The following is a 56,729-nucleotide window of genomic DNA, read 5'->3' as shown; positions in this document are numbered from 1 at the left end:
CGACGACGGCGACGTCGCGGGGCACCTGCACGCCCGCCTGCCGCAGCGCGGACAGGGCACCCGTCGCGAACCTGTCGTCGCGGCAGATGAGGCCGTCGAAGGCGATGCCGGAGGCGAGGGCGTCGCCCACCGCCCGGGCACTCTCCTCCGGCGTGAAGTCGGACACCGACAGCACCAGGCCGGGGTCCAGGGGCATCTTCGCGTCGACGAGGCCCTGCTGATAGCCGAGGAGCCGCTGGTCCGTGGACCCCGTCGTGTCCCCCGAGACGACGCCGAGGAACGCGATGCGGCGCCGCCCCTCGCCCACGAGGTGCCGCACGCCTTCCTGCGCCGCCACCACGTTGTCGATCATGACGTGGTCGGCCGTGAGGGGCATGGTGGATTCCCCGAGGAGCACCACGGGGACATCGCGCTGCAGCCGGGCGACCTCCATGGACTGCATCCGCACGGGATGGAAGATGACGCCGTCCACGAGCCCCGTCTCGCGGTCATTGAGCACCGCACGCTCCGCCGCCGGATTGCTCAGCGTCTGCTCCACGATGACCCGGTAACCCAGGCGACTCGCCTCCTCCGCGATGTACCGGGAGAGCTCGGAGAAGTAGGGATGGTCGATCTCCGGGATCGCGAGGGCGATCATGCCGGTCTTGCCGGTCGCCAGGCGCCGGGCCGTCAGGTTGGGCTTGTAGCCCAGCTCGTCGATCGCCTGCTGGACCTTCCGGCGCATCTCCGGCGTGACGTGCGGATAGTCGTGGACGACGTTCGACACCGTCTTCATCGACACGCCGGCCACCTCGGCCACATCGGCAAGTCGGACTTTCTTCATCTGCGTCTCCTCGGGTCGATCCCAGTCTAAATCGGCGCCCCAAGGGCCCCTGCCGGGCCGGGATTCCCTGTAACAAATCGCTGGACACTAATTTTACAGCGCTGTAAGCTCGGTCACACGCTGAGCCACTCACCTGGAAGTGCGCAACGTTTTCAACGAGGAGGACACACCATGACCCATCCGAAGCGATCCCTGCGCGGGCGCCTGCAGGCTGCGACAGCCCTTGGCGCCGTCGCACTGCTCGGCCTGACCGCATGCGGCGGCTCAGGCAGCGAGCAAGCCGCCAGTGAATTCACGGGCGAGTACGACGGCCCCGCCGTCGAGCTCTCCTACTGGAACGGCTTCACCGGCGGTGACGGCCCGTTCATGGAGAAGATGGTCGAGGAGTTCAACGCCGAGCACGAGAACATCAAGGTCACCTCGAACACCATGCAGTGGGCGGACTTCTACCAGCGCCTCCCGGCGGCCGTCACGGCCGGTGAGGGCCCCGACGTCGGCGTCATGCACCTGGACCAGCTGTCCTCGATGGCCGCACGCAACGTGATCGTGCCGGTCGACGACCTCACGGACACGCTGGAACTGACGGGCGACGACTTCACCCAGGAGGTCTGGGACGCCGGCGTCTACCAGGACGAGCGCTTCGGCATCCCCCTGGATGTCCACTCCCTGGCCATGTACTACAACACGGAGCACTTCGAGAAGGCCGGCATCACCGAGGCCCCCACCGATGCTGCGTCCTTCGAGGACGCACTCAAGAAGCTCCAGGCCGCCGGCTACGACCAGCCATTCTGGATGCCGTCCCTCTGGCCCAGCCACCTCATGAACCTCTCCCTCCAGTGGCAGAACGGCAACGAGCCGTACGACGCCGAGGCCTCCAAGGCCAACTTCGCGACACCCGAGGGCGTCGAGGCCATCACTTGGCAGCGTGACATCGTCGAGGACGGGTACAGCCCCTCCAACGTCGCGATCGACTCCCAGTACGTCGCGTTCAAGAACGGCGAGACGTCGATCACCTGGGACGGCATCTGGCAGTTCAACGACCTCGAGTCGTCGGGCATGCCCTACGCCTCGGCTCCCATCCCGACGATCTTCGAGGAGAAGGCCGTGTGGGCGAGCTCGCACAACTTCTTCCTGCCCCGCCAGGCACAGCCCGATCCTGACAAGCAGAACGCCGCCAAGGTGTTCATCGCCTGGATGAGCGAGAACTCGGCCGAGTGGGCCGGCTCCGGCATGATCCCCGCCCGTGAATCGGTCCGCGCCGCGGGCGCCCTCGACGGCATGCCGCAGGAGGTCATCGCCGAGGACATCGACTCCATGCGCTTCCTCCCCCCGGTCCCCGGTATCGGTGCCGTCCAGACGGAGACCCTCGAGGTCGGCGTCAACAAGGCGGTCCTCGGTGAGGAATCCCCTGAGGACGCCATGACCGAGGCAGCGGAGAATGCCTCGAAGCTCATGGAAGAGAACAAAGCGTCGTTCGGAGAGTAAGAACCATGACCACGCTGAAGGAGAAAGAAGGGGGTGCCCCCTCACGGAAGGGGGCACCCCGCCCGTCGGGGACGTCGTCGCCCCGCGAGATCCGCAAGCAGGCAGCAGCCACCCCGTGGCTCTTCCTGGCCCCGTATCTCGTCCTGTTCATCGCGTTCGTCCTGGTGCCCATCGTCTTCGGCGCCTGGATCAGCCTGCACACCTGGGACTACACGAGGCCGCTCAAGCCCTTCGTGGGCTTCGAGAACTACGCCGAGTTGTTCACCCCCGACTCCAGGCAGTTCAGCAACTTCTGGGGGGCGATGCAGGCCACCGGCATCTTCACCCTGTTCAGCGTGCCGCTCCTGCTCACCATCCCGCTCGCCGTGGCACTGCTCATGTCGAAGAAGTTCCCGGGCCGCAACTTCTTCCGGGCCGTCTACTTCGCGCCCTACGTCCTGGGCGTCGCCGTCGTCGCCGTGATGTGGCGCTACCTGCTCGACAACAACATCGGCCTGGTCAACTACTACCTCGGCCTGCTCGGCCTGCCGAACGACATCGCCTGGACCACCTCGACCCCGGCCGCATGGGTGGCCCTCGTCGGCGTGACCGTGTGGTGGACGCTCGGCTTCAACGCCGTCATCTACCTGGCCGGCCTGCAGGACATCCCTTCGGAGCTCTATGAGGCGGCCCGCATGGACGGCGCCAGCCCCTGGCAGCAGTTCGTCAACGTCACCCTCCCCGGACTCCGGCCGGTGCTGTCCTTCGTGACCCTCACGACGCTGATCGCGTCGGTGAACATGTTCGGGCAGTCCTACCTGATCACCCAGGGCGGACCCGGCAGGGCGACCCGCACCGCGATCTACCAGATCGCGGACACGGGCCTCCGCAACTTCCAGATGGGCAGCGCCGCCGCCATGAGCTACGTGCTGACCCTCTTCCTCATCGGCCTGAGCCTCGTGGTCTTCTGGCTGTTCCGCGAACGGAAGGATGCCCGATGAGCTCGACAGTCGATACCCGTGCCGCCCGGACGGACGAGCCGACGGCGAGGCCGGTGCGCAAGTTCCAGCCCCGCACCCTCGTCAAGATCGTGCTGCTCGCGGTGGTGGCGCTGATCTTCATCAGCCCGATGATCTTCATGATCGTCACCTCGTTCAAGACGCGCGCCGATGCGACCGCCATCCCGCCGTCGTGGATCCCCGACCCCTTCTCGCTCGAGGCGTACAAGACGATCCTCGCGCCGGGGACCAACACCCCGGTGCTGCGGTGGTTCGCGAACAGCATGCTGGCCGCGATCCTCCACTCCGCGCTCGTCGTCGTGACAGCCTCCCTGGCCGCGTACCCGCTGGCGCGGATGAACTTCCGCGGCAAGAAGATCGTCTTCGCGGTCATCGTCGCGACGCTGCTGGTCCCCCCGGTGATCCTCGTGATCCCGAACTACCTGCTCGTCAGCGACCTCGGCTGGCTGAACTCGCTCGTCGCGATCATCGTGCCGACGGCGGCCTCCGCCTTCGGGGTGTTCTTCATGCGGCAGTTCTTCATCTCCCTGCCGGACGACCTGGAGGAGGCCGCGCGGATCGACGGCGCGAACCGCCTCCAGATGTTCACGCGCATCATCCTGCCGCTCGCGAAGCCTGCCATGGCGACCCTGGCGCTGCTGGCGTTCCTGGGTAACTGGAACGACTTCCTGTGGCCGGTGTACGTGCTGTTCACCCCCGAGGTGCAGACCCTGCCGCCGGGGCTGTCCACGCTGCAGTCGGCCAACGCGGTCCGCTACGACCTGCTGATGGCGGGTGCCGTGGTGGCTAGCGTGCCGGTGCTCGCGCTGTTCGTCTTCCTCCAGCGCTTCATCATCGAAGGCGTGTCCCGGTCCGGGGTGAAGGGTTGAGCCGTCCGTTCCTGGGCCGCCTGCTCTGCATGATGGCGGTCGCCGCGCTTGCCGCGGCGACCGCCGGATGCGCCCCGTCCGAGCCGTCGGAGGCCGCTCCCGCCCCCGCGGCCGAGGAGCAGAACCCCACCCGGGTGCTGGACGCCGAGTTCGCCGATCCCGACATCCTCCAGGTCGGCGACACCTATTACGCCTACGCCACCATGGGGAACCGCAAGAACGTCCAGGTGGCGACGTCCAGGGACCTCCTCGAGTGGGAGCAGCTCGATGAGGACGCGCTGCCCGACCTGCCCTCCTGGATCATCCCGGGCAAGACGTGGGCCCCCGAGGTGACCGAGGTCGCGGACGGTCGGTTCGTCCTCTACTTCACCAGCACCAACTTCGAGCCGACGGTGCAGTGCATCGGTGTCGCCACGGCCACGGATCCCGCGGGGCCCTTCACGGTCGTCGGGGACTCGATGCTGGTCTGCCCGGCGGACGAGGGCGGGGCCATCGACGCCAGCACCTTCGTGACGGACGAGGGACTGAACCTGGTCTGGAAGAACGACGGCAACTGCTGCGACAAGGACACCTGGATCCAGACCGCGCCGCTCTCGGCGGACGGTCTGGCACTCACCGGACCGCCGCAGAAGCTCATCAAGCAGGACCTCGCGTGGGAGGGCAACCTCGTCGAGGCACCGACCGTGGTGCAGCGGGACGGCGCGTACGTGCTGCTCTACTCCAGCAACGACTACGGCGGCGAGTCCTACAAGGTGGGCCGCGCCTCGGCCCCGGCGCTGGAGGGACCCTGGGAGAAGTCACCGGAACCCTTCCTCTCCTCGGACTCCTTCGGCGGCGACCGCTACATCGGGCCGGGCGGACAGGACCTGGCCACGGCTCCCGACGGTCAGGTCTACCTCCTGTTCCACGGCTGGGACGCAGCGGTGACCTACCGGTCGATGCATGCGGAACCGGTGGAGTGGGAGGGTGCCGAGCTGTCCCTGACGGACGGCTGAGCATCGCCCCGCCTGCGGGGCGCCGAGCATCACCCGGACGACGGTGCCTTTCCCGAGGCGCCGTCGTCCGTCGTTGCGACCCGGCCGTCGATCCAGCGGATGCGGATCGGGCCCCGAGCGTCGCGCGCCACCGGTTCGCCGTGCTGGGTGACGTGGACCAGCCCCTCCCCCGCCAGGTCGAACGCGATGCGCCGGGCTGCGGGCATCAGGTCGCGCCACTCCTCCCCGCCGATGCTGCGGGCGGCGTCGGACGGGCACAGCGTCTTCCCGCCGCCCCGCAGCGTGGCGATGCGCAGGATCTCGGCACGCAGTGCGGGGTCCGTGACCCCGTCAGCCATCCTCGGTCGCATCCCCCGTGGCCCGGCCGGCAGGGCCGCCGGGCTTCTTCGGGTGCATGCGGTCGAGCTCCTGCAGGGCTGCGGTCCACCGCGCGGTGCGTTCCGCCGCGGACTGCTCCCACCAGGGTGTCCCCCGCTCGCCGAGCCCTTCCTTGGCGAGCTGGACGGTGCGTCGCGCGCGGGGCAGGGCCGCGCCGTCGTCGCCCTTGGCACTGTTGCGTACGCCCGAGCGTCCGCGTCCGAGGTGGGACATCAGGCGGGCCTTCACGTCTTCCGGCAGCGAGGGGTCGGTCTTCCGCCAGCGGCGGCCGCTGTGGAGGAAGAACCGCTCGTCATCCGTGGTGTTCCGCAGGTCGGTCATGTATGCCTCAGCTCGAGGATCCGGGAGGGCCGACGATCAGCAGCACACTGAAGACCACCGAGATGCCGACGACGGCGACCAGCAGGGCGACGAGCGGACTGCGCAGCACCCACGCCTGGAGCCGCTCCACGGGGGTGCGCGGCGCGTCCGCCCCGGGGGCCAGGCGCCAGGAACCGGCGAGCTGTCCGCGGCGCTCGATCCACCGCTCGTACGGGATCGTCGCGAACGGGACGACCGCCGAGGCGAGGCCGAGCAGGCCCGTCACCACCGACCAGCGCTGGTTGACCCAGATGAAGACGGTGGTCGCCACGAAGCAGAGGAAGACGAAGCCGTGCACGGCCCCAGCCGGTGGGACGAGCGCCTCGGTGGTCCGCGTGACGTACTTGAGGAACATGCCCAGCAGCAGGAAGGCCCAGGTCACCGCCTCCGCGACAGCGACGGTGCGGAAAAGCGTGCGGGGGTTCATGGGGCTCCTGGTCGGTCGGTGGTCGGTGCCCCCAATTCTCCCAGACCGTCGGCGGACCCGCGTGCCCGCTCCCTTCCCGGTCCGCTGCCGGTGCCTCCGTCTCCGAGCGGTGGTGCCACTGACCGGGGCGCGATCCTCCGGGACGGTCACGGCCCCGACCACGCCGGGTGTCCCCGACTGTCGCCGGGTGTGCGTGACGCAGCCAGTCGTCCCCGGCCGGACGACCACGCGCCGGCCCCGCATGACTCCGGTCACACGATTGTCGGCGGCCCGTGATGGACTGGTGATCCCCCGGCGGCACCACGAAAGGACCAGGGCCCATGTTCCTGCTCGACGCCGACAGCAACTCCTACACCACCTCCCCCGACCTGGTGTTCTCGGCGACGGACCTCGTCACGGCGTCGGAGTGCGGCTACCGGCTCCTGCGGATCCTCGACGAGAAGCTGGGACGGGCTCCGCGGGCGCAGTTCCCCGCGGACGAGATGCTGCAGCGCGCCGCCGCCCTCGGAGATGTGCACGAGCACCGGGTCCTCGACGAGCTGGTCGCCGAGCACGGGCTGTGGTCACCGGGACACCGGTCGGGCGTATACGACGTCGAACCGGCGGCCTCCTTGGACCGCGCCACCCTGGTGGCCAAGCACGAGGAGTCCCTCCGCGCCCTGCACTCCGGCGCGGCCGTGGTGTTCCAGGCCGCGTTCTTCGACGGCGTGTTCCACGGACGCTCGGACTTCCTCGTCCGGCAGGACGACGGCGCGTACGCCGTCTGGGACACGAAGCTCGCCCGCCACGCGAAGGTCGGCGCCCTGCTGCAGCTCGCCGCGTACGGCGACCAGCTGCAGGCCGCGAGCATCCCGACGGCGGACGAGGTGACGCTCGTCCTCGGTGACCGCCGCCGCAGCCTGCACCGGCTCCCCGACCTCCTGCCGGTGTTCCGCGAGCGCCGCGTCCGCTTCCTCGCGCTCGTTCACGGCCACCGCGGGCAGCCGGACCGCGTGACCTGGGGCGCACCCGGGGTCGACGCGTGCGGGCGGTGCGACTACTGCGCCGAACAGGTGCTCGCATCCCGGGACCTCCTCCTGGTCGCCGGGATGACCGCCGACCGCAGGGCACGCCTGCAGGGCCAGGACATCGCCACGATCGACGACCTCGCTGCCATGCCGGACCACCCCGAGGACGCCGCCCTCACACGGCTTCAGGAGCAGGCGCGCCTGCAGGTAGGCACGATCACGGTGGACGGCGGCGTCACCTACCGCGATGCCGGGGGCGCCGAACGCACGCTCTCCTACCGGCTCCTCCCGCAGCACACGCTGGGGTCCCTGCCCACGCCGAGCCCCGGCGACATCTTCTTCGACTTCGAGGGCGATCCCCTGTGGCAGGATCCCGGCGACGGCAGCTGGGGCATCGAGTACCTGTTCGGCGTCGTCGAGGAACCGACGGTCGACGGCGGCGAACCGCCCTTCCGCCCCTTCTGGGCCCACAGCCGGACGGAGGAGCGCGCCGCGCTCGTCCGGTTCCTCGACTACGTCCGGCAGCGCCGCCTGCAGTACCCCGACCTGCACATCTACCACTACGCGGCCTACGAGAAGAGCGCCCTGCGGCGCCTGTCCCTCGTCCATGTGATCGGTGAGGACGCCGTGGACACCCTGCTCCGCGAGGGTGTGCTCGTGGACCTCTACGACACCGTGCGCCACAGCCTCCGCATCTCCGAACGCTCCTACAGCCTCAAGAAGCTCGAACCCCTCTACATGGGCGGAACCCCCCGCGCCGGGGACGTGACGGACGCCGGGGCATCGGTCGTCGCGTATGCCGCCTACTGCGCCGCGCGCGATGCCGGGGACAGCACCGCCGCGGCGGAGATCCTCGCCGGCATCAGCGACTACAACCGCTACGACTGCCTCTCCACGCTCGGGCTCCGGGACTGGCTCCTCGGGCTGCGGCACGGAACCGGGCAGGACGTACAGGGTCGCCCCGCCGATCATGCCGCTCCGCCCGACGCCGCGGACCTCCCCGTCGCCTCGCCCGCAGACCTCCCCTCCTATGGCCCCGTCCCCGAGGAGGCCCGACTGCTGGCCTATCTCGGCGATCTGCCGGCCGGCACGGGCAAGCAACCCGACCAGCAGGCCATCGCGCTCGTCGCGGCCGCCGTCGGGTACCACCGTCGGGAGCGGAAGCAGTTCTGGTGGTCCCACTTCGACCGGCTCGCCTCACCCGCCCACGAGTGGGACACCGCCCGTGACGTCCTGGTGTTCCGCACGCTCGAGGTGGTGCAGGACTGGGCGAGACCGACCTCCCGCTCGAATCCCGTGCGCGTGCTGAAGGCCACCGGCACCCTGTCGGTGGGCGCCGATGTCCGGGAAGGCTCGACCTACTTCGCGATCTACGACGCACCCGTCCCGCCCGATGCGGACAGCATCGACAGCAGCGGCAGGGGGCGCGGCGGCTGGTTCGGCGTCGAGGTGACGGAGCTGTCCGAGGACGCGGACGGCGTGGCCACCGTGGTGTTCAGGGAGAAGCTGCGGCGCGGAGCCCCGGAACGTCCCGAACTGCCGATGGCCCTGGCCCCCGACCAGCCGCTGATGACCCGGTCGATGCAGAACGCGCTGGTCGCCCTCGCGGACCGGGTGGGCCAGGCGCTCCCGGACGTGTCCGCGGATCCCGCACTCGACCTCCTCCGCCGCATCCCCCCACGCCTCGCGGGCGGCGCCGAACTGCCCGCCGCACCGCTGCACGGGGACGGATACGCCGAGGCCATCACCGCCGCCCTGCAGCTCCTCGACGACTCCTATCTCGCGGTGCAGGGCCCGCCCGGCACCGGCAAGACCCACACGTCGGGGCGGACGTCATCGCCAGGCTGGTGCGCCTCGGGTGGAAGGTGGGCGTCGTGGCGCAGTCGCATGCCGTGGTCGAGAACCTGCTGCGCCGTGCCATCGGGGCAGGTGTCCCCGCCGACCAGGTGGCCAAACGCACGGAGGCGCCGGACGCGCCCTGGACGCAACGGTCCGACGACGACGTCGCGCGCCTGATCGGCGGCGCCGGGGGGTGCCTGGTCGGCGGTACGGCCTGGACGATGACCGGGAGCAAGGTCCCGGCGCACTCCCTGGACCTGCTGGTCATCGACGAGGCGGGGCAGTTCTCGCTGGCGAACACCATGGCCGTGGCCCGCGCCGCACGCCGACTCCTCCTCCTCGGCGATCCGCAGCAGCTCCCCCAGGTCACCCAGGGCACCCATCCGGAACCGGTCGACGAATCAGCGCTGGGCTGGCTGTCCGCCGGGCACGCGACGCTGCCCGCACGGTTCGGCTACTTCCTCGCGGACACCTGGCGCATGCACCCGGACCTCTGCCAGGCGGTGTCGGTGTTCGCGTACGACGGCCGGCTGACCACGGCCGCAGCGGCGCGCGGACGCCACCTCGACGGCGCACGGCCCGGCATCGAGTGCGTCTTCGTCGACCATGCGGGCAACTCGACGGCGTCGGCCGAGGAGGCGGCGGAGGTCGTCGCGCAGGTGCGGCGCCACCTCGACCTGTCCTGGACCGCGGAGCCGGGCGCCGGACCGCGACCCCTCGCTCAGCAGGACATCCTGGTGGTCGCACCGTACAACGCCCAGGTGCAGCTCACGCGGCGGGCGCTGGGCGCGGCCGGGTTCGGGGATGTCAGGGTGGGGACGGTAGACCGGTTCCAGGGTCAGCAGGCCGCCGTCGTGATCGTCACCATGACGGCGTCCTCCGCTGCGGAAGCACCGCGCGGCATCGGGTTCCTGCTGAACCGCAACCGGGTGAACGTCGCGGTCTCGCGGGGGCAGTGGCGTGCCGTCGTCGTCAGGTCCCCGCGACTGACCGAGCACATGCCTTCCACCCCGGCCGCGCTGGAGGAGCTCGGAGCGTTCATCGGTCTCTGTGACGGGACAGGCTGAGGGGAGCCCCCCGTCCCGCCCGGGGCTGTCCGACAGGTGGTCCGGGTAGGGCTGTCCGGTGGCGCTCAGCCGGACATACCGTGCACCCTGCGCCAGGAAAGCCGGCGGCACTGCACGGGTGGGGCCGCGGGCACATGCACAACCCATGCGGCACTGGCAGGTCCGGGTTAAACGAAGAAGCAGGCCGGACCGGGGTCCGACCTGCTTCTCGCGAAAAGATCTAGTGGAAGATCCGAGCCTTAGAGGGGCTGGATGTTCGACGCCTGAGGACCCTTGGGGCCCTGCTCGGTGTCGAAGCTGACCTTCTGGTTCTCGTCAAGCGAGCGGTAGCCGCTCGCATTGATCGCGGAGAAGTGTGCGAACACGTCTGCGCTTCCGTCGTCGGGAGCAATGAATCCAAAGCCCTTTTCAGCGTTGAACCACTTCACGGTACCTGTTGCCATTTTTGTTTATCCTTCTGAAATTCAGACGCACTCCGACTTTCGGAGCGCCCCAGTCGCGGCGTGCTTGTCCGCTTTTTCAGAGACACGATCTGTCCGGTGAGGGTCAGACCGCGTGAAATACAAATGCGCAACACTACAACTGACACCCACTTAACCAAACGTTGGAGGGTAATGGCAAGCAGGAAGCCAAAGTTCTTTGATCGGCTATGCTCGCGCGGCGATCGGGTGCATCGCTTCGGACAGCAACTCGAAGGAGCGGAGCCACGCATCGGTGCTCTCCGCCTGGGTCGCGACGATGAGCTCGTCGGCCCCGAACCGCTCGGCGAACTGCTCCAGGTAGTCGCGGACGACGTCGGGCGTACCGACGGCGCTGTACCGCGCCATCCCGGCCATCTGCTGACCGCTCGGCGACGCGAGAATGGCCTCTGACTCCTCCCGCGTGAAGCTCTGCCCGCGTCCCAGGAGCAGGCTCACGCGGCGCAGCATCCCCTCGTGGAACTCGTGGTGGGCGTCGTTCGCGCTGTCGGCCGCGATGACGTTCACGCCGGCGATGAAGTGCGGCTCCGAGGACTGGGCGGACGGCCTGAACTCGCGGCGGTAGATGGCAGCGGCGTCCTGCAGCGCCTGCGGGGCGAAGTGCGATGCGAAGGCGAAGGGCAGGCCGAGGGCGGCAGCGAGCCTCGCACCGAACAGCGAGGACCCGAGGATGTAGAGCGGGACATTGGTGCCCTTGCCCGGGGTCGCCTGGACGCCGGGCACGCGGCTCTCACCGGTGAGGTAGCCCTGCAGTTCCAGGACGTCCTCCGGAAAGCTGTCGGCGGCCATGGGGTCCCGACGCAGGGCACGCGCCGTGACCTGGTCACTGCCGGGGGCGCGGCCGAGCCCGAGGTCGATCCGGCCCGGGTGGAGGCTCTCGAGGGTGCCGAACTGCTCGGCGATGGTGAGCGGCGAGTGGTTGGGCAGCATCACGCCGCCGGAGCCGAGGCGGATGGTGGATGTGTGTGCTGCGACATGGGCGATGAGCACGCTCGTGGCCGAGGAGGCGATGCTGCCCATGTTGTGGTGCTCCGCATACCAGATCCGGCGGTACCCCCACCGCTCGGCGTGCTGGGCGAGCGACACGCTCGAGGCGAAGGTCTCCGCCGGCGTGGAGCCTTCGGCGACCTGGGCCAGATCCAGGATGGACAGGGGGACAGTCATGGGTGCACCTTCCGATTCGGGAACCACGGCGGGGTGCGTCGCGGACCTCTTGACGGAACGGTTGCCTGCGCGCATCTATTTCCGATCTTCCCCGCCCGGTGCGGCGCGAGGCGTGGTTCTCCTCACGCCGCGAGCGGCGCCCCGGCGCCCCGGGAGCGCGCCGACCAGCAACGGCGCGACGCCTGATGCGCACCCGATCAGACTGATCGGTCCGATCGGTCCGATCGGACCGATCGGACCGATCGATCTCCGGGTGCCGACGTCTCGATGGTCAGGACCCCCTCCACGGTCCCGTCCGTCGACGCGTAGGAGTGGACCGCGTCTCCGCGCCAGGACAACGAGTCACCGGCCCCCGCGTCCTGTTCGGCGCCGCGCACGCCCGCGCGCACGCCGCCCCGCACCACGCGGAGGTGCTCGACAGTTCCTGGTCCGTGGGGCGGCGACACCCGCGTCCCCGTCGACGCGATGGTGAGCCAGAAGACCTCGGTGGTCCCGCCGTCGTCGTGCGTGCGCACGGCGAGCAGCCGGGCATCCACGACGCCGTCGGAGACGCCGCGCCCCGTCTCGTCGCCGAGGAGCCCGGTGAGCGGCACCCCGAGCGGGCCTGCGAGCGCGTACAGCGTCCCGAGGGTCGGGTTGCGGGTCCCCGCCTCCAGCTCGGACAGCGTGCCCTTCCCGACGCCGGCCTGCAGCGCGAGGCCGCTGAGGGAGAGCCCCCGGTCCCGGCGCAGCTGCGTGATCCTGCGCGCGACGGCGACGCGCAGCGACTCATTCCGGTCCGGCTTGTCCTCGGGCATCCCCGGATCCTACTCTGGCCGTTCCGTATACAGAACGAACTTCGAGGGCGCGGCAGCGCCACCCGACAGGAGTCCCGTGGTGAACACCAGATCCTCCGTCCGGCCCGGCTTGCACGAACCCGTCCTCGCCGGCGTCGTCACGGCCCTGGTTGGCTTCACCTCGTCGTTCGCCGTCGTGCTCGCCGGCCTGCGGGCCACCGGGGCGTCACCGGAGCAGGCCGCCTCAGGGTTGCTTGCGCTGACGGCCGTCGTGGGGCTCGGGATCGTCCTGCTGTCGCTGCGGTACCGCATCCCCGTCACGCTCTCGTGGTCCACCCCGGGTGCCGCGCTGCTGGCCGGCGCCAGCATCCCGTCCGGCGGCTGGCCCGCGGCGGTCGGCGCCTTCCTGGTCACCGGCATCCTCATCGCGCTGACCGCGGCGGTGCCGTGGCTGGGCCGGCTGGTCGCCCGCATCCCGCAGCATCTCGCGCAGGCGATGCTAGCGGGCGTGCTGCTCCCCCTGTGCCTGGCGCCGTTCCAGTCGATCGGTACCATCCCGCTCCTGGTGCTCCCGGTGATCCTCGTCTGGCTCGCCGCCTCGGCCCTCGCCCCGAAGTGGTCGGTCCCCCTCGCGCTCGTCGCGGCCCTGGCCGTGATCGGCGTCCAGCTCGGCCTCGCGGGCACCACCATCGAGGCGTCGTCCCTGGCACCCTCCCTGGCGTTCACCCTCCCGACGATCGCACCGGCCGCCGTCGTCGGCATCGCACTGCCGCTGTATGTGGTGACGATGGCGTCGCAGAACCTCCCGGGCGTCGCCGTGCTCTCGTCCTTCGGCTACCGGACCCCGTGGCGGCCCGCCCTGGCGGTCACGGGCGTGGGGACCGCCGTCGTCGCGCCCTTCGGCGGTCACGCGGTCAACCTTGCGGCCCTGTCCGCCGCCCTGTCCGCGGGCGAGGGGGCCGGCGAGGACCGCGACCGCCGGTGGATCGCGGCCCTCACCGCCGGACTGTCCTACCTGGTGCTCGCCGCCTGCTCGGGCGCGCTCGTCGTCGTCGTCGGCGCCGCACCTGCCGGGCTCGTGGAGGCGGTGGCCGGGCTGGCCCTGATCGGCACCATGGCGACGGCGGTGACCGCGTCCTTCCGGGATGCGACCGGGCGCATGAGCGGCGCCGTGACATTCCTCCTCGCGGCGTCGGGCCTGTCCGTCGTCGGGATCGGCGGAGCGTTCTGGGCGCTCATCGGCGGGCTCGTGGTCCGGGCGGCGATCGAACGGAGAGGGCCCGCCTGACCGGCGATGCCTAGACGGGCGTGTTCGGGGCCTGCGCCTCGTCGCCCTGTTCCCGTGCCTTGCGCTGCCGCGCCCGGTCCAGCGCGTTGATGACGGGCGCCGCGGTGATGCCGTGCACCACGATCGACATGACGATCACCAGCGCACCGATCCGCCACAGGGCCGACTCGTCGGCCGTGAACTCACCCTTCGACAGCGCGTAGCTGAGGTAGTAGATGGACCCGATGCCGCGCACGCCGAAGAAGGCCAGGGTGCGGCGCTCCCGGGGGCCGGTCTTCCCGCGCGCCAGGCTGACCCAGGCGGTGATCGGTCGCACCAGGAGGATGAAGGCTGCGGCGACCACGACTTCGAGGGGGCGGAGCCCCTCGAAGAGTCCACGTGCCACGGCACCACCGAGCAGGACGAGCACGACGACGGTCAGCAGGCGCTCGAGCTGCTCGATGTAGCTGTGCAGGACCCCGTGGTAGCCATGGGTCTGCTCGCCGGAGCGGATGGTCAGCGCGCACACGAACACCGCGATGAAGCCGTAGCCCTCGACCGCCTCGGTCAGCCCGTAGGTCAGGAAGGTGGCCGCCAGCGCGACGAAGCCCTCGGAGTGGTTGGCGAGGCGGACGCTCTTCATGGGAGTGCGGAAGAAGACGCGGGCCAGGAGCTTGCCCATGCCGAAGCCGAGGGAGCAGCCGACGATCATGCGCCAGAGCACGTCGAGCAGGATCCACTCCGGGAACCAGGCCGACGGTGCGAGCCCCACCGTGCTCAGCAGGATCGCGAGGTAGACGAAGGGGAACGCGAGCCCGTCGTTCAGGCCTGCTTCGGAGGTCAGCCCGAACCGCACCTCGTCCTCGGCATCCAGGTCCTCCTCCGACTCCGACGGCTCGCCCACCTGCACCTCGGAGGCCAGGACGGGGTCGGTCGGGGCCAGGGCCGCAGCGATCAGCAGGGCCGACGCGAGACCGAGGCCGAGGACCCACATGCCCATGAGGGTCACGCCGAGGATGCACAGCGGCATCGCGATGCCGAGGAGCCGCCAGGTGGTGGACCACCGGCGCCAGCCGACCTTGCGGTCCAGGGCCAGTCCGGCGCCCATCAGCGAGATGATGACGCAGACCTCGCTGAGGTGGATGGTCACGTCGCTGTACTTGATGGGATCCGGGTCAGGCAGGTCCTTGGCGAACGTGAAGATGATGATGCCGGCGGCGAGGAAGACCATGGGCATCGACACGGGGGCGCGCATGAGCAGCCGGGGCAGGAGCGCGGCCGCGAACACGGCGAGCCCTGCCGCGGCGTAGATGATGCTTGGAGCCTCGAACACGTGCGACCTCTTCTGTTTCCCTGCGACCTGACGATCAGCCCCAGCCAACAGTAGGGCAGGCACGGGCGCCGCAGGACTGTGCCTGCCGGTTCGCAGTTCCCGGGCCGCAGCGGGTAAACTCCGGGGTCGTTTCCGGCCGGATGCCCGCCCGCTCCCGAGCCTTTCCCCCGAAACGGTGCGCCCGGCGAGGAGAGCGTCGCCGCCGCATGAGAGCATGGAATTATGCCCAATTCCACCCACCCCATGGTCGATGTCACCGACATCATCCGGATCGTGGGCGGCGCGGCATTCCAGCGCGGGCAGACCTACGCCAAGGACGGCGCCGTGAGCTCCCTCACCTGGGACGCCGATTCCAAGCTGCTGACCGGAAAGGTCCGCGGCACCGCGCCCAATGACTACAGGACCAAGCTGCGCCTCGGACTCAAGGGCGACGGCCGCTTCCGCCCCCTCGAGAACTTCTGCAGTTGCCCCGTCGGCGCGGACTGCAAGCACGTGGCGGCCACGGCCCTGCAGAGCAACACCGAGAACCTGCTGGCGCAGCACGAACGCGAACTCGGCGCCCGGACCGCTCCGCCCACGTCGGTCCCCGCGGGCTGGCAGACGTCCCTCACGGATCTCCTGACGGCCGACTCCGCCGACGCCGTCCCGCCCGCCCCGCGGACACCGCTGGGCCTGCAGTTCGAACTGCGCACCCCCGAGGTCGCCGTGCAGCGATGGGGTTCCGCCGCCGAGCGCCAGGGCCAGCGCACCCTCAACACACGCCTCGGTGTGCGGCCCGTCAGCCAGAACGGCAAGGGCAAGTGGATCAAGAACAACCTGTCCTGGGGCAGCATCAGCTACCAGACGTACGGGCTGACGCTGGATCCGGACCAGCACCGGTGGTTCTCCCAGTTCCCCGCACTGCACCGCGGCACCGGCGTCAACTACTTCGGCAACAACGACTCCTGGCTGTACCTCGACGACTTCAGCAACCCGCTGCTCTGGCAGCTGCTGGACGAGGCCCAGCGGCTCGGCGTCGAGTTCGTCGGGTCGAAGAAGTCCGTCACGATCGAACTCGCGGCCCGCGCCACCCTGAAGCTCGACGCCACGGAGACGGAGGACGGCTCGCTGCGGCTGTGCCCGGCGCTCGATGTCGACGGCAAGCCCCACCCGTCCGAGACGGCCCACGTCATCAGCACGCACGGCATCTACATCGTCGCCCCCGATGACACGATCACCCTCGCCCCGACGTCGCGCAGGCTGACCCCGAAGGACATCGACCTCCTCCAGCGCGGGCACGCCGTCGTCGTCCCCGAGGAGGAGAAGTCCCTCTTCCTGCAGGACTACTACCCGAAGCTGCGGCAGTCCATCCAGGTGGACAGCAGCGACGGCAGCGTGGAGCTCCCCGAGATCCAGCCTCCGGCGCTCGTCCTCACCACCGCCTACGGCGCGGACGGGTCGGTGGCGCTCGACTGGCACTTCGACTACACCCTCGGCGACGCCGTGCAGCGGCGGCCCTTCCGCAGGGGAGGCCCCGGCAGCGACGACGGCTACCGCGAGGCCGACGTCGAGGACGCCCTCGCTGCCTCCGCGCGCCAGGCCCTCGGTCCCCTCCCGATCAGGTCGCTCAGGCTCGAGGACATGCAGGCCGTGGAGTTCGTGGAGGACGTCCTGCCGCGGCTCGTGGAGCTCGACGGCGTGAACGTCGAGGTGGTCGGTGAGAAGCCCGACTACGAGGAACTGACCGAGACCCCCACCCTGCGGATCAGCACCGTCGAGACGGACGACCGCGACTGGTTCGACCTCGGCGTGATGGTCACCGTCAGCGGCCGCACCATCCCCTTCGACTCCATCTTCCGTGCGCTCGCCCAGGGCCGGAAGAAGCTGAAGCTCGTCGACAACAGCTACCTCTCGCTCGACCAGCCCGTCTTCGAGCAGCTCCGCGAGCTCATCGAGGAAGCCAGGGCGCTGAGCGAATGGGACCCGGAGTCCGGGCTTCAGATCAGCCGCTACCAGGCCGGGCTGTGGGCCGACCTCGAGGACCTCGCCGAGGAGACCGAGCAGGCGCAGTCCTGGCGCGACGCCGTGAGCGGGTTGCTCGAGCTCGAGGACGTCGAGGCCACGCCCGCACCGGCCGGCCTGGTAGCCGACATGCGCCCCTACCAGGCGGAGGGCTTCAGCTGGCTCGCGTTCCTGTGGCGGCACCGCCTCGGCGGCGTGCTCGCCGATGACATGGGGCTCGGCAAGACCCTGCAGGCCCTGGCCCTGATGATCCATGCGAAAGAGACGTCAGGGCTCGACGCGCCGTTCATCGTCGTCGCGCCCACCTCCGTGGTGCCCAACTGGTCCAATGAGGCGCGCCGCTTCGCGCCGGGCCTCAAGGTCGTCTCCATCACCGACACGCAGGGTGCCTCGGGCGTCCCGATCGACGAGCAGGTGGGCGGCGCCGACGTCGTCATCACCTCCTACACGCTCTTCCGGCTCGATTTCCCGGTCTACCAGGATCTCGCCTGGTCCGGCCTCGTGCTGGACGAGGCGCAGTTCGTGAAGAACCGTGCATCGAAGGTGCATCAGGCGGCGAAGGACTTCGATGCGCCCTTCAAGCTCGCGATCACCGGCACGCCCATGGAGAACAACCTCATGGAGCTGTGGTCCCTCTTCAACATCGTGGCACCCGGTCTGTTCCCCTCGGCACGCAAGTTCACCGAGGACTACCGCACGCCCATCGAGAAGATCGGCGACAACCGTCCGCTCGTGCGGCTCCGCAAGCGCATCCGCCCGCTGATGATGCGCCGCACCAAGGAGGCCGTCGCCTCCGATCTCCCGCCGAAGCAGGAGCAGGTCCTGGAGGTCGAGCTCCACCCCGAGCACCGGCACATCTACGAGACATACCTGCAGCGCGAACGGCAGAAGCTCCTCGGGCTGATCGAGGACATGAACCGCAACCGCATGATCGTCTTCCGGTCCCTGACCCTGCTGCGCATGCTCAGCCTCGATGCCTCGCTGGTGGACCCGGCACACGCGGGCGTCCCGTCCGCGAAGCTCGAGGTACTGTTCGAGAACCTGGAGGATGTCCTCGCGGAGGGGCACCGGGCCCTCGTCTTCAGCCAGTTCACGTCGTACCTCAAGAAGGCCGCCGAGCAGCTTGACGCCCGTGGCATCGAGTACGCCTACCTGGACGGATCCACCCGGAGCCGCGGCGACGTCATCGACTCCTTCAAGGAGGGCAAGGCCCCCGTGTTCCTCATCAGCCTCAAGGCCGGCGGGTTCGGCCTGAACCTGACGGAGGCGGACTACTGCTTCCTGCTCGACCCGTGGTGGAACCCCGCCTCCGAGGCCCAGGCCGTGGACCGCACCCACCGCATCGGGCAGACCAAGAACGTGATGGTCTACCGCATGGTGTCCAAGGGGACCATCGAGGAGAAGGTCATGAAGCTCAAGGAGAAGAAGGCGAAGCTCTTCACCTCCGTCATGGACGACGATGCCATCTTCTCCTCCGCGCTGACCGCGGACGACATCCGGGGCCTGCTCGACGCGTGAACCCCAGGCGGGTGCGGCGCTGCGCGGGGCCGAGGTGGTCCCGTGCGTCACGCCACCCCGCGTGCGCCGCCCATCGCACCCCGGGTGCGTCGCCCGAGGGCGCACCCGGGGCGGGTCCACGACGACGACACCCACCACACCTGCACGACGCACCGCAGGTCAGCGGCATGTCCTCGGCAGGATCGGGCCCGGAGTCAGTCGCGATCGTCCCGGTTCCGCAGCGCGGGGTCGAGCAGCTCGGCGAAGGCACGGGGCCGGGCGGCGATCCACCAGTGCCCGCCCGGGACGCTCGTGACGGTGAGGTCCGACACCCAGTCCTCCAGCCCGTCGACGAGGTGCGGCGACAGGAAGGGATCCTTCAGCGGGACGATCACGTGCACGGGGACGGTGATGGGCCGCCGTCGGGGTGGCTTCACCGCGGTGGACATGTTGGTCCGGTAGAGGGCGAGTCCCCGCACCGGGTCCTGCCCCACATTGCGCCGCGCCGTCAGCTCGTAGCGCCGCGTCAGCGCGTACTTCCACAGCGCCTCGGGCAGGACGGGGAGCCTGAAGAACCCGACGTACCAGCTGCGCAGCACCTGCCCCACGCCCTGCGGCACCAGCCGGGGGTTCTGCAAACGCCCGCGCAGCCACCGGGAGAAGTGCCGCAGATCGGGGCCGGAGATGCTGGTGTAGTCGATGATCCGACCCTGCGCACGCTCCTCCTGGAGGGCGGCCCAGCCCTGGATCGACCCCCAGTCGTGGCCCACCAGGCGCACGCCGCCCGGCGCATCCACGGCGTCGAGGACGGCGAAGAGGTCGTCGACGAGCTCCGCCAGGGTGAACCCGGCGCCCTCGCGGGGACGGGACCGGCCCGCGTTCCGGGTGTCGAACGCGACCAGGTGGTGCGTCGGGGCGAGCTCCCGGAGGACCGGGTGGAAGACGCGGTGGTCGTCGGGATAGCCGTGCACGAAGACGATGGTCGGCGTGGACGGGTCCGGGTCGAGGCCGTACTCGAACACGGCGAGGTCGGCGCCCGCCGCCTCGACCCTCCGGTGTCTCTCGCGCAATAGGTCCATGAGGTTCACCCTAGGGGCTGTGTCCGCCCGGCGGAGGCATATCAGCGCGGCATCCGACCGTCCGCGCGGATCCTGCCGTCCTCGAGCCAGACGCTCCGGTGCGCGACGGCGTCGGCGAACGCGGCGTCGTGCGTCGCCATGACGACGCAGCCGCCGCCGCGGGCATGACGCGCGACGACGGCGGCGAACAGGTGCCGCGCCGGCTCGTCCAGGCCCGCGGTGGGCTCGTCGAGCGCCCAGACCGCCGGACCCGTCGCGATGAGGGAGGCCAGTGCCACCGCCCGCCGCTGCACGAAGCCCAGTTCGTACGGGTGGGCCTCCGCCAGCGCCCCGAGTCCCACGGCGTCGAGGGCGATCGCGGCCCGCCGTGCGGCCTCGTCCTTCCGCAGTCCCGCGGCGCGCGGACCGTAGGAGACCTCGCGCAGCACCGTGCGCTCGAAGAGCTGCTGGTCCGTGTCCTGGAACAGGTACCCGACGGTGGCCGCGAGGGCACCGGTCGGCTGCCGGCCGATCAGCATGCCGCCCGCTGCGACCGAGCCGCTGTCCGCCCGGGTCAGCCCGTTCAGGTGCTGCAGCAGGGTCGACTTGCCGGACCCGTTGGGACCACGGACGGCGACCACCTCGCCCGCACGGACGGACAGGTCGACGCCGGCCAGTCCCGCCGACGGACCCACCGAGCCGGGCTCCCGGGGATAGCGGAAGCCGAGGCCACGCACCGCGACGAGCTCCGGGCCCGCGGGATCGACGGCGAGCCGGACGGCGTCGTCGCCCAGCCGGAGGGGCTCCCCCGCCGTCCCGATGCCGACGCGACGCAGCCCTGCCCGGCGCGCCTCGGTCAGCGGGCCGTCGAAGACAGGGCGGCCGTCGGCGAGCGCCAGGACGCGCGCGGCCTGCGGGGCGTCCTGCGGGAGCATGGGTGCGCAGACGACCACGCCGGTGCCGTTCCGCCGCAGCGCCTCCAGCGCCGCCGCGACATCCTGCGCCGCATCGTCGTCGAGCCCCTGGAACGGTTCGTCGAGGACGAGGATCCCGGGCCGCTGGATCACGGCGGCGGCGATGATGATGCGCTGCAGCTGCCCGCCGGAGAGCCTGCGGGGATCACGCGCCAGGAGGGGTGCCAGCTTCAGGGTGGCCGCGACGTCGTCCACGGCCCGCCGCAGCTCCTGCTCGGGCATGCCTCGGTTGGCGGGGCCGAAGGCGATCTCCTCGGCCACGGTGGAGGACATCATGGACAGCTGCCCCCAGGCGCCCTGGGCGACGAACGCCACCCTCGCGCTCCACCGGGCGGGATCGATCCGCGGGTCGTCCGGTCCCCCGCGGAAGCGCACGGTCTCGCCGTCGAGCGTGATCGCCCCGGTGAACGTGGAGCCCGCGTCGGTCCCGGTCAGGCCCGCGAGCAACCGGGCGAGGGTCGTCTTGCCGGACCCGGAGGCCCCCGCGACGAGCACGTAGTCCCCTGCCTCCACGGTGAGGGCGACGCCGGCGAGCACCGGGGCGCCGTCGTCGTAGGCGAAGGCCGTGCCGTCGAGGCCGATCATGCCGCCGCCGTCAGGAGCCACGCCGCGGAGAACGCACCGACGACTGCGACCATGGCGCGGCGTGCCGCACGCTGGCGTGCCGTGTCCGAGTCCGGCACGTAGCTCGTGCGCGGGCCCCGGGACGAGAAGCCGCGGGCCTCGAGCATGCGGGTGCGCTCCGAGGCGTCCACGAGCAACCCGATCACGAGCGGCGTGAGGACGGTCAGCAGGGCCCGGAAACGCGAGAACGGCCCGCGGCCCACGACGAGACCGCGGGCCTGCTGGGCCCGCGTGATCCTGCGTGCACGCTGCGCCACGTGCGGGATGAGCCCGACGGCGGATCCGACGACGAAGACGAGCTTCCGGTTCCAGCCGCGGTGCGTCATGGTGGCCAGGAGGTCGGGGATGTCCAGAGTCATGGCCGCCGTCAGCAGGACAGCGGTGAACACGGTCATGCGGAGACCCATGAGGGCGGCGAAGGACAGGCCCTCGACGGTCACGCGGGCGACGCCGAGATCGGCCAGGACGGTGGTGCCCTCGGGGAAGAAGAGCCCGTGGAGCAGCAGGGAGGAGATGAGCAGGGGCCCCGCGATCAGGATGATCGCCAGGCCGATCTGCCGCGGCCGGCCTGAGAGGAGCACGGCGGGGAGCACCACGAGGACCAGCACCGCGAGGGAGAACTCCCAGCGGTCCACCACGAGGACGAGCACCACCAGCAGGACCGCGGCGAGCAGCTCGGTCAGGGGGTTGTAGATCCTGCGGCGGGGCACGGTTCAGCCGACGCCGGTGTCGTTCCCGCGCGCGGGGGTGGTGGCGGCTTGTCGAGGGTCGGCAAGGCTGCCGGCGGCGGTGCCGGTCGTGGCGGCGGTGCCGGTGTCGATGCCGGTCGTGGTGCCGGTCCGGTGTCCGAGCACCCGGTACGTACGGGCGAAGGGGAACTGGCGGACGGCACGCTGCGGCAGTGCGTAGACGATCAGGGCCACGATGACGAACACCACGATCTTGTCGAGGGAATCCGACAGCAGGCCCTGCTTCGTGGCCGCGACCAGCAGCTTGTCCCCCATCGAGCGGAAGACGGCGATGATCGCGTTGGTCCCGAACGTCCCGGCGGCCCCGAACATGAAGACGGCCACCGGCGCCGCGACGAGCCCGCCGACCGCCCCGACGACGAGCCCGGCCACGGGGGCGAGGTAGATCCGGCGGAACGCACCGTAGCGTGCGGCCAGGCCGGCGAGCAGCCCGACCAGGGCGGCGCCTGCCGCGAAGGGCAGCGCGAACGGGTTGAAGAGACCCCAGACGGCGTTGCTGATCGCGCCCGTCGCGGCGCCCGCCGCGGGGCCGGCCAGGACGGCGACGAGGACGGTGCCGATGGCGTCGAGGTAGATCTGCATCCCCAGGGAGCCTGCGATCTGGCCGATCGCGATGTTGAGGGCGATGCCCAGCGGCATGATCACGAGGGAACTCGTGCTGAGCATCGGCAGGATCCCGCCGACCAGCAGCGCCCCGCCCCCGAGGAACCCGAAGAGCGAGACGAGCGACGCCGTGCTCCCCATGCCGCCGGCGATCTCGGCCGGCTGGACGACGACGAGGAACACGTAGGTGGCCACGATGAGCGCAGCGCCGAGGACGATCAGGATTCGCCGCGGTCGTTGGGCGGTCGGCTCGGAGGCCAGGATCAGGGATGAACTCACGGTATTCCTTGGGCGCGGTGAAGGGATGAGGACGCACCTCATGTCACCTCGGCGCCGGCCGCGCAGCAGTACGCGGCAGCCACTAGTGTACCGGGTGCCTCAGCCGTGCAGGCGGGCGACCTGGGACAGCCTGCGCACCATCAGCTCGAACACCGCCGCGGGGTCGTTGCCCGTGACGATCCGCGCGTTGGGCTCCCGCTTCCACATCCCGGCGAAGTCGGCGACCGTCTGTCCGAAGGTGAGCGACGATCCCGTCTCGACGTCCACGGTCGCCAGGCGTTCGTCGAAACCCGCCTCCCCCGTCGCGACCATCGCGGCGAACAGGTCGTGGAGGTGCGCCACGTACCCCTGGTCGTACAGGCGGTGGAACTCCATGTAGAACCGGAGGGCATCGGACACGCAGGCGACGACGGCATTGCCGTTCGTGCTGCGCGTCCCCTCGGCCTCGTCCGGATCGAGGATCTCGGCCCCGGCTCCGGCGGCACGGGAGACGGCGTCGACGTGCGCGGGGGTGCACTCGATCCGCTCCGTGATCTCGAGCGCGCACACGATGGGCAGCTTTCCGACCGGCAGGCCCTCGTAGGCCGCGTAGACCTCCCGGGCCGCATGCGGGTCCACGTGCGTGTTCCACTCGGCGACCGGCGTGGTGTTCCCCGGATAGTTGAACGCGCCGCCCATGATGACGAGGCCTTTCAGGAGCATCGGCAGCTGCGGCTCGGCGCGGATCGCGAGCGCGAGGTTGGTGAGCGGACCCGTGACGAGCCCGGTGACCTGCCCGGGATGGTTCCGCACCGCCTCGACCCAGACGTCGACGGCGTGGCGCGCCGAGATCCCGCCGCGGGGTGGGGGGAGCACGGCGTAGCCGATGCCCTGGTCGCCGTGCGTCTCCTCGGTGGTGACGAGGGGGATCTCCAGCGGCACCTCGCTGCCGAGGGCGACCTCCACCCCGGAGGAGCCGCACAGCTCGAGCAGGGCGAGGGTGTTCGCAGCGACCTGCCGGGCGCCGACGTTGCCCGCGGTGCAGGTGATCGCCTCCAGCGTCACGTCCGGCGTCCCGAGGAGGTAGAGGAGGGCGATCGCGTCGTCGATGCCCGTGTCGGCGTCGAGCAGGAGGCGGTGCCGGCCGCGCTCGGAAGGCACCGTCAGTCCGCCGCCGTGGTGCGCAGGAGCTGCAGGCGGATGGTGCGGGCCGTCTCCATGTGCCGGCGAGCGATACCTCGGGCGTCGTCGCTGCGCCGCTCGGTGATGGCGCTGATCAGCGCCTCGTGCTCGAGGAGCACCTCCTGCCAGCGGTTGCCCACCGACAGGGTGGAGCGCGGCGTGTGGATGAGGTGGGTCGAGAGCCGCTGCAGGAGGTCCATGAGGATGGGGTTGCGCGCGGCCGCCCACAGCGAGGTGTGGAACTCGAGGTTGTTGGTGACTCGAGCGGTGTCATCGGGATCGACGACGGCGCGGTCGCGTTCCAGCAGCGCCTCGAGGCGCATGAGGTCCGCTGTCCCGCGGTTGAGCGCGGCCTGCCCGGCGGCTTCCTCCTCGAGCATCACCCGGAGGTCGTAGATCTGGATGACTTCCTGCGGGTCGATCTGCGGGACCTGGAGGCCGCGGGCGGCGCGTTCGAGCAGCCGTTCGTGCTGCAGCCGGCTGAGCGCCTCGCGCACGGGCGTCCGTGACACGCCGAACCGTTCCGAGATGACCACTTCCCGCAGGGCCGTCCCGGGCGGGTGCACTCCGGCGAGGATCTCGCCACGGAGGACCCGGAAGATCACATCGCCGTCCACGCGCGCCGACAGTTCCGCGGATTCTGCCATGGCGCCCTCCTCGGAGGTCTCGTGGTTCGGATGGTGAGGGCTGATGCCCTGCGGACGGCCCGGGCCGGGAGGCATGCCTCCCGGCCCGGAACCACGGGCCGGCGCTAGCTCACGAGCTGGCGCAGCACGTACTGCAGGATGCCGCCGTTGCGGTAGTAGTCGGCTTCACCCGGCGTATCGATGCGCAGGACGGCATCGAACTCGATCGGCGATCCGCCGTCGGCGGGGGTGGCGCTGACCTTCACCGTGCGGGGGGTGCGGCCCTCGTTGAGCGCGGTGACGCCGCTGACCGCGAACGTCTCCGTGCCGGTGAGGCCGAGGCTCACCGCGTTCTGGCCCTCGGGGTACTGCAGGGGCAGGACGCCCATCCCGATGAGGTTCGAGCGGTGGATGCGCTCGTAGCTCTCGGCGACGACGGCCTTGACGCCCAGCAGCGCGGTGCCCTTGGCGGCCCAGTCACGCGAGGACCCGGAACCGTACTCCTTGCCGGCGAGCACCACGAGCGGCGTGCCTGCCGCGCGGTAGTTCTCGGCGGCGTCGTACACGGCGGCCTGCGGCGCGTCGGGCTGCGAGAAGTCCCGCGTGAACCCGCCCTCGACGCCGTCGAGCAGCTGGTTCTTGATGCGGATGTTCGCGAAGGTGCCGCGGATCATGACCTCGTGGTTGCCGCGGCGCGAGCCGTAGGAGTTGAAGTCCTTGCGCTGGACACCCTTCTCGGTGAGGTACCGGCCGGCCGGGGTGTCCGACTTGAAGGACCCTGCGGGCGAGATGTGGTCGGTGGTGACCGAGTCGCCGAGCTTCAGCAGGACGCGGGCGCCGTCGATGTCCTCGACCGGGCTCGTTTCGCGCTGCATGCCGTCGAAGTACGGAGGCTTCCGCACGTAGGTGGACTCGGGATCCCAGGCGAAGGTGTCGCCGTCGGGCGTCGGCAGGGACTTCCAGCGCTCGTCGCCCTCGAAGATCGTCCTGTAGCTCGAGGTGAACATCTCCTCGTCGATCGAGGAGTCGATGACCTGCTGGACCTCGACCGGGTTGGGCCAGATGTCCTTCAGGAAGACGTCGTTCCCGGCTTCGTCCTGGCCGAGGGGCTCGGTGTCGAAGTCGAAGTCCATGGTGCCGGCGAGTGCGTAGGCGACCACCAGCGGCGGGGACGCCAGGTAGTTCATCTTCACGTCCGGGTTGATGCGGCCTTCGAAGTTGCGGTTGCCGGACAGGACGGCGGTGACCGCGAGGTCGTTGTCCTGGATGGCCTGCGAGATCTCGTCCTCCAGCGGGCCGGAGTTGCCGATGCAGGTGGCGCAGCCGTAGCCGACCGTGAAGAAGCCGAGCTTCTCGAGATACGGGATCAGGCCCGACTTCTCGTAGTAGTCGGTGACGACCTTCGAGCCCGGTGCCACGGAGGTCTTGACCCACGGCTTGGACACGAGGCCCTTCTCGACGGCGTTGCGCGCCAGGACCGCGGCGGCGAGCATGACCGACGGGTTGGACGTGTTGGTGCAGGACGTGATCGACGCGATGCTGACGGCGCCGTGGTCGAGCTCGAACTCGCGGCCGTCCTTCATGGTCACGCCGACCTTCTTCGACGGACGCGTGGAGCCGTTCGCCCCGGCGGGGACGGTCTCGCGGGGTTCCGCGTTCTCGTCGGTGACCGTCGACGTGGTGCCGGGCGTGAAGCTCGGCGAGTCGGAGGCGGGGAAGCTCTCCTGGGAGGCCTCGTCCACGGTGCCGCCGGGCGCGAAGGTCAGCTCGGGGTCGTTCGAGTAGTTGCGCAGGTCCTCGCGGAACTGGGCCTTGGACTTGGTGAGCTCCACGCGGTCCTGCGGGCGCTTGGGCCCGGCGATGGAGGGGACCACGGTGGACAGGTCCAGCTCCAGGTACTCGGAGAAGCGGATCTCGCGGGACGGGTCGTGCCAGAGTCCCTGCTCCTTGGCATAGGCCTCGACCAGCGCGACGTTCTCGGCCGGGCGGCCGGTGAGGCGCAGGTAGTCGAGCGTGACGTCGTCGATCGGGAACATGGCGGCGGTGGAGCCGAACTCGGGGCTCATGTTGCCGATGGTCGCGCGGTTGGCGAGGGGCACGGATGCGACGCCCTCCCCGTAGAACTCGACGAACTTGCCGACGACGCCGTGCTTGCGCAGGATCTGCGTGATGGTGAGGACGACGTCGGTCGCGGTGGCGCCGGCGGGGATCTCGCCGGTGAGCTTGAAGCCGACGACGCGCGGGATGAGCATGGAGACGGGCTGGCCGAGCATGGCGGCCTCCGCCTCGATGCCGCCGACGCCCCAGCCGAGCACGCCGAGGCCGTTGACCATCGTGGTGTGCGAGTCGGTGCCGACGCATGTGTCCGGGTACGCACGGAGCACGCCGTCGACCTCGCGGGTCATGACGGTGCGGGCGAGGTACTCGAGGTTCACCTGGTGCACGATGCCCATGCCCGGCGGGACGACCTTGAAGTCGTCGAACGCGGTCTGTCCCCAGCGGAGGAACTGGTAACGCTCCCCATTGCGCTGGTACTCGATCTCCATGTTGCGTTCGAGGGCGCCGGCGTTGCCGAACACGTCGATCTGCACGGAGTGGTCGATGACCATCTCGGCGGGCGCGAGCGGGTTGACCCGCTTGGGGTCTCCGCCGAGGTCCGCGACGGCCTCACGCATCGTTGCGAGGTCGACGACACAGGGGACGCCCGTGAAGTCCTGCATGATCACGCGCGCCGGGGTGAACTGGATCTCGGTGCTGGGCTCTGCCGCGGCATCCCACTGCGCGAGCGCGCGGACGTGGTCTGCCGTGATGTTCGCGCCGTCTTCGGTGCGAAGCAGGTTCTCCAGCAGGATCTTGAGGCTGAACGGAAGATTCTCGGCGCCCTGGACCGCGCTGAGCCGGAAGATTTCGTAGTTGGCGCCTGCGACGTCGAGAACGCCCTTTGCGCCGAATGAGTCCGCGGTCGACATGACGTTGGCTCCCTTCAGAGAGGTTGTGGAATAGCCTCATCCTATTCCACGGGCAGGGGCACTGTATACAGTCGTACACCGTGTCCCCGACCTCTCGGGACGAACCCCCGCGGCCCGGCTCAGCCCTTGTGCCGGACCGCGCCGCCACGGTCCGGATCGGACTGCAGCCCGAAAATGAGCTCCGCCTCCTCCTGGGACTCGACCCGGCTGTGGTCCACGACCGGACCGGTCCCGGCGATCTCGCGGATGAGTTCGATCCCGGCGACCGCTTCCTCCTTCGAGGCGTAGTAGGCGGACACCGCCACGAGGGTTCCATCCGGGGCGGTGAGCTTCACCCGGAAACCATTGTCGTGAGCGTCCACCAGTTTGAAATATCCAGCCATCGTCTTACCTCCTTGTAAGGGACAACTTCCGGGACCTGCGGTCCCTTATCATAAGCATTCTTACCGCTTCTGATACGGGGGCGTCGGATACTCCTGATCGAGGATCCGGAGTATCCACCGACCAACGCCCGCAGGGGCGTGAGTGAGAAGGAGCACGATGACCGAGTCGAGCAGTGCAGGCAACCCCGACGGCGCAACCCTGCCGTCCGACCACCCGCTCGGTCCCTCCGACGGACACGCCGACGGCCGTCCCGCCCCGGATCGGCGCGAGGAGGTGCTGGAACCTTCGCCCGGAGCGACGGGCCACCATGCCGCGAGCATCCGGGAGGAGCAGGGAAACCACGAGGCCGGCGCCGTGCCTGCAGCATTCGACGGGGACGACCCGGCGGGGCGGCCCGAAGGCGCCGACCGCCCGCGCCATCCGGAGGACTCCGCCCTCGAGCACGACACGTGGGACGGCGGCGCCGCGGATCGCTGACGCCGCTCAGCGGCCCCGAGCTGCGAGTCGGGCCACGAGGGACGACGGCGTCACCCGCGCCAGCGCCACGAGCGCCTTGTAGCGGAGGCTGGGGATGGAGACGGCCTTGCCGGCCGCGGTATCACGCAGCGCGTCCCGCACCACGGGACCGGCGTCGAGCCACAGGGCCGCAGGGACGGACGACGTGTCCACCCCCATGCGCTGGTGGAATTCCGTGCGGACGAAGCCGGGGCAGACCGCCGTCACCCGGATCCCCTCCCGCCCGTACGCGATATTCGCCCAGCGGCTGAAGCTGATCATGGCCGCCTTCGCGGCGCCGTAGGTACCCCGCGGGGTGAAACCGGCGACACTCGCCACGTTGATGATCGTGCCGGAGCGGCGGGGCCGCATCGACTGCAGGACCGCATGCGTCAGCGCGAGGGGCACCTCGATGTGGATCCTCAGATGGCGGATCTCGTCGTCGAGCGCATTGTCCGCGAACGGCGCGACCAGGCCGTAGCCGGCATTGTTGACGAGCACGGTGACGGGCGCCCTGCCGGGCTCGATGCCGGTGCCCGACGAGGTGACCGATGGGGCGCCGGGGAGTCGTGATGCGCCGGAGCCCTCCCCCGCGACCCGCAGGCGGTCGAGCACGCGGGCGAGCCCGTCGTCGTCGAGCAGGTCGGCGGCGATCGCCTCGACCGCGACACCCTGGGCGCGGTACGCAGCCGCCGCCTCCGCCAGGGGACCCGGGGATCTGGCGACCAGCACCAGGTCGCATCCTCGGGCGGCGAACTGGCGCGCGAACTCGGCCCCGATCCCCGACGTGGCCCCGGTGATCAGGACGGTTTCACTCATTCTCCAACCCTCTCCCAGGTCGGGCGGCGAGACAAGGCACCGCCCCCGGATCCGCCGTCCCGCCATGCAACGTCGATGCGACCCCCCGCCGTGTAGGTTCGGCCCTACTGGCGAGCGAGTGGCACCCACCTGCGCCTTTCGCCCGCCGGTTCCAGCGCCGACACCAACCGGCGCGACCGATGTGTCACGAGAGGAAGTTCCATGAGCGGTAACAGAGCTGTTGCGTACAAGGGACCAGGGAAGGTCGAGGTCATCGACACCGACTACCCGACATTCGAACTGAAGGACGGGCCGGGGGTGAATCCGGCCAATGTGGGCCGGGCCCTCCACCACGGCGTGATCCTGAAGACCGTCACCACCAACATCTGCGGCTCGGACCAGCACATGGTCCGCGGGCGCACGACGGCGCCGACAGACCTCGTGCTGGGACACGAGATCACCGGTGAGGTCGTCGAGGTGGGGCGCGACGTCGAGTTCATCAAGAAGGGGGACATCTGCTCCGTCCCCTTCAACATCGCCTGCGGACGGTGCAGGAACTGCAAGGAGCGCAAGACCGGCATCTGCCTGAACGTCAATCCCGCCCGACCCGGAGCCGCCTACGGCTACGTGGACATGGGCGGGTGGGTGGGTGGCCAGGCCGAATACGTCCTGGTGCCCTACGCGGACTGGAACCTGCTGAAGTTCCCGGACCGGGACCAGGCGATGGCGAAGATCCTCGATCTGACGATGCTGTCGGACATCTTCCCCACCGGCTATCACGGCGCCGTCTCGGCGGGCGTCGGCGTCGGATCGACGGTCTACGTCGCCGGTGCCGGCCCTGTGGGCCTCGCCGCCGCAGCGTCGGCACAGCTGCTGGGTGCCGCCGTCGTCATCGTGGGCGACCTCAACGAGGATCGGCTGGCCCAGGCACGGAGCTTCGGCTGCGAGACCGTCGACGTCTCCAAGGGTGATCCGCGGGACCAGATCGAACAGCTCCTGGGCGTGCCGGAGGTCGACTGCGGCGTCGACGCCGTGGGCTTCGAGGCGCGCGGCCACGGCAGCGGTGCGGCGACGGAGGCACCGGCCACGGTGCTCAACTCGCTGATGCAGGTGACTGCGGCCGGCGGTGCACTGGGCATCCCGGGCCTGTACGTCACCGGGGACCCGGGAGGCATCGACGAGGCCGCGAAGGTCGGGTCGCTGTCGCTCAGCCTCGGCACGGGATGGGCGAAGTCGCTGTCCTTCACCACCGGACAGTGTCCGGTGATGAAATACCACCGCGGCCTGATGATGGCGATCCTGCACGACCGCGTGCAGATCGCCAAGGCCGTGAACGCGAAGGCGATCGGGCTGGACGAGGCACCGCGAGGCTACGAGGAGTTCGACGCCGGAGCTGCGACGAAGTACGTCCTCGATCCGCACGGGATGGTCGCCGCCTGATCAGGGCGTCGTCCGCCTGAGCGGACCAGGAAGGGGCTCGGACCGTCGCGGTCCGGGCCCCTTTTTCCGGGGCCGGAATCACCCACCGCGGGTGAGTGTCGCAGACTGGGCCCGATAAATCCAGTAAAAATTCCCGATTTCACACAAAGTCAATCACGGTTGAGTACCGATTTGGCAACGAAACGAAATTACTCTACGGTAGGGGTAGTTCCCCGTCAGGGGAAAAGGAAAACGCTGCCGCTCACTGCGCAGCGATGAATGCCCGGCACCGCTCTCCACCGCTCGTTGCTCAACAGGCGGCTGCCGAACCATGACCTCTATATCGTCAAGGTGAGCAGCGGCGCGAAGAAGTCCGGGGACGGACCTAGTGCGGGTGGCCTTTCGGAGCATCGTAACCCCATGAACACTAATAAATTCAGCACCAGCGCGCGTCGTGGACTTGCAGCAGTTGCACTCACCGGCCTCGGCCTCGGCGCAGCGGCCGGTGCGGCCAACGCCGCCCCCGCCAGCGACTGGGATGCTCTGGCACAGTGCGAAAGCGGCGGAAACTGGGGCATCAGCACCGGTAACGGCTTCTCCGGCGGCCTGCAGTTCACCCCGTCGACCTGGGCCGCCTTCGGTGGTCAGGGAGCCCCCCAGAACGCCTCGCGCGAGCAGCAGATCGCTGTCGCCGAGAACGTCCTCGCCGGTCAGGGCTGGGGCGCATGGCCCGCCTGCTCCGCGAAGCTCGGCCTGAACGGTGCCGCGGCTCCGGGCGGCTCGGTCCAGTTCCAGGAAGCTGCGGCTCCGGTGCAGGTCCAGGCACCCGTCGCACAGGCACCCGTCCAGGCTCCGGTCCAGGTCCAGGCACCCGTCGCCGTCCAGGCTCCCGTCGTCCAGGCACCCGTCCAGGCGCCCGTCGCCGTCCAGGCCCCCGCCGTCGCTCCCGTGACACTGAGCGGCGAGACCTACACCATCCAGTCCGGCGATACCCTCAGCACGATTGCCGACAAGCTGGGCGTCGAGGGCGGCTGGCAGGCACTGTTCGCTGCGAACGCCGACACCGTCATCCACGCCGACCTGATCTTCACCGGTCACGTCCTGCAGCTCCCGGCCTAGTCCAGGAGCTTCCCCGGTCCGGTAGCGCGTAGAGCGCCCGCCGTCCCGCGCAAGTACAAGTACAAGCACAGAACAGTGGAGCCCCCGTCATCACGACGGGGGCTCCACTGTCTTATGTCCCGCCAGCAGATCAGCTGCAGGAGGTGGCGTCGACGTCGATCTTGAGGTTGTGGGCCACCGAGTAGTCGCGTTCCGGGGACGAGAACGCCACGAGGATGTTGTCGGCGCTGCCGTGGGTGACGCCGTCGGCGAGTTCCACCGTGACGATGATGTTGATGTGCGCGTCGGGCAGGAAACGGTAGCCCTCCGCGGGCACCGGCGGTCCGATCGGCTCGGGAGACGCCGTCGGCGTGGGCGCCGCGGTGTGCTCCTCGTGCGCACCGGCCTCCGGCGCCGTGTGGTGGTGTCCTTCGCGGTTCGCCGTCTGTACCTTCGCCGAGAGGATGTCGAGGCCCTCCGGGTTGCCGAGCTCCATCTCGCCGAACGTGAAGGTCTCGAGGGTGGGGTTGTGCAGCATGACGGTGTAGCGCAGGCGGCTGTCCTGGGGCTGGACGCCACACAGTTCCGCGCCGTCGACGCCCACGTTCAGGGGATCCTCGCCGAGGTCGCTGCCCACGGGCTCCGCCTTGCTGCCGTCCGGACCGGGGACCGCAGCGGCCCCGGACCCCTGCCCGCCGTCCGTGGTGTTCACCCCGAGCGGGTTCTCCTCGGCGGCCCCGCACCCGGCGAGCGCCAGGGACGAGGCGAGCGCAACGGCGAAGAGTGCGGCACCACGACGGTGCGGCGGTGCGGTCAGGAGTTTCACGGTGAGCCCATTCATGTCGGCCGGCCGCCGGACGGCGAGCATCCGGCGCTGGTGCCTGTCATTCGTTCCGCACCCCCCGACGGCTTGGTCCCGGCAGCGCGATCGCCGCCGCCGGCGTGAAGCCTCACGCGAGCGGCGTGCCTCCGGTGACGCCCAGCACCTCACCGGAGACGTACCGCGCATCGTTCGAGGCGAGGAACACGTACGCGCCGGCCAGTTCCGCCGGCTGCCCCATGCGTCCGAGCGGCGTACCCTCGCCGAAGGACTCCAGCTTCTTGCTGGTGGTCGTCGCGGGCTGCAGGGGCGTCCAGATCGGACCGGGGGCGACGGCATTGACGCGGATCCCGCGCTCCCCCAGCAGTTCGGCCAGGCTGAAGGTCAGGTTGTTGAGTGCGGCCTTGGTCGCGGCGTAGTCCATGAGGCTGCGGGACGGGTGGTACCCCTGCACGGACGTGGTGTTGATGATCGAGGCGCCGGCCGTCAGATGCGGCAGTGCGGCCTGCGTGAGCCAGATCGTGCCGTAGACGTTGGTCTCGAAGGTGCGCCGGAGCTGGTCGGCGTCGATGTCCGGCAGGCCGTTCGGCTGCGCGATGTGGTACCCCGCATTGTTGACGAGGATGTCCATGCCGCCGAGGCCGTCCACCACCTGGCGGACGGCCTCGGCGGCGTAGCCCTGGTCGCGGAGGTCGCCCGGCACGGCGAGGGCCGTCCGGCCCTCGGCGCGGATGAGCTCGAGGCAGCTGGCGCCGTCCTCCTCCTCCTCGGGGAGATACCCGATGGCGACGTCGGCCCCCTCCCGCGCGAAAGCGAGGGCCACGGCCCGGCCGATGCCGGAGTCACCGCCGGTGATGAAGGCACGCCGCCCGCTGAGGCGCCCATGCCCGGTAGAGCTGTCCTCGCCGTGATCGGGGCGGGGATCCATGCGCTCCGTGAAGCCCGGATACTCCTGCAGCTCGGATGAGGCATCGACGGCTGGCCCCCGGGGGTCGTCCTGGTCGAGGGTGCCTGACGGTTCGTTGGACATGATGCTCCTGGTGACGGCGGGAGGGTGGATACTAAGCCTACTGTCATTGTGTTTGGGGCGTCAGTCCTCTAGTAATGGACATATGACTGTGATCCTGAGGTCCCTTGAAACCGCCGTACCCGAGACGATCATGGTGCAATCCCAGGTCCGCGACGTCTTCGCCGCACAGTCGGGCCTCACCCGGCTCGGCCAGCGCCTGATCGGCGCGGCCTTCGATTCCTCGGGCATCGACACGCGCCACACCGCCCTCAGGGAATTCACCGTCGACACCGCGTTCGAGGACCCCGTGTTCTTCGACCAGAAGGAGCTGCGGATCCTGTCGCCGAGCACCAAGGTCCGTAACGAGGTCTACGCCGAGGAAGGGACGAAGCTCTTCGTCGAGGCGGCCCGCAAGGCACTGGATGCGGCGCCGGGCATCGAGGCGGCGGACGTCACGCATGTCGTCACCGCCTCCTGCACCGGCTTCTTCGCCCCGGGCCCCGACTACAAGGTGGTGCGGGCACTGGACCTCAAGCCCTCCGTGCAGCGCTACCACCTCGGCTTCATGGGCTGCTATGCGGCCTTCCCGGCGCTGCGCTCCGCGAAGGCCTTCTGCGACGCGGACCCCGACGCCGTCGTCCTCGTGATCGCCGCCGAGCTGTGCTCGCTCCATGTCCGGTCCTCCAACAACCCCGACACCATCGTCGGCTCGTCCCTGTTCGCCGACGGCGCCGCGGCGGCGATCGTCTCCGCCCGGGACATCCCCCTGACCGGGCCGGCCCTGACCCTCGACCACTTCGAGACCGTGCTGACCCCCGTCGGTGAGGAGTCCATGGCCTGGAACATCGGCGACGAGGGGTTCGAGATGGTCCTCGGCACGTACGTCCCCCACATCATCGACGAACACATCGTCGGGGCCCTCGAACCCCTGCTCGCTCGCGACGCGTCCCTGCAGGGCCTCGACTACTCGGAGATCGAGCACTGGGCCATCCACCCGGGCGGCCGCAGCATCCTCGACAAGGTCGAGGCCAAACTGGGGCTGACCCCGGACCAGCTCCTCCCCGCCCGCGAGACGCTGCGCGACTACGGCAACATGAGCAGCGCGACGGTGATGTTCGTCCTGAAGCACATCCTCGACCAGCCGGCCTCCGACGGGAACAACCGCATCTGCTCCATGGCCTTCGGCCCCGGACTCACGGTGGAGACAGCCCTGCTCACCAGGATCGGCGCCGGACCGGCCACCGGGGCGGCGACGACGGCGGCGGCTGCAATGACGACGGGGGCGGCCGCGGCGGCGGACACTGCGCCCGGACGCGGGTCCGACGACGTCGTGCCCGCCGATCTGGCGCCGATCCTCACCGAAGCGGGCGCATGAGGCCTCGAGGGTTCCTCGCCCGGCGCGATCCGGACGCCATCGAGGAGATGGACCGGCCGGACTGCGACCCCGCCAGGCTCGACCGGACGTATGCCCAGTTCGGCGTGGTCAACGCCGTCGTCTCCGGCTGGCGCCGCACATACACCTCACTCCTCCGCCCGGCGTTCTCCCGGGACCGCACGAACACGCTGCTGGACATCGGCGCCGGCGGCGGCGACGTCCCCCGCACGCTGGCCCGCTGGGCCCGGCTCGACGGGTTCCCGCTCGAGGTGACGGCGATCGACCCCGACGAGCGCGCCCACGCCTTCGCCACCTCGCGCCCACCCGTGGCCGGCCTGTCCTTCCGCCGGGCGCTGAGCTCGGAGCTCGTGGCCGAAGGGGCGGTGTTCGACGCCGTGGTCTCCAACCACGTGCTGCACCATCTCGACCGCGGTGCGTTCGACAGCCTGCTCGACGACACCGAACGCCTGGCGCGCACGGTCGCGGTGCACAGCGACATCGCGCGCCACCCGCTCGGCTACGCGCTGTTCTCGGCAGGCACCCTCCCGCTGCCCGGCTCCTACATCCGGCAGGACGGCCTGACCTCCATCCGCCGCAGCTACACGCCGGACGAGCTGCGCGCCGCGACCCGCGGACGCGAGCACTGGACGGTCCGCACGGCCGTGCCGTTCATCAACCTGCTCGTCCTCGAGCGCGGCCTCCCGGCGGGAGCCGACGATGCATGACGTGATCGTGGTCGGCGGGGGCCCCGTCGGCCTCTACACCGCCCTGCTGCTGCGGCAGGCCGGGCTCGACGCCGTCGTCCTGGAACGGCGCACGGAGCGCAGCAGCCATTCGAGGGCCATCGGCATCCACCCGCCGGCCCTGCGTGCGCTCGACGCCGGCGGCATCGCCGACGACCTGCGTGCGCGCGGGGTGCGGATCCGGGACGGGATCGCCCGGAGCGCGGGCCGGCACGTGGGCACCGTGTCTTTCTCCACCCTCCCGGGTGAGGAGAAGTACGTGCTCGCCGTGCCGCAGGCCGTCACCGAGGAGATCCTCGAGCGACACCTCGAGGACGGGTTCCCGGGCACGCTGCGGCGCGGCGTCGGCGTCGTCACGACGCACGACGCCGGGGACCACGTCCTGGTCGTGACCCGGGAGCAGGGCGGGGACCTCGTGCTCCGGGCCAGGCTGGTCATCGCAGCCGACGGCGCCCGCAGTTCCATCCGCGACGACGCCGGGATCCGCGCACCCTCCCGGCGCTATCCGGACTGCTACGTCATGGGCGACTTCCGCGACGCCACGGGCGATGGTGATGACGCCGTCCTGTACCTGGAGGCGGGCGGGATCGTCGAGTCGTTCCCCCTGCCCGGCGGTATCCGACGCTGGGTGGTGCGGGTCGGATGTCCGGTGGAACGCCCGACCGCCGCAGGCCTCGCACAGCTCATCCGGGAGCGGACGGGGGTCGGCGTCGACCCGGCGACCAACTCGATGCTGAGCGCGTTCGAGGTTCGGTCGCGTCTCGCCAGGCAGCTGGTGGCAGGCCGGATCGTGCTGGTGGGCGACGCCGCCCACGAGGTGTCCCCCATCGGCGGGCAGGGCATGAACCTGGGCTGGCTCGACGCCGTCGAACTGATCCCGATCGTCGCGGCATCGCTGCGGGACGGGCAGGACGTCGCAGTGCGGCTCGCGCGCTACGAGAGGGACCGCCGGGCGCAGGCAGCGCTGGCCCGCCGCAAGGCCGCCATCAACATGTCGCTCGGGCGACCCCTGCCGGACCTGGTCCTGCGTCCACGCAACGCGATGCTCGGGGCATTGATCAGGAACCGGGCCGTCCATCAGGGCGTGGCACGCGCGTTCACGATGCAGTGACGGCCACCTCCGGACGGGCCCCGACGACAGAACCCCGCCGGCGGTGCCACCGGACGCCGGGTGGCGTCGGGGTCGCTGCGGGGTTCGTCGTACGCTGCGGGACTACTTGCGGAGCAGGCCCTTCTTGACGTTCTCGGGGCGCTGCATCTCGCCCTGCTTCGCACCCATCACGACGACGATGCCGCTGAGGACGGGCAGGAGCCACTGCGTGATCTTGAGCTGGGACTGCGCCTTGGCCAGTTCGTCGCTCGCTCCGGGACGGGGCTCGGTTGCGCCCGCACTGCCCTGCTCGGCGAGCTCGCCGACCTTCTTGCCGAGGATGCCCGAGTACAGCGAGACGGCCATGCCGATCACGGTCACCACGGACTTCAGGACGGTGTTGGACCCGACGGAGTCCTGGGCTGCGACGCGGCCCTTGTTGCCGAGGATCAGGCCGATGCCTCCCGCAGCATGCGCCACGAAGGCCGCGGTCTGGACCGGGGCCCACTTCGCCCAGCCCAGCGAGGAGAGCCTCGTGCGCTCCTTGGGGTCCTTCGCCTTGCCGGTGGCTCCGTTGAGGCCTACGGCGCCCATCAGGGTTCCACCGAACCAGGCTGCCGCGCCGAGATCGTGGGCGGATCGTGCCAAAAGATTTCCTGCCATGATGTAAAGCTCCTTCGAGGTTGGTTCGACCTACCCCCAACAACTATCAGCCTGCTTAGGATTAAGCCATAGCGCATTCCGGAATCCGACCCGGGTGTGTATTTTTCCCCGGAACTGCTACGAAGGGCGCCCGATGGCGGAGAACAAGCACGACCTCGACGAGATCTGGACGCAGTGGAAGGACGCGGTGACCATGAGCCCCTCCCAGCTGGAGGCGTGGCTCGACACCGAGGAATCCCGATCGGTGGGCCAGAAGGACCCGGACGGCGGCGAGTCCGTGGGCCACGCGTCGGGCAGGCACATCATCAGCATCCTGCGCACGAGGCGGGACGAGCTCACGGACGAGGACGTGGAGCACATGCACAAGGTGGTGGGCTACGTGCACCGCCACCTCGCCCAGAAGCCGTCGAAGGAGGACATCAAGACCTCGAAGTGGCGGTACTCCCTGATGAACTGGGGCCATGATCCGCTGACCTAGCTGTACGGCACGGTACGGAACCGGGAAGGGCGCCCCGCGTGGGGGGCGCCCTTCCCTCCTGCCGGGACTACTTCTTCGACAGCGCGCTTTCCTTGTGCGCTGCCTGCTCGCCCGACTTCGCGCTCTCCACGGTGTAGTAGGGCTCGTCCTTCGAGGCCTTGAACTTCTGGTCGTCGAAGCTGAATTCCTTCTCGTGCTTCTCCACGACCTTTCCCTCGGTCGTGCCCTGCGGGGTGTTCCAGGTGACCTTGTCGCCCTTGCTGAATGCCATGGCGTTCCTTCCTCGGTGTACGTGGTCGAGCAGTGCTTCCGACACTGTCACCCCGCGAAGAAAAAAGGAAGCCTACTGATCAAGGTGGGTGGGAGCGAACAGGCGCATGAGCGTCTCGACGACGACGACGTTCGGCCCGTCCGCGGCGAGGCTCTCGCGGAGCGCCTCGCCGATGCCCTCGGGCGCCACCCGGCGTGCCGGCACCCCGAACGATTCCGCGAGCGCCACGAAGTCCGGCCGGGCGAGTTCGGTGGCCGTGGCCTGGCCGAACGCACCCTCCATGTACTCGCGGAGGATCCCGTAGCCGCCGTCGTCCACGATCAGCCACGTGACGGGGATGTCGTGCTGCCGCGCGGTGGCGAGTTCGGCGATGGAGTACATCGCGGAGCCGTCGCCGGACACGGCGAGGACCCGTGCGGGCAGGCCGCGCGATTCCAGTCCGACCGATCCGCCGATCGCGCCGGGGAAGCCGAAGCCGAGGCCGCCGGCCCCCTGGGCCGAGTGGAACTGGCCCTCGCGGGCGTCCCAGCAGCTCCAGGCCCAGTAAGCCGAGATCGTCATGTCCCAGAAGGTCTGCATGCCGGCCGGGACGGCGTCGCGGATGTCCTGCATGAACGCGCGCTCCTTGCCGAGGTCCTGCGCGTCGAGGCGTGCGCCGACCCGTGCGAGGGTCTCCGCCACGAGCGCCGCGGCGTCGTACCCCGGCAGGCGGTCGCGGTCCAGCGGTTCGAGCGCCGCGTCGAGCGCGCCGAGCGCCTGCCCGGCGTCGGCGCGGATGCCGAGCGCAGGCCGGTTGGACTCGAGGACGCGGGGTTCGGCGTCGATCTGGATGATGCGCCCGCGCGGCTCCATCGTGAAGTAGTTGGACGTCACCTCGCCCAGGGACGAGCCGATCACCAGCAGCACGTCCGCGTCCTCGAGGACCTCCGTCACATAGCGGTCCTCCACCCAGGACTGGAGGGAGAGTTCGTGGTGCCAGGGGAAGGCGCCGTTGCCGCCCGGCGAGCAGACGACCGGCGCGCCGAGCTTCTCGGCGATCGAGAGCAGCCACTTCTCCGCCCTGCCGCGCCGCGCACCGCCGCCGGCGACGATCGCGGGCCGCTTGGAGTCCTTGAGCCAGGCGACGGCCTCGCGCACCAGCTCGATCCGCGGCGGGTTGTCGAAGGGCTCCGCGAGCGCGTCCTCCACCTGCGGGACCATCACGGGGTCCAGCAGCACGTTCTGCGGCACCTCGACCCACACGGGGCCCTGCGGCGAGGACACGGCCTCGGTCCAGGCGTCCTGGATGGCGGAGGGGATGCCGGAGGCGTGCTGGATGAGCCGCTGGCTCTTCGTGACGTTCGCCGCCGAGGCCTTCTGGTCGTCCAGCTGGTGCAGCATGCCCTTGCGTCGAGCGCCCAGGCCCTCGAGCGGGATCTGGCTCGCGACGACCACCATGGGTACACCGGTGGCGTACGCCTCCTGCAGCCCGGCGAGGGACGTCAGCGCCCCGGGGCCGGTGGACAGGAACAGGACGCCGACGTCGCCGGTCGCCCGCGAGAAGCCGTCGGCCGCGAAGGCCGAGTTGTTCTCCACGCGGGAGGAGACGAAGCGGAGGTGGGAGCGGGACAGCGCGTCGAACAGGCCGAGTGCGTGCTGGCCGGGGATGCCGAACACTGTCGTCGCACCGAGGGCCGAGAGCGTCTCGACCACCAGGTCGCCGCCGTTGCGCTGGCTGGTGACGGGAGCGGGGGCCGCAAACGCGGCGCCTGCGGTGATGTCCATCTACTTCTCCTCGGTCATCGGAGCGGCGGCGGGGGTGAGGGTGTCGGCCATGAGGGTCACGAGGTCGTAGGCGACGTGGGACGCCGCGACCCCGGTGAGCTCCGCGTGGTCGTAGGCGGGCGCCACCTCGACGACGTCCGCGCCGACCAGGTTGAGCCCGCGCAGGCCGCGGAGGATCTCGAGCAGTTCTCGGCTGGTGATGCCGCCGGCCTCGGGCGTCCCTGTGCCGGGAGCATGGGCCGGGTCGAGGACGTCGATGTCCACCGAGACGTAGAGCGGGCGGTCACCGATGCGCTGACGCAGCTTGTCGACCACTTCGTCCACGCCCTGCCGGTAGACGTCGGAGGAGGTCACGATGCCGAAACCGAAGCGGCGGTCGTCCTCGAGGTCCCGGACGCCGTAGAGGGGTCCGCGCGTCCCGACGTGGGAGATGGCCTCGGTGTCGAGGATGCCCTCCTCGACGGCACGGCGGAACGGGGTGCCGTGCGTGTACTCGGCGCCGAAGTAGGTGTCCCACGTGTCCAGGTGGGCATCGAAGTGCAGCATGGCCACGGGTGATCCGGCCCGTTCGGCCGCGGCACGCAGGAGGGGCAGCGCGATGGTGTGGTCGCCGCCGAGCGTGACGAGCCGCGCGCCGTCGGCGGTCAGGTCCAGCGCGTTCTGCTGCACCGTCTCGATCGCCTCATTGATGTTGAACGGGTTCACGGCCATGTCCCCGGCGTCGGCCACCTGCACGCGCTCGAACGGCGAGACGTCGAGCGCGGGGTTGTAGGGCCGCAGCAGGCGCGAGGCCTCGCGGATGTGGTTGCCGCCGAACCGGGCCCCGGGACGGTAGGACACGCCGGAGTCGAAGGGCACGCCGACGACGGCGATGTCCGCGCGGTCCACCTGGTCCAGGCGCGGCAGGCGCGCGAAGGTGGCTGCTCCCGCGTAGCGGGGGATGCGGGAGGAGTCGATGGGGCCGAGGTGGCCGCCTCCCGTGACGCGCAGTTCTTCCACAGTGTCCATCCGATCCGGGCCCTCGAGAAGTTGCCCAATATGCATCAAAGGTTTTGTATCAGGCTATGGGCGCCGCCAGATCGGGTCAACCGTTGAACGTGAGGGAGGACAGCATGGCGCGGAGCCCCGCGTACTCCTCGGTCCCCAGCCAGGCCGTCGCGTCTGCGGGATCCGGGAAGCGGGTCTGGTCGAAGGTGGCGGTGAAGGCCACGAGCCCGTTCGTCCCCACGGAGGCGAGGGTGAACTGCATCGCGTAGACGCCATCGGCCGGCACCGGGCCCTGGTGCAGTCGCGCGGCGTACACCAGCTCCCCCGAGACGGGATCGGGGAAGTAGTCGAACACGAAGCTGACGGGACCGGGACCCCGGTCCACCTGGCCCGACAGGGCCGCCTAGGTTCCTGGCCGTTCCTGCCGTCCGCACCGCGGTCACGCTTCGGCATCGGGTCACCGTCGATCCTGTATCGCCCCGGACGGGTGGTTCGCCGTCGGCCCTGTTAAGGATGCATAAAGACCGGCTACCGGCCGGTACGGGGGTCCTACGGTTGTCCAGTGAGCTCTTCCGTACGTACCCCTCCGCAGCCCCGACCCCAGGCCGAGGCCAGGCAGCGCGTCGAGCGCTGGCTGCTCAACGAGTCCAGCCAGCCCGCCTCCCACCAGCCCGAGGAGGAGCGCGCCCAGTCGTGGTGGAAGGTCATGTGCCTGACCGGCGTCGACTACTTCTCCACCCTCGGGTACCAGCCCGCGATCGCCGCGGCCGCCGCCGGCGTCCTGTCCCCCCTGGCCACGCTCGTCCTGGTGGTCGTGACCCTGTTCGCCGCACTGCCGGTGTACAAGCGGGTGGCGTCGGAGAGCCCGCGCGGCGAGGGATCCATCGCGATGCTCGAGAAACTGCTGCCGAAATGGCGCGGCAAGGTCTTCGTGCTGGTCCTGCTCGGATTCGCCGCGACGAGCTTCCTCATCACCATGACGCTCTCGGCCGCGGATGCGAGCGCGCACCTCATCGAGAACCCGTTCGCGCCCGAATGGCTGCAGGGGCAGCAGATCCTCATCACGGTGCTGTTCCTCGGCGCGCTGTCCGGCGTGTTCCTGCGCGGATTCACCGAGGCCATCGGCATCGCCGTCGGCCTCGTCGCCGTCTTCCTCCTGCTCAACCTGTGCGTGATCGTCGTCGCCCTGGCCCAGATCGCGTCGCAGGGCGGGCTCGTGGGCTCGTGGTGGTCGGCGCTGACCACGCAGCACGGCAACCCCCTCATGATGATCGGGTTGGCCGTGCTGATCTTCCCCCGCCTGGCGCTGGGCCTGTCGGGCTTCGAGACCGGCGTCGTCGTGATGCCGCAGATCCAGGGCGGCCCCGATGACACCGAAGAGAACCCCACGGGCCGGATCGCCGGTGCGCACAGGCTGCTCACCTCGGCCGCACTCATCATGAGCGGCTTCCTGATCACCTCGAGCTTCGTGACCACCCTGCTCATCCCCGCCGCGGCCTTCGAGGAGGGCGGCGCCGCGAACGGGCGCGCACTGGCCTACCTCGCCCACCAGTACCTCGGCGACGGATTCGGTACCGCGTACGACATCTCGACCATCGGCATCCTCTGGTTCGCCGGGGCGTCCGCCATGACCGGCCTGCTCAACCTCGTGCCCCGGTACCTGCCGCGCTACGGCATGGCCCCCGAGTGGGCGAAGGCCGTGCGCCCGCTGGTCCTGGTCATCACCGTCGTCGCCATCCTCGTCACTTTCTTCTTCAAGGCCGACGTCGAGGCACAGGGCGGCGCCTACGCCACCGGCGTCCTCGCCCTCATCACGTCCGCGTCCGTGGCCGTGATGCTGTCGGCGCGGCGGCAGCAGCAGCGCGGCCGGACCATCGGGTTCGGGATCGCCGCGGGGGTCTTCGTGCTGACGACGGCGGTCAACATCGTCGAACGCCCCGAGGGGCTGAAAATCGCCGCCTGCTTCATCCTCGGCATCATCGTCATCTCGTTCATCTCCCGCTCGCGGCGGGCCTTCGAACTGCGGGCCACGAGCATCCGGATGGACGAGGCCGCGCTCTCCTTCGTCAGCGCGCAGGACGACGGCGAGATCCTGCTGATCGCCCACGAACCGAAACGGCTCAGCAGTGCCGCCTACCGGCACAAGCTCCAGCACGCCTGCGCGGTCTCCCACGTCCCGACCACCTCGAGGCCCCTGTTCATGGAGGTGACCGTCGACGATTCGTCCGACTTCGAGACGGAACTGCGCGTGCGCGGCGTGGTGCGGCACGGGTACCGCGTCCTCGAGGTCCACAGCTCCAACGTGCCGAACACCATCGCTGCCGTGATGCTGCACATCCGGGACGTCACCGGGCTCATGCCGCACGTCTACTTCCGGTGGACGGAGGGCGATCCCGTGGCCAACCTCTTCAAGTTCCTGTTCACCGGCGAGGGCGAGATCGCCCCGGTCACCCGCGAGGTGCTGCGTGCCGCGGAACCGGACGTGACGAAACGCCCCTGGGTGCACGTGGGCTGAGGCTCCCGCGTGCCGGAGGCGCTCCCTGCCGGGGCCCTGTTTGCCGGATCCCTATTTTCCGGAGGCCGCCGCGACGAGGGTCCACAGCACCACGGCCTGCCGTGAGTCCGGGTTGAGCCACGTGTGCGGTTCCCGGCCCGGGAAGGTGACGGTGTCCCCGGCGCCGAGTTCATAGCGGTCGTTCGAGAAGACCAGCACGAAGCGTCCCTCGACCACGTGCAGGGTCTCGACCTCGCAGTCCACGGAGTAGAGCTCGTCCTCGCCCCGACCGTGGGGTTCGACGACGGCGCGGATCACCTGGATCCGGCGCTCCGAGCGCGCCGTCAGGAGCCGTTCGTTGATGCCCTCCCCACCCAGGCTGATGCGGGGTGCTTCAGCGAGCCTCGTCAGGTGGGTCTCCGGCACGAGGAACAAGTCGCCGACCGAGATCGACAGCACCTGGCAGAGCGTCACGAGCGAGGCGACGGACGGCGAGGTCAGGTCCCGCTCCACCCTGCTCAGGAAGCCCTTGGTCAGGCCCGTGGAATCGGCGACCTGCTCGATGGTCATGCGCTGGGCCTGCCGTGCGGCACGGATACGGGATCCGATGGCCACGGGAGCGTTGGTGGGCTCGACGGGCAGGGCCTTCATGCGTGTCCTCTCCTACGGCGGTACCGCTTGCCCGCCCCTGCGGGCGGACGGTCCGCGAGCGTGCCACGATTGGCGCGTGAGCCGCGTCACGAGTAGCTTACAGGGCAACAATAGTTGCCCTGAGGGCACCCGATCGACTGTGACGACCGAAGGATTCATCCGTGCAAGCACTCAATATCGCCATCGTGGTGGCGTACCTCGTGGCCATGCTCGGCTTCGGGTGGTGGGGGAAGTCCCGCACCCGCAACGCCAGCGACTATCTTGTGGCCGGGCGGCGCCTCGGACCGTTCCTGTACACCGGCACCATGGCGGCTGTCGTCCTGGGCGGCGCCTCCACGGTGGGTGGGGTGGGGCTCGGCTACCAGTACGGCATCTCCGGCATGTGGCTCGTGGTGGCCATCGGCACCGGCGTCCTGCTGCTCAGCCTCCTCTTCGCCCCCACCATCCAGAAGCTGAAGATCTACACCGTCTCGCAGATGCTCACGCTGCGGTACGGCCACCGCGCCACAAGGGTGTCCGGGATCGTCATGCTCGCCTACACGCTCATGCTCTGCGCCACCTCGACGGGCGCCTACGCCACGATCTTCGTGGTGCTCTTCGGCTGGGACCGCGCCCAGTCCATCGCCATCGGCGGGGCCATCGTCCTCGTCTACTCGACGATCGGCGGCATGTGGTCCATCACCCTCGCCGACATGGCCCAGTTCGTGATCAAGACCATCGGCGTCTTCGCCCTCATGCTGCCCTTCTCCCTCGCTGCCGCCGGCGGCTTCGACGGCATCGCCGAGCGCGCCGGCGACGAGTTCTTCAGCATCACCGGCATCGGCGCGCAGAGCATCATCACCTACTTCGTGGTCTACACGCTCGGCCTGCTGATCGGGCAGGACATCTGGCAGCGCGTCTTCACCTCCCGGACACCGGAGATCGCCCGCTGGGGCGGCTCGGTCGCCGGCATCTACTGCATCCTCTACGGCGTCGCCGGCGCCGTGATCGGCATGAGCGCCAGTGTCATCCTGCCCGCCATCGAGTCCAAGGACGACGTCTACGCGGACGTCGCCCTGAACGTCCTGCCGATCGGCATCGGCGGGCTCGTCCTCGCCGCAGCCGTCGCCGCGATGATGTCGACGGCGTCCGGCGCGCTGATCGCCGCCGCCACCGTGGCACGGACCGACGTCGTGCCGTTCGTGGCCGGCTGGTTCGGGAAGAGCGACGGCGAGCGCTCGGCGTCGGAGCACGACATCGCCTCGAGCCGCTGGTGGGTCCTCGGCCTCGGTCTCGTCGCGATCGTGCTCGCCGTGATCGTCCAGGACGTCGTGGCCGCCCTGACCATCGCCTACGACATCCTCGTGGGAGGGCTCCTCGTCGCGATCCTCGGCGGCCTCGTGTGGCGCCGCGGCAACGGGATCGGCGCCGGTGCCTCCATGGCGGCGGGCACGCTCGTCACTCTCGGCGTCATGGCCTACCTCGAGATCACCGCGGAGAACCAGTACGACGGCGTCTACGCCAACGAACCGATCTACTGGGGCCTGGCGGTGTCCGCGATCGTGTACGTGGCGGTATCGCTGGGTACCCGGGCCACCGATCCCGCCGTCATGGACGCGTGGGACCGGCGGGTCGCCGGCGAGGTCCCGGAGGACCTCCCGGTGGCGACTGCCCGCTGACGGTCGAAGGCGAGAAGGGCTCCCGGCCGCAGCCGGGAGCCCTTTCCTCGTCGGTTCGGAAGGCCTCAGCGTCCGACGGTCGACGATCCCCCGTGACGGCCGGCGGTGTCGGCGCTGCCTGCCGGGCCGGTCGGGACGGCATCCCCGCTGTCCTTCGTGTCGTCGGTGTTGCTGGAGTCGTCGTCGAGCCCGGCGACCCGGCGCCCGCGCGTGCCCGGGCGCTCATCGGCGCCATCGGCGGCGGCCAGGGCAGCAGCCTTCAGGGCCTCCTGCTCCTCCTTGGGGGTCGAGCTCAGGCCGTGACCCGTCTCGTCGAGGGCCGTCTGCACCTCGGCATCCTCGACCTCCTGCCGCGTGATCTCCTCGTCCTTCTCCCCGTTCCAGGCCTTGATGGCCGCCCAGACGACCGCGGCGACCGGGACGGAGAGGATCGCACCGATGATGCCCGCCAGGATGGTGCCGGCGGTCAGGGCGAACAGGATCACCAGGGCGTGCACCTGCAGCGTGCGGCCCATGACCACGGGCTGCAGGAAGTTGCCCTCGAGCTGGTTCACCACGATGACCACGATGATGACGATGAGCGCCACGAACGGCCCGTTGGCCACGAGCGCGATCAGGGCCGCGAGGACACCGGCCAGTGTGGCGCCGACCAGCGGGATGAAGGCGCCGATGAACACGATCGCCGCCAGCGGGAGGGCCAGCGGGACTCCGAGGACCAGCAGCGCGCCGCCGATGAACACGGAGTCGACGAGTGCCACGATCGCCGTGCCGCGCACGTAGCCGCCGAGGACCGCCATGCTGCTGTAGCCCACCCGGCGGGCCTTGACGAGCCGCTTGCCCTTGAAGGCGCGCAGCATGAAGGCCCAGATCTTCTCGCCGTCCTTGAGGAAGAAGAACAGGATGACCACCATGAGCAGGCCGCCGGCGAAGAAGTTGCCCGCCGCGCTGAGGCCCGAGATGGCACCGGCACCCGCCGTACTGCTCGTCGCGAAGTTGATCACCGAGTCACGCGCCTGCTGGATCTGCGCGTCGTCGATGGGGATGGGACCGTTCTGCGCGAAGGCGTAGAGCTTGTCGAAGCCCTCCGTCGCGGAGGAGACGAGCTCACCGGCCTGCCCGACGACGGCGAAGACGATGCCGGTGATGAGCCCACCGAAGACGAGCAGGAGCAGGAGGAAGGACACGGTGGTGGCCAGGGACGAACCCCAGCCCTTCCGTCGCAGCCAGTTCACGAACGGACCGATCGCGGCCGCGAGGATGATCGCGAGCAGCATGGGGATCACCACGAGCCGCACCTGGATCAGTGCGTACACCGCCACAACACCCAGGACCAGCAGCAGGAGCACCTGCGCGGCCCGGATGCTCGCGTTGCCGAGGCTGTCACGCCACGGGCCCTTCGCGGCGGGCATCGCTGCCCGCACGTCGGTTGACTGGGTCATCGACCGTCACCTTTTCCTTCGGCCCGATGGCCATCGTTGATCAGTTGGGAGCGCACCTCGCGGCGGAGGACCTTGCCGATCAGCGATCGGGGCAGGTCCTCCACCTGCACGATGATGCGTGGGACCTTGTAGGCGGCGAGCGCGCCGCGGCAGGACGAGCGCAGCGCCTCGACGTCGAGGGTGGCACCCGGCGCGAGGATGACGGCGGCGGCGACGTCCTCGCCGCCGCCGTCCCGCGGGAGTCCCACCACGGCGGTGTCGGCGACGCTGGGGTGCGTCCGCAGGACGCCCTCCACCTCGCTCGGTGAGACGTTGAAGCCGCCGGTGATGATGAGTTCCTTGATGCGGTCGACGATCGTCAGGAAGCCGTCCTCGTCCATGCTGACGATGTCGCCCGTCCTGAACCAGCCGCCGTCGAGCAGGGAGTCCTCGGTCTCGTCCGGCCGCCGCCAGTACCCCTGGAACACCTGGGGCCCCTTCAGGAGCAGCTCGCCGGCCTCGCCCGGGGCACGGTCGCGGTGGGGATCCTCCGGGTCGACGATGCGGACGTCGGTGCCGGGGAACGGGACGCCGATGGTGCCGGGGCGCCGGGTGGGGCCGATCGGGTTGCCGGCCGAGATGGGCGACGTCTCCGTGAGCCCGTAACCCTCGATGAGGTAGCCGCCCGTGGCCGCCTCCCAGGTCTCCACCGTGGCCTGCGGGAGATTCATGGCTCCGGAGATCGCGAACCGGATACTGCTGAGATCCACCCCGCGCTCGGCCGCGCCGGCCGCGAGCCGGTCGTAGATGGGCGGCACCGCCGGGAGGAACGTGGGCGGGCTCTTCCGGACGGCGTCGAGCACCAGCGGCACGTCGAAGCGCGGGAAGAGGACGAGCTTCGCGCCGATGCTCACCGCGAAGGTCACACACAGCGTGAGCCCGTAGGCGTGGAACATCGGCAGGACGGCGTAGACGGTCTCGCGGCCCGCATCGAGGCCGGGCACCCAGGCGCGACCCTGGGCCGCGTTGGCCAGCAGGTTCCGGTGCGTGAGGATGGCGCCCTTGGGGACACCCGTGGTGCCGCTCGTGTACTGCAGGACCGCGGTGTCCTCCGCCGAGGGGCGCGGGTGCCGGTCCGGCAGCGGCCGGTGATGGAGCAGCTCCCGCCAGGCGACGACCTTCCGGGGACCGGTCAGCTTCTCCCTGGTCGTGAGGGCCTCCTTCGCCTCCCGCGCGCGGCGCACGGGGAGCTTCAGCGCCAGGCGGCGCGAGGCGGGCATCGCCCCGATGAGGTCCACCGACACCACCGTGGTGACCGGGATGTCCGCCGGCAGCCGTTGGACGCGCGGAACCACCCTGTCCCAGACGATCGCCGCCTTGGCGCCGTGGTCCTCGAACTGGTGCCGCAGCTCACGGTCCGTGTAGAGCGGGTTGTGCTCGACGACGATCGCGCCGAGTCGGAGGACGGCGTAGAACGCGACGATGTGCTGGGGGCAGTTCGGCAGCACGAGGGCCACCCGGTCCCCTGCCCCGACCCCGAGGGACCGCAGGCCGGCCGCCGCCCGGGCCACCGCGGCACCCAGCTCCTCGTAGGTCGTGCCCGCGCCGAAGAACTCGAGGGCCGCACGCGGGCCGTGAGCCGCCACCGACGCGTCGAGGAGGTCGGACAGGGTGCCCTCGGGCACGCTGAAGGACCGGGGCACACCCGGTGCATAGCTTTCGACCCAGGGGCGGGCTGCCAAATCCATAAGCCTGCTTTCTGTTATCCGTCCGACTGTATCGCGCAGCCGGTGCGTTCCGGTACTCGAACATACCGCCGGAGCCCGGGGAACCGATGACGACGGCCACCGGTCCATCCGGTAGCATTGTCGGTCGAAGGGGAGTAGCTCCGCACCCATGGGGTGCGCGGCCTGTCGACATACTGGCGCCATCGGCGCCCGGCAGTCCACCGGTACATCCGGCGAGCGAGACCTTCGGCCGACATGACGCATCTGTGGTCCCCGGCCGGAGTCTCCCAGCTTCGGATCGGAGCGCACATGCCCGAACACCCGGAGCATTCCCTTGAACACCCCCGAGCACAATCCCGAGAACACCCTCGGACAGCCTCCGTCCCGCGACGACGTGAAGCGCTGGCGCCAGTACCTCGCCGACGAACGCGCCGAAGCCGCCACCTACCGCGATCTCGCCCGGCGCAGGACCGGCGAGGAACGCGAGATCCTCCTCGGCCTCGCGGAGGCCGAGGGCCGCCACGAGGCACACTGGCTCGCGCTCCTCGGCGACGACGCCGGACGGCCCCTGCGGCCGTCGTTCCGCAACAGACTCCTGGGTGTGCTCGCCCGGCGCTTCGGCTCCGTCTTCGTCCTCGCCCTCGCACAGCGGGCCGAGGGCCGCTCCCCCTACGCCTCGGACCCCTCGGCCACGAGCGCGATGGCCGCCGACGAACAGATCCACGAGGAAGTGGTGCGCGGCCTCGCGACCCGCGGCCGCAACAGGCTCTCCGGCAACTTCCGCGCTGCGGTGTTCGGCGCGAACGACGGCCTCGTGAGCAACCTCGCCCTGGTCCTGGGCATCGGCGCGACCGGCGTCTCGACGTCGTTCATCCTGTTCAGCGGGCTGGCCGGCCTGCTGGCGGGCGCGCTGTCGATGGGTGCCGGCGAATACGTGTCCGTCAGGTCGCAGCGCGAGCTCCTGTCCGCGACGCGCCCCACGCAGATCACGCTCACGGCCGCCAAGGAACTCGACATCGCCGCGAACGAGCTGGTGCTGGTGTACCGAGCCAGGGGCATGACGCTCGCGGCTGCGGAGCACCGCGCCTCGGAACGCCTGGGCCTGCTCGGCTGCGACTGCGATCCGAGCTTCTCGCTCCAGCCCGACGAGGACGACGCCGTCGACGAGCACGAGGCGGTCGGCACCGGCCTCGGGGCCGCCGCCTCGAGCTTCTGCTTCTTCGCCTCCGGCGCGATCATCCCTGTCCTGCCGTACATGCTGGGACTGAGCGGCGCCCTCGCCGTCGTCGTCGCCTGCTTCCTCGTGGGGCTGGCGCTGCTGGCGACCGGGGCCGTCGTCGCCCTCCTCTCCGGCGCCTCGCCACTGCGGCTGGCGCTCCGGCAGCTGGGCATCGGACTCGGTGCGGCTGCCGTGACCTACGGGCTCGGTCTGCTGTTCGGCACGTCGGTGGCCTGATCCGGGCATCCGGCGGGCATGCCCGGCGCACCTGCCGGACCTGCGGCCGCGTGCGCCCTCCGCGAACTCCATTCCGCCACGACGGCAGCAGTGCTGCACTGGTCCCTATGGACGAGCAGGAGGCCCTCGACGCATACTCGGCGGCGGTCGTGCGCATTGCCGAGTCCACACTGCCGTCGGTGGCGGCGGTCTCGGTGCGCACCGCCCGCGGCGCGGGGGCGGGCAGCGCGTCCGTGATCTCCACGGAGGCGCACCTGCTCACGAGCGCGCACGTGGTCGCCGGCGCCCAGCGCACCGAGGTCGCGTTCGGCGACGGGACCGTGCTCGCCGCGCGCGTCGTCGGCAGGGATCCGCTGTCGGACCTCGCCGTCCTCGAAGCGGACGGCAGCACGCCCCCGCCGGTCCCGTGGGGGGATGCGACCAGGCTTCGTGTCGGGCAGCTCGTGGTTGCGCTCGGCAACCCGCTCGGCCTGGCCGGCAGCGTCACCGCGGGGATCGTGTCCGCGCTCGGCCGCTCACTGCCCACGCTGTCAGGGCGTGTCGTGGACGAGGTCATCCAGACCGATGCGACCCTCAATCCGGGCAACAGCGGCGGCGTGCTCGCCGACAGCGCAGGACGCATGGTCGGCGTCAACACCGCCGTCGCCGGCATCGGACTCGGGCTTGCCGTGCCGATCAACCCGACCACCCGTGCGATCATCGACGCGCTCATCACCAACGGCCGCGTCCGGCGCGCGTGGCTGGGGGTGGTCGGACCGCAGATCACCCTCAGCCCGGAGCTCGCGGCCCGTGTCGGGGCGCGCACCGGGATGCAGGTGGCATCCGTCATCGCGGGCAGCCCCGCCGCAGGCGCCGGGGCCCGTGCCGGTGATGTCGTCGTCTCACTCGACCGCGTCCCCGTTCACAGCGTGACGGGCATCCAACGGCTGATGGTCGAGCAGGCGATCGGCCGTCGGATGGAGATGACGGTGTGGCGGAACGGCGCCCTGGTGGACATCGTGGTGGAGCCCGAGGAGCTGCGCGTCCCGTGACGAGGGGCGCCTCGCCGCCCTCGAGGGTGCCTATGCGGGGTCGCGCTGCTGCAGGACGTAGTCCTCGAGCTTCCCGAGGGTCGCCTCGATGCTCGCGGGGTGCCGGCGGGTGAACCCGGTGAGCCTGAACACGAAACGCCACCGCACGGCGCGCCCGTCCCACTCCTCGCGCACGAGCGTCCCGCCGTCCCGTGGCTCGAGCGTGTAACGCCAGACGTGGGCGGAGAAGTGCCGCCAGGCGATCCGGCGACCCTCCTCGAACTCGACCACGCGGTTCAGGATCTTGTAGGAGGGCCCCATCTTCATGTCCATCCCGAACTTCGCGCCCAGCGACAGCCGCTGAGGCCCGTTGGGCTGTTCGCCGCGGACCGTCCCCGACCCGTCGATGACGCTGTGCAGGGCCGGTGTCGCGAGGACCTCGAAGATGCGGTCGGCGGGCGCCGCGATGATGCGTTCCCTGGAGATGAGGTAGGCGGAATCCGTGCCGGGCGTCGTCGTCATGCCTTCATTCTGCCCGCTCAGCGGTCCGCCGTCGGCCACATCCGGGCCCGACGCCGAAGGGCCCCCCGCGAGGAGGGCCCTTCGGTCCGTGCCGTGGTGCGATCAGGGCTTGAGGAGCACCTTGATGGCGCGGCGCTCGTCCATGGCCTTATATGCTTCCGCGGCGTCCTCGAGGGGCATCTCGACGTCGAAGACGCGGCCCGGGTTGATCGTCCCGTCGAGGACGTCCTTCAGGAGTTCCGGGATGTAGGTGTGGGCCGGTGCCATCCCGCCGCCCACGGTGATGTTCTTCGCGAAGAGCACGCCGATGGGCAGCTCCGGTCCGCCGGCGGGGACGCCGACGAAGCCGAGGTGTCCGCCGGGACGCGTGCTGCGCAGGGCCTGGTCCATCGACTCCTTCGTGCCCACGCACTCGAGGACGGAGTCTGCGAGGACTCCCCCGAGCAGTTCGCGGACCTTCTCCACGCCTTCGTCGCCGCGTTCGGCGACGATATCGGTGGCGCCGAACTCGCGGGCGAGCGCCTGGCGGTCGGCGTGGCGGGACATGGCGATGATGCGCCCGGCACCCAGGCGCTTCGCGGCGAGGACCCCGCACAGGCCCACGGCGCCGTCACCCACGACGACGACGGTGCTGCCCGGGCCGACATTCGCGGACACCGCGGCGTGGTGTCCGGTGGACATCACGTCGGAGAGGGTCAGCAGGCTGGCCGTCAGGGCGGCGTCGGGCTCGGTCACGCCGTCCACCTTCCGCAGGGTGCCGTCGGCCTGCGGGACGCGCACTGCTTCCCCCTGTGCACCCTGCACGAAGTCGCCGTGCTCGTCGGTACTGCCCCAGCCGACCAGGTGGTCGCACGCCACTGTCACACCGTTGAGGCACTGCGGGCACGCCCCGCAGCTGTCCACGAACGGCGCGATCACGAAGTCGCCCACCGCGATGTCGCGGACGTCGTCGCCCACGGACTCGACGACGCCGACGAACTCGTGGCCGATCGCCTTGGGCTCCTTGGTGGGCCGGACACCCCGGTAGGGCCAGAGGTCGGACCCGCAGACGCAGGACGCCGTGACGCGCACGACGGCGTCCGTCGGCCGGATGATGCTCGGGTAGTCCCGGTCCTCGACCCGGATGTCGCCGGGCCCGTGGATGATGGTGGCGCGCATGATGATCTCCTAGAAGCTTGCTTGACGCAATCGATTGTCCCCTTTTGCCACCTTACAAGCCGCGCGCCGGGAGGCTCTACTGCCGCCGCACGTCCACCGCCTCCTTGAACTGGTGCTCCAGTTCCTCCAGGGTCTTCCCGCGGGTCTCGGGGATGTGGCGGCGGGCGAAGGCGATCGCGGCGACGCCGAGGACCACGAACACGAAGAAGGTGTTCGAGATGCCGATGGCGTCCATGAGGATCGGGAAGCTGAGGCTGACGGCGAAGTTGACCATCCACAGGACGAAGACCGCCGCGCCCATGCCGAGGCCGCGCAGCCGTACGGGGAAGATCTCGGACAGCATGAGCCACGTGACCGGTGAGATGGCGCCCTGCTGGAAGGCGAGGAAGGTGACGGTGAGGGCCAGGACCAGGAAACCGCGGGCCGTTCCCTCCGGCACCAGGAGCGAGACGAGGCCGATGGCGAGCAGGGCCGACGTCGTCCCGATCTGCCCGACGAGCAGCATGGGGCGGCGCCCCACCCGGCCGAGCAGCCAGATGCCGACGAAGGTCGCCGCGACCGAGATGAGCCCGTTGGCGATGTTCGCGGTGAGCGCCGCCTGTGTCCCGAACCCGGCGACCTCGAGGATCCGCGTCCCGTAGTACATGATCGAGTTGACGCCGGTGATCTGCTGGATGACGGCGAGCCCGAGCCCGACGACGAGGATGCGGCGGAGCCAGGGCTCACGCAGGTCGCGGAGGCCCGCGCGGTCCCGCCCGCGGTCCTCGACGGCCAGTGCCTTCAGCGCCGCGAACTCGGTCCGCGCGACGGCCGGCGGGCGGAGCGACTCGAGGACCCGCAGTGCGGATCCGAACGCGCCCCGTGCCGCCAGCCAGCGGGGGCTCTCCGGGACGAAGTACATGCCGATCCAGAGACCGATGGCCGGCAGCGTCGCCAGGACGAGCATCCACCGCCAGATCCCGTGGCTGTCGCCGAAGGCGCTGCCGAGGAATGCGCTGCTGCTGAACGCCAGAAGCTGGCCCGTCACGATCATGAGCTCGTTGCGGGTCACGACCTGCCCGCGCCGGGCGGCCGGGGAGAGTTCGGCGAGGAAGATCGGCACGAGTACCGAGGCCCCACCGACCGCCAGCCCGAGGATGAGCCGCGACGCCACCATCACCGTGACATCGGGCGCGAGGGCGGAGCCGAGCGTCCCCCCGAGGAAGACGGCCGCGAGCACCATGATCATCCGCCGACGCCCGTAGGCGTCGGCGAGCCGGCCCCCGGCGAGGGCCCCGAATGCGGCCCCGAAGACGAGCGAGCTCGCGACGAGGCCTTCGGCGACGGCGGTGAGGCGGAGATCGTCCACCATGAACGGCAGCGCGCCGTTGATGACGCCGGTGTCGAAGCCGAACAGCAGGCCGCCGAGGGTCGCCACCCAGGTGGCGCGCCGGAGGTATCCGCGCTGCCGGCGCCCGTCGGCCGCCGCGGCGGCCGTGCCGTTCCTGGTCAGGCTGCTCATGCCCTCAACTCCTGCTGGTAGTGATCGTCCTCCGGCTCCTGCTCCGGCGTCCCAGGTCCCTCCCACGCGAAAGCCTCCCCCGCATGGATGCGGGGGAGGCTTGTCGGGTCGCCGGGGATCAGAGCGTGGCGTAGACCTCGCGGAGGAGCCTGGCGGTCTCGGACGGCGTCTTGCCGACCTTGACGCCGGCGGCCTCGAGGGCTTCCTTCTTGGCCTGCGCGGTTCCGGCCGAACCGGAGACGATCGCACCGGCGTGGCCCATGGTCTTGCCCTCGGGGGCGGTGAATCCCGCGACGTAGCCGACGACGGGCTTGGTGACATTCGCCTTGATGAACTCGGCGGCACGCTCTTCGGCGTCCCCTCCGATCTCACCGATCATCACGATGGCCTTCGTCTCGGGATCCGCCTCGAAAGCCGCGAGGGCATCGATATGGGTGGTCCCGACGACGGGGTCGCCGCCGATCCCGATGGCCGTCGAGAAGCCGAGGTCGCGGAGTTCGAACATCATCTGGTAGGTCAGCGTGCCGGACTTCGAGACGAGGCCCACACCGCCCTTGCCCGTGATGTTCGCCGGGGTGATGCCCACGAGGGACTCGCCGGGCGTGATGATGCCCGGGCAGTTGGGGCCGATGATGCGGGTGATCTGCTGACCGTCCGCGTCGACCTTCGACTGGGCGAGCGCCCAGAACGCGGCGGAGTCCTGCACGGGGACACCCTCGGTGATGACCACGACGAGCCCGATGCCGGCCTCGATGGCCTCGACGACGGCGTCCTTCGTGAAGGCCGGCGGGACGAAGACGATCGACACGTCGGCGCCGGTCTCCTTCTTCGCTTCCTCGACCGTGCCGTACACGGGGAGGGTGACGTCACCGTGGGTCACCGTGGTGCCGGCCTTGCGGGCGTTGACGCCGCCGACCACCTGGGTCCCGGCCTTCAGCATCAGGGCGGTGTGCTTGGTGCCCTCGCCGCCCGTGATGCCCTGGACGATGACCTTGGAGTCCTTGTTGAGGTAGATAGACATGTGGGGAACCCTTTACTTTCCGTTGGCCAGCGCGGCGGCCTTGTCGGCGCCTTCGTCCATGGTGTCGGCGAGCGTGACCAGCGGGTGGTTTGCGTCGGCGAGGATGCGTCGGCCTTCCTCGACGTTGTTGCCGTCGAGGCGCACCACGAGGGGCTTGTTGGCCTCGTCGCCGAGCATCTCGAGGGCCTTGACGATGCCGTTGGCGACGGCGTCGCACGCGGTGATGCCGCCGAAGACGTTCACGAACACGCTCTTGACCTGCGCGTCGTTGAGGATGACGTCGAGACCGGCGGCCATGACCTCGGCCGAGGCTCCGCCGCCGATGTCGAGGAAGTTGGCGGGCAGCACGCCGCCGTGGGCCTCGCCGGCATAGGCGACGACGTCGAGGGTCGACATGACCAGGCCCGCGCCGTTACCGATGATGCCGACTTCGCCGTCGAGCTTGACGTAGTTGAGGTCGTGCTCCTTGGCCTTGGCCTCGAGCGGATCGGTGGAGTCCGTGTCCTCGAGCGCAGCGTGGTCCGCGTGGCGGAACCCGGCGTTCTCGTCGATCGTGACCTTGCCGTCGAGCGCGAGGATGTCACCGTTGCCGGTCTTCACGAGCGGGTTGACCTCGACGAGCGTCGCGTCCTCCTTCACGAAGACGTCCCACAGCTTGAGGATGGCGTGGACCACTCCCTCGCGGAGCTCGGGGGCGAAACCCGCGGCGTCGACGATCTCCTCGGCCTTGGCCTGGTCGATGCCCGTGCCGGGGTCGACGGCGATCCGTGCCAGCGCATCCGGACGCTCGACGGCCAGCTGCTCGATCTCCATGCCGCCTTCCACCGAGCACATGGCCAGGTAGTTCCGGTTGGAGCGGTCGAGCAGGACGGAGAAGTAGTATTCCTCGGCGATGTCCGCGCCCTGCGCGA

50 protein-coding genes and 1 pseudogene (2 of these 51 cut by a window edge) are annotated in these 56,729 nt (G+C 70.1%); 19 read left to right on the top strand and 32 right to left on the bottom strand.

Annotated elements, in window-relative coordinates; genetic code table 11:
• Positions 1-823: the 5' portion of a LacI family DNA-binding transcriptional regulator gene (locus IWX63_RS12085; RefSeq protein ID WP_199278409.1), read on the bottom strand. Its footprint begins 209 nt before the window's first position; the window shows 823 of its 1,032 coding nt (coding positions 1-823); the start codon lies at positions 821-823; its stop codon lies beyond the left edge, outside the window.
• A gap of 171 nt (positions 824-994) precedes the next feature.
• On the opposite strand from IWX63_RS12085, the gene IWX63_RS12080 reads away from it, so the two are divergent.
• The 4 genes from IWX63_RS12080 to IWX63_RS12065 are packed head-to-tail and all read left to right on the top strand — an operon-like array spanning position 995 to position 5,170.
• On the top strand, positions 995-2,308 hold the full coding sequence (locus IWX63_RS12080) for an ABC transporter substrate-binding protein (protein ID WP_199278408.1): 1,314 nt from the start codon (positions 995-997) through the stop codon (positions 2,306-2,308).
• A 5-nt stretch (positions 2,309-2,313) separates the two neighbouring features.
• On the top strand, positions 2,314-3,288 hold the full coding sequence (locus IWX63_RS12075) for a carbohydrate ABC transporter permease (protein ID WP_199278407.1): 975 nt from the start codon (positions 2,314-2,316) through the stop codon (positions 3,286-3,288).
• A complete protein-coding gene (locus tag IWX63_RS12070) occupies positions 3,285-4,175 on the top strand; it encodes a carbohydrate ABC transporter permease (protein ID WP_199278406.1) in 891 nt (296 codons plus the stop codon). Before IWX63_RS12075 ends, IWX63_RS12070 begins: the two co-directional genes overlap by 4 nt.
• Entirely contained in the window at positions 4,172-5,170 is a 999-nt protein-coding gene (locus IWX63_RS12065) for a glycoside hydrolase family 43 protein (protein ID WP_334685832.1), read from the top strand. Before IWX63_RS12070 ends, IWX63_RS12065 begins: the two co-directional genes overlap by 4 nt.
• 29 nt (positions 5,171-5,199) lie before the next feature.
• Here the strand turns inward: IWX63_RS12065 and IWX63_RS12060 are convergent, their stop codons facing one another.
• From IWX63_RS12060 to IWX63_RS12050, 3 genes are read right to left on the bottom strand one after another with little or no spacing between them, the layout of a single operon-like run.
• Positions 5,200-5,508 carry a DUF3253 domain-containing protein gene (locus tag IWX63_RS12060; protein ID WP_334685831.1) on the bottom strand — a complete coding sequence of 103 codons (309 nt, stop codon included), beginning with the start codon at positions 5,506-5,508 and terminating at the stop codon, positions 5,200-5,202.
• Positions 5,501-5,869, bottom strand: coding sequence for a 2-polyprenylphenol hydroxylase (locus IWX63_RS12055; protein WP_199278404.1), 369 nt, complete (start codon positions 5,867-5,869; stop codon positions 5,501-5,503). Before IWX63_RS12055 ends, IWX63_RS12060 begins: the two co-directional genes overlap by 8 nt.
• 7 nt (positions 5,870-5,876) lie before the next feature.
• Complete coding sequence (locus IWX63_RS12050; protein ID WP_199278403.1) at positions 5,877-6,335, bottom strand: DUF3817 domain-containing protein; 459 nt, start codon at positions 6,333-6,335, stop codon at positions 5,877-5,879.
• 320 nt (positions 6,336-6,655) lie between these two features.
• On the opposite strand from IWX63_RS12050, the gene IWX63_RS12045 reads away from it, so the two are divergent.
• Both IWX63_RS12045 and IWX63_RS16830 read left to right on the top strand, forming a co-directional pair.
• Positions 6,656-9,358, top strand: coding sequence for a TM0106 family RecB-like putative nuclease (locus IWX63_RS12045; protein WP_334685830.1), 2,703 nt, complete (start codon positions 6,656-6,658; stop codon positions 9,356-9,358).
• Positions 9,247-10,248 carry a DEAD/DEAH box helicase gene (locus IWX63_RS16830; RefSeq protein ID WP_334685846.1) on the top strand — a complete coding sequence of 334 codons (1,002 nt, stop codon included), beginning with the start codon at positions 9,247-9,249 and terminating at the stop codon, positions 10,246-10,248. The genes IWX63_RS12045 and IWX63_RS16830 overlap by 112 nt, the downstream gene beginning before the upstream one ends.
• 239 nt (positions 10,249-10,487) lie before the next feature.
• Here IWX63_RS16830 and IWX63_RS12040 read toward each other — a convergent pair whose 3' ends face one another.
• From IWX63_RS12040 to IWX63_RS12030, 3 genes are all read right to left on the bottom strand, one after another.
• Complete coding sequence (locus IWX63_RS12040) at positions 10,488-10,691, bottom strand: cold-shock protein (protein ID WP_026533290.1); 204 nt, start codon at positions 10,689-10,691, stop codon at positions 10,488-10,490.
• Positions 10,692-10,895: 204 nt separating this feature from the next.
• Positions 10,896-11,891, bottom strand: a complete 996-nt coding sequence (locus IWX63_RS12035) for an LLM class flavin-dependent oxidoreductase (RefSeq protein ID WP_199278402.1) — start codon at positions 11,889-11,891, stop codon at positions 10,896-10,898.
• A gap of 197 nt (positions 11,892-12,088) precedes the next feature.
• The gene (locus IWX63_RS12030) at positions 12,089-12,688 is read right to left on the bottom strand and encodes a helix-turn-helix domain-containing protein (protein WP_199278401.1); all 600 of its coding nucleotides are present in this window, start codon (positions 12,686-12,688) and stop codon (positions 12,089-12,091) included.
• A 79-nt stretch (positions 12,689-12,767) separates the two neighbouring features.
• On the opposite strand from IWX63_RS12030, the gene IWX63_RS12025 reads away from it, so the two are divergent.
• On the top strand, positions 12,768-13,955 hold the full coding sequence (locus IWX63_RS12025; protein WP_334685829.1) for a benzoate/H(+) symporter BenE family transporter: 1,188 nt from the start codon (positions 12,768-12,770) through the stop codon (positions 13,953-13,955).
• A gap of 10 nt (positions 13,956-13,965) precedes the next feature.
• Here the strand turns inward: IWX63_RS12025 and IWX63_RS12020 are convergent, their stop codons facing one another.
• The gene (locus IWX63_RS12020) at positions 13,966-15,267 is read right to left on the bottom strand and encodes a cation:proton antiporter (protein WP_199278399.1); all 1,302 of its coding nucleotides are present in this window, start codon (positions 15,265-15,267) and stop codon (positions 13,966-13,968) included.
• Positions 15,268-15,489: 222 nt separating this feature from the next.
• Between IWX63_RS12020 and IWX63_RS12015 the strand changes: the two genes are divergently transcribed.
• The gene (locus IWX63_RS12015; protein ID WP_199278398.1) at positions 15,490-18,786 is read left to right on the top strand and encodes a DEAD/DEAH box helicase; all 3,297 of its coding nucleotides are present in this window, start codon (positions 15,490-15,492) and stop codon (positions 18,784-18,786) included.
• A 194-nt stretch (positions 18,787-18,980) separates the two neighbouring features.
• Here the strand turns inward: IWX63_RS12015 and IWX63_RS12010 are convergent, their stop codons facing one another.
• The 8 genes from IWX63_RS12010 to IWX63_RS11975 form a co-directional block, all read right to left on the bottom strand.
• Complete coding sequence (locus IWX63_RS12010; protein ID WP_199278397.1) at positions 18,981-19,844, bottom strand: alpha/beta fold hydrolase; 864 nt, start codon at positions 19,842-19,844, stop codon at positions 18,981-18,983.
• 41 nt (positions 19,845-19,885) lie between these two features.
• Positions 19,886-21,403 carry an ABC transporter ATP-binding protein gene (locus IWX63_RS12005; RefSeq protein ID WP_199278396.1) on the bottom strand — a complete coding sequence of 506 codons (1,518 nt, stop codon included), beginning with the start codon at positions 21,401-21,403 and terminating at the stop codon, positions 19,886-19,888.
• Positions 21,379-22,131, bottom strand: coding sequence for an energy-coupling factor transporter transmembrane component T (locus IWX63_RS12000; protein WP_199278395.1), 753 nt, complete (start codon positions 22,129-22,131; stop codon positions 21,379-21,381). Before IWX63_RS12000 ends, IWX63_RS12005 begins: the two co-directional genes overlap by 25 nt.
• A 3-nt stretch (positions 22,132-22,134) precedes the next feature.
• Positions 22,135-23,052 (bottom strand): ECF transporter S component, encoded by a 918-nt coding sequence (locus IWX63_RS11995; RefSeq protein WP_334685828.1) that lies wholly within the window; start codon positions 23,050-23,052, stop codon positions 22,135-22,137.
• Between the two features lie 99 nt (positions 23,053-23,151).
• Positions 23,152-24,192 (bottom strand): nucleoside hydrolase, encoded by a 1,041-nt coding sequence (locus tag IWX63_RS11990; protein WP_199278394.1) that lies wholly within the window; start codon positions 24,190-24,192, stop codon positions 23,152-23,154.
• 2 nt (positions 24,193-24,194) lie between these two features.
• Positions 24,195-24,860, bottom strand: a complete 666-nt coding sequence (locus IWX63_RS11985) for a GntR family transcriptional regulator (RefSeq protein ID WP_199278393.1) — start codon at positions 24,858-24,860, stop codon at positions 24,195-24,197.
• 104 nt (positions 24,861-24,964) lie between these two features.
• Positions 24,965-27,808, bottom strand: a complete 2,844-nt coding sequence (locus tag IWX63_RS11980; protein ID WP_199278392.1) for an aconitate hydratase — start codon at positions 27,806-27,808, stop codon at positions 24,965-24,967.
• A gap of 119 nt (positions 27,809-27,927) precedes the next feature.
• A complete protein-coding gene (locus tag IWX63_RS11975; RefSeq protein ID WP_199278391.1) occupies positions 27,928-28,191 on the bottom strand; it encodes a YegP family protein in 264 nt (87 codons plus the stop codon).
• 157 nt (positions 28,192-28,348) lie between these two features.
• On the opposite strand from IWX63_RS11975, the gene IWX63_RS11970 reads away from it, so the two are divergent.
• Positions 28,349-28,669, top strand: coding sequence for a hypothetical protein (locus tag IWX63_RS11970; RefSeq protein WP_199278390.1), 321 nt, complete (start codon positions 28,349-28,351; stop codon positions 28,667-28,669).
• Between the two features lie 6 nt (positions 28,670-28,675).
• Here IWX63_RS11970 and IWX63_RS11965 read toward each other — a convergent pair whose 3' ends face one another.
• On the bottom strand, positions 28,676-29,506 hold the full coding sequence (locus IWX63_RS11965; RefSeq protein ID WP_199278389.1) for an SDR family NAD(P)-dependent oxidoreductase: 831 nt from the start codon (positions 29,504-29,506) through the stop codon (positions 28,676-28,678).
• 201 nt (positions 29,507-29,707) lie between these two features.
• Here IWX63_RS11965 and fdhA point away from each other — a divergent pair, with 201 nt between their 5' ends.
• A complete protein-coding gene (gene fdhA, locus IWX63_RS11960) occupies positions 29,708-30,925 on the top strand; it encodes a formaldehyde dehydrogenase, glutathione-independent (protein ID WP_199278388.1) in 1,218 nt (405 codons plus the stop codon).
• 399 nt (positions 30,926-31,324) lie between these two features.
• Complete coding sequence (locus tag IWX63_RS11955) at positions 31,325-32,023, top strand: transglycosylase family protein (protein WP_199278387.1); 699 nt, start codon at positions 31,325-31,327, stop codon at positions 32,021-32,023.
• A 130-nt stretch (positions 32,024-32,153) separates the two neighbouring features.
• On the opposite strand, the gene IWX63_RS11950 is transcribed toward IWX63_RS11955, so the two are convergent.
• Positions 32,154-32,828, bottom strand: coding sequence for a hypothetical protein (locus IWX63_RS11950; RefSeq protein WP_199278386.1), 675 nt, complete (start codon positions 32,826-32,828; stop codon positions 32,154-32,156).
• Between the two features lie 124 nt (positions 32,829-32,952).
• The gene (locus IWX63_RS11945) at positions 32,953-33,852 is read right to left on the bottom strand and encodes an SDR family oxidoreductase (RefSeq protein ID WP_199278385.1); all 900 of its coding nucleotides are present in this window, start codon (positions 33,850-33,852) and stop codon (positions 32,953-32,955) included.
• On the opposite strand from IWX63_RS11945, the gene IWX63_RS11940 reads away from it, so the two are divergent.
• Genes IWX63_RS11940 through IWX63_RS11930 form a run of 3 tightly spaced genes read left to right on the top strand, consistent with a single transcriptional unit; the run spans position 33,749 to position 37,060 of the window.
• Entirely contained in the window at positions 33,749-35,206 is a 1,458-nt protein-coding gene (locus tag IWX63_RS11940) for a type III polyketide synthase (protein ID WP_334685827.1), read from the top strand. The two genes, IWX63_RS11945 and IWX63_RS11940, sit on opposite strands and share 104 nt — an antisense overlap.
• Complete coding sequence (locus IWX63_RS11935) at positions 35,203-35,931, top strand: class I SAM-dependent methyltransferase (protein ID WP_199278383.1); 729 nt, start codon at positions 35,203-35,205, stop codon at positions 35,929-35,931. Before IWX63_RS11940 ends, IWX63_RS11935 begins: the two co-directional genes overlap by 4 nt.
• Entirely contained in the window at positions 35,924-37,060 is a 1,137-nt protein-coding gene (locus IWX63_RS11930) for an FAD-dependent oxidoreductase (RefSeq protein WP_199278382.1), read from the top strand. The genes IWX63_RS11935 and IWX63_RS11930 overlap by 8 nt, the downstream gene beginning before the upstream one ends.
• A 102-nt stretch (positions 37,061-37,162) precedes the next feature.
• Here the strand turns inward: IWX63_RS11930 and IWX63_RS11925 are convergent, their stop codons facing one another.
• The gene (locus tag IWX63_RS11925; RefSeq protein WP_199278381.1) at positions 37,163-37,702 is read right to left on the bottom strand and encodes a hypothetical protein; all 540 of its coding nucleotides are present in this window, start codon (positions 37,700-37,702) and stop codon (positions 37,163-37,165) included.
• 133 nt (positions 37,703-37,835) lie between these two features.
• On the opposite strand from IWX63_RS11925, the gene IWX63_RS11920 reads away from it, so the two are divergent.
• Positions 37,836-38,180 carry a DUF3140 domain-containing protein gene (locus IWX63_RS11920; RefSeq protein WP_199278380.1) on the top strand — a complete coding sequence of 115 codons (345 nt, stop codon included), beginning with the start codon at positions 37,836-37,838 and terminating at the stop codon, positions 38,178-38,180.
• Positions 38,181-38,247: 67 nt separating this feature from the next.
• On the opposite strand, the gene IWX63_RS11915 is transcribed toward IWX63_RS11920, so the two are convergent.
• The 4 genes from IWX63_RS11915 to IWX63_RS11900 form a co-directional block, all read right to left on the bottom strand.
• Positions 38,248-38,451: a DUF2945 domain-containing protein gene (locus IWX63_RS11915; protein ID WP_199278379.1), complete on the bottom strand. Its 204-nt coding sequence runs from the start codon at positions 38,449-38,451 to the stop codon at positions 38,248-38,250.
• Positions 38,452-38,523: 72 nt separating this feature from the next.
• Positions 38,524-40,215, bottom strand: a complete 1,692-nt coding sequence (locus tag IWX63_RS11910; RefSeq protein WP_199278378.1) for a thiamine pyrophosphate-binding protein — start codon at positions 40,213-40,215, stop codon at positions 38,524-38,526.
• Entirely contained in the window at positions 40,216-41,214 is a 999-nt protein-coding gene (gene speB, locus IWX63_RS11905; protein ID WP_199278494.1) for an agmatinase, read from the bottom strand.
• An 85-nt stretch (positions 41,215-41,299) separates the two neighbouring features.
• Entirely contained in the window at positions 41,300-41,557 is a 258-nt protein-coding gene (locus IWX63_RS11900; protein ID WP_199278377.1) for a hypothetical protein, read from the bottom strand.
• Between the two features lie 207 nt (positions 41,558-41,764).
• Between IWX63_RS11900 and IWX63_RS11895 the strand changes: the two genes are divergently transcribed.
• Complete coding sequence (locus IWX63_RS11895) at positions 41,765-43,717, top strand: amino acid transporter (protein ID WP_442859128.1); 1,953 nt, start codon at positions 41,765-41,767, stop codon at positions 43,715-43,717.
• Between the two features lie 51 nt (positions 43,718-43,768).
• On the opposite strand, the gene IWX63_RS11890 is transcribed toward IWX63_RS11895, so the two are convergent.
• Positions 43,769-44,347: a helix-turn-helix domain-containing protein gene (locus IWX63_RS11890; protein WP_199278376.1), complete on the bottom strand. Its 579-nt coding sequence runs from the start codon at positions 44,345-44,347 to the stop codon at positions 43,769-43,771.
• Positions 44,348-44,553: 206 nt separating this feature from the next.
• Here IWX63_RS11890 and IWX63_RS11885 point away from each other — a divergent pair, with 206 nt between their 5' ends.
• Positions 44,554-46,005 (top strand): sodium:solute symporter, encoded by a 1,452-nt coding sequence (locus IWX63_RS11885; protein ID WP_199278492.1) that lies wholly within the window; start codon positions 44,554-44,556, stop codon positions 46,003-46,005.
• 371 nt (positions 46,006-46,376) lie between these two features.
• Here IWX63_RS11885 and IWX63_RS11880 read toward each other — a convergent pair.
• Together IWX63_RS11880 and IWX63_RS11875 are read right to left on the bottom strand one after the other, a co-directional pair.
• A pseudogene (locus IWX63_RS11880) lies at positions 46,377-47,444 on the bottom strand (AI-2E family transporter); the annotation flags it as partial.
• On the bottom strand, positions 47,441-49,171 hold the full coding sequence (locus IWX63_RS11875) for a long-chain-fatty-acid--CoA ligase (RefSeq protein WP_199278374.1): 1,731 nt from the start codon (positions 49,169-49,171) through the stop codon (positions 47,441-47,443). The pseudogene IWX63_RS11880 and the gene IWX63_RS11875, both read right to left, overlap by 4 nt.
• 313 nt (positions 49,172-49,484) lie before the next feature.
• Between IWX63_RS11875 and IWX63_RS11870 the strand changes: the two genes are divergently transcribed.
• Both IWX63_RS11870 and IWX63_RS11865 read left to right on the top strand, forming a co-directional pair.
• On the top strand, positions 49,485-50,606 hold the full coding sequence (locus IWX63_RS11870; protein ID WP_334685826.1) for a VIT1/CCC1 transporter family protein: 1,122 nt from the start codon (positions 49,485-49,487) through the stop codon (positions 50,604-50,606).
• Between the two features lie 107 nt (positions 50,607-50,713).
• Positions 50,714-51,637, top strand: coding sequence for a S1C family serine protease (locus tag IWX63_RS11865; protein ID WP_199278373.1), 924 nt, complete (start codon positions 50,714-50,716; stop codon positions 51,635-51,637).
• Positions 51,638-51,667: 30 nt separating this feature from the next.
• On the opposite strand, the gene IWX63_RS11860 is transcribed toward IWX63_RS11865, so the two are convergent.
• From IWX63_RS11860 to sucC, 5 genes are all read right to left on the bottom strand, one after another.
• A complete protein-coding gene (locus IWX63_RS11860; protein ID WP_199278372.1) occupies positions 51,668-52,138 on the bottom strand; it encodes an SRPBCC family protein in 471 nt (156 codons plus the stop codon).
• A 102-nt stretch (positions 52,139-52,240) separates the two neighbouring features.
• A complete protein-coding gene (locus IWX63_RS11855) occupies positions 52,241-53,296 on the bottom strand; it encodes a zinc-dependent alcohol dehydrogenase family protein (RefSeq protein WP_199278371.1) in 1,056 nt (351 codons plus the stop codon).
• A gap of 76 nt (positions 53,297-53,372) precedes the next feature.
• A complete protein-coding gene (locus IWX63_RS11850; RefSeq protein ID WP_199278370.1) occupies positions 53,373-54,797 on the bottom strand; it encodes a sugar porter family MFS transporter in 1,425 nt (474 codons plus the stop codon).
• Between the two features lie 118 nt (positions 54,798-54,915).
• A complete protein-coding gene (sucD, locus tag IWX63_RS11845; protein WP_199278369.1) occupies positions 54,916-55,818 on the bottom strand; it encodes a succinate--CoA ligase subunit alpha in 903 nt (300 codons plus the stop codon).
• A 12-nt stretch (positions 55,819-55,830) separates the two neighbouring features.
• Positions 55,831-56,729: the 3' portion of an ADP-forming succinate--CoA ligase subunit beta gene (gene sucC, locus IWX63_RS11840; protein WP_199278368.1), read on the bottom strand. Its footprint extends 268 nt past the window's final position; the window shows 899 of its 1,167 coding nt (coding positions 269-1,167); its start codon lies off the right edge, out of view; its stop codon occupies positions 55,831-55,833.

It is taken from the genome of Arthrobacter sp. CAN_A2, from assembly GCF_015752045.1.
Taxonomy (GTDB): domain Bacteria; phylum Actinomycetota; class Actinomycetes; order Actinomycetales; family Micrococcaceae; genus Arthrobacter_D.
The sequence above is the reverse complement of the archived record's forward strand: the minus strand, read 5'-3'. Positions and strand labels throughout refer to the sequence as shown.

Excerpts from the sequence above, each read along its gene's own strand:
- IWX63_RS12080 (WP_199278408.1), top strand. The coding sequence starts at position 995 with ATGACCCATCCGAAGCGATCCCTGCGCGGGCGCCTGCAGGCTGCGACA.
- IWX63_RS12075 (WP_199278407.1), top strand. The coding sequence starts at position 2,314 with ATGACCACGCTGAAGGAGAAAGAAGGGGGTGCCCCCTCACGGAAGGGG.
- IWX63_RS12070 (WP_199278406.1), top strand. The coding sequence starts at position 3,285 with ATGAGCTCGACAGTCGATACCCGTGCCGCCCGGACGGACGAGCCGACG.
- IWX63_RS12060 (WP_334685831.1), bottom strand. The coding sequence starts at position 5,508 with ATGGCTGACGGGGTCACGGACCCCGCACTGCGTGCCGAGATCCTGCGC.
- IWX63_RS12055 (WP_199278404.1), bottom strand. The coding sequence starts at position 5,869 with ATGACCGACCTGCGGAACACCACGGATGACGAGCGGTTCTTCCTCCAC.
- IWX63_RS12050 (WP_199278403.1), bottom strand. The coding sequence starts at position 6,335 with ATGAACCCCCGCACGCTTTTCCGCACCGTCGCTGTCGCGGAGGCGGTG.
- IWX63_RS12045 (WP_334685830.1), top strand. The coding sequence starts at position 6,656 with ATGTTCCTGCTCGACGCCGACAGCAACTCCTACACCACCTCCCCCGAC.
- IWX63_RS12040 (WP_026533290.1), bottom strand. The coding sequence starts at position 10,691 with ATGGCAACAGGTACCGTGAAGTGGTTCAACGCTGAAAAGGGCTTTGGA.
- IWX63_RS12035 (WP_199278402.1), bottom strand. The coding sequence starts at position 11,891 with ATGACTGTCCCCCTGTCCATCCTGGATCTGGCCCAGGTCGCCGAAGGC.
- IWX63_RS12030 (WP_199278401.1), bottom strand. The coding sequence starts at position 12,688 with ATGCCCGAGGACAAGCCGGACCGGAATGAGTCGCTGCGCGTCGCCGTC.
- IWX63_RS12015 (WP_199278398.1), top strand. The coding sequence starts at position 15,490 with ATGCCCAATTCCACCCACCCCATGGTCGATGTCACCGACATCATCCGG.
- IWX63_RS12010 (WP_199278397.1), bottom strand. The coding sequence starts at position 19,844 with ATGGACCTATTGCGCGAGAGACACCGGAGGGTCGAGGCGGCGGGCGCC.
- IWX63_RS11985 (WP_199278393.1), bottom strand. The coding sequence starts at position 24,860 with ATGGCAGAATCCGCGGAACTGTCGGCGCGCGTGGACGGCGATGTGATC.
- IWX63_RS11980 (WP_199278392.1), bottom strand. The coding sequence starts at position 27,808 with ATGTCGACCGCGGACTCATTCGGCGCAAAGGGCGTTCTCGACGTCGCA.
- IWX63_RS11975 (WP_199278391.1), bottom strand. The coding sequence starts at position 28,191 with ATGGCTGGATATTTCAAACTGGTGGACGCTCACGACAATGGTTTCCGG.
- IWX63_RS11970 (WP_199278390.1), top strand. The coding sequence starts at position 28,349 with ATGACCGAGTCGAGCAGTGCAGGCAACCCCGACGGCGCAACCCTGCCG.
- IWX63_RS11965 (WP_199278389.1), bottom strand. The coding sequence starts at position 29,506 with ATGAGTGAAACCGTCCTGATCACCGGGGCCACGTCGGGGATCGGGGCC.
- fdhA (WP_199278388.1), top strand. The coding sequence starts at position 29,708 with ATGAGCGGTAACAGAGCTGTTGCGTACAAGGGACCAGGGAAGGTCGAG.
- IWX63_RS11955 (WP_199278387.1), top strand. The coding sequence starts at position 31,325 with ATGAACACTAATAAATTCAGCACCAGCGCGCGTCGTGGACTTGCAGCA.
- IWX63_RS11940 (WP_334685827.1), top strand. The coding sequence starts at position 33,749 with ATGCGCTCCGTGAAGCCCGGATACTCCTGCAGCTCGGATGAGGCATCG.
- IWX63_RS11945 (WP_199278385.1), bottom strand. The coding sequence starts at position 33,852 with ATGTCCAACGAACCGTCAGGCACCCTCGACCAGGACGACCCCCGGGGG.
- IWX63_RS11935 (WP_199278383.1), top strand. The coding sequence starts at position 35,203 with ATGAGGCCTCGAGGGTTCCTCGCCCGGCGCGATCCGGACGCCATCGAG.
- IWX63_RS11930 (WP_199278382.1), top strand. The coding sequence starts at position 35,924 with ATGCATGACGTGATCGTGGTCGGCGGGGGCCCCGTCGGCCTCTACACC.
- IWX63_RS11925 (WP_199278381.1), bottom strand. The coding sequence starts at position 37,702 with ATGGCAGGAAATCTTTTGGCACGATCCGCCCACGATCTCGGCGCGGCA.
- IWX63_RS11920 (WP_199278380.1), top strand. The coding sequence starts at position 37,836 with ATGGCGGAGAACAAGCACGACCTCGACGAGATCTGGACGCAGTGGAAG.
- IWX63_RS11915 (WP_199278379.1), bottom strand. The coding sequence starts at position 38,451 with ATGGCATTCAGCAAGGGCGACAAGGTCACCTGGAACACCCCGCAGGGC.
- IWX63_RS11910 (WP_199278378.1), bottom strand. The coding sequence starts at position 40,215 with ATGGACATCACCGCAGGCGCCGCGTTTGCGGCCCCCGCTCCCGTCACC.
- IWX63_RS11890 (WP_199278376.1), bottom strand. The coding sequence starts at position 44,347 with ATGAAGGCCCTGCCCGTCGAGCCCACCAACGCTCCCGTGGCCATCGGA.
- IWX63_RS11885 (WP_199278492.1), top strand. The coding sequence starts at position 44,554 with ATGCTCGGCTTCGGGTGGTGGGGGAAGTCCCGCACCCGCAACGCCAGC.
- IWX63_RS11875 (WP_199278374.1), bottom strand. The coding sequence starts at position 49,171 with ATGGATTTGGCAGCCCGCCCCTGGGTCGAAAGCTATGCACCGGGTGTG.
- IWX63_RS11865 (WP_199278373.1), top strand. The coding sequence starts at position 50,714 with ATGGACGAGCAGGAGGCCCTCGACGCATACTCGGCGGCGGTCGTGCGC.
- IWX63_RS11860 (WP_199278372.1), bottom strand. The coding sequence starts at position 52,138 with ATGACGACGACGCCCGGCACGGATTCCGCCTACCTCATCTCCAGGGAA.
- IWX63_RS11855 (WP_199278371.1), bottom strand. The coding sequence starts at position 53,296 with ATGCGCGCCACCATCATCCACGGGCCCGGCGACATCCGGGTCGAGGAC.
- IWX63_RS11850 (WP_199278370.1), bottom strand. The coding sequence starts at position 54,797 with ATGAGCAGCCTGACCAGGAACGGCACGGCCGCCGCGGCGGCCGACGGG.
- sucD (WP_199278369.1), bottom strand. The coding sequence starts at position 55,818 with ATGTCTATCTACCTCAACAAGGACTCCAAGGTCATCGTCCAGGGCATC.